Genomic DNA, 43,561 nt, shown 5'->3' on the forward strand with positions numbered 1-43,561 from the left:
ACGGAGAAGTCTCTACTCGACCTACTCACTACTCACTACTCACTACTCACTACTCACTACTCACTACTCACTACTCACTACTCACTACTCACTACTCACATTCTGTCATGCTGAGCCTGTCGAAGCACACATACTCCTAAAATCTCCATCAAATTAAGTACCTTTGCATCCACAAAAAATAATTTACAGAAAAGATCATGAACAAGACATTCGACGTACTTATAGAAATCCCCAAAGGCAGCCGTAACAAATATGAATACGACTTCAAACTAAAGAAAATCCGCTTTGATAGAATGCTTTTCAGCAGTATGATGTATCCCGCAGATTACGGTTTTATACCAGAAACCCTAGCATTGGACGGCGATCCATTAGACGTATTGGTTTTGGGAGGCGAACCTACTTTTCCCATGTGTGTAATGGAGGTAAAACCCATAGGCGTTTTCCATATGGCCGATGAAAAAGGTCCGGATGAAAAAGTAATCTGTGTGCCAATTTCAGACCCAATTTGGAGCAGCTTGAATGACCTTTCAGACATGAACCCACACTTGGTGCGTGAAATAGAACATTTCTTCCAAGTATATAAAGATCTTGAAAAGAAAAAAGTTGATGTTGAAGGTTGGGGTGATGCGAAGGAAGCTATCGAGATATACAACCAATGTGTTAAGCGCTACAAAGAAACACCTGATGTTCAGGGACATTTTAGTATTTAATAATAGACGTAAGACCAAAGGACGTAGGACATAGGGCTGATGCGGAACAAATTCTTTAGTCTTACGTCCTATGTCTTATCGTCCTAAGTCTTTTCCTCCTATGTCATTTTCCTGTTTCGTATCCCAAACCATTTCCCTATTTTTGCAATCGCAAATTTGAAAACCAACCTTAATCTAAAATTTATGGAATCAATGATGATTTACGCGCCAATTGTTATGGCGATAGTAGGCTTAATCTTTATGGCCGTTAAACGTTCTTGGGTATTGAAACAAAATCCAGGCGATGGTAAAATGAAAGAAATAAGCGACCACATTTATGAAGGTGCTTTGGCCTTTCTAAATGCTGAATACAGGTTACTTGCTGTTTTTGTTGTTATCGTTAGTATCGCATTGGCAGTAGTGTCTTTCGTTGTTCCAACAACACATATATTAATAGTAATTGCATTTATTTTCGGAGCGTTTTTCTCTGCTTTGGCAGGAAATATGGGGATGAAAATCGCTACAAAAACAAACGTTCGTACTACGCAAGCAGCTCGCACAAGCTTACCAGACGCTCTAAAAATATCTTTTGGTGGCGGTACTGTAATGGGCTTAGGTGTTGCAGGTCTTGCAGTTTTGGGTCTTACGTTGTTCTTTATCATCTTCTTCCACGTTTTTATGAACGGTGTTTGGGAGCCAACAACTATTGATGGTATTACCAGAACTCCACAGGAATTAATGACTATCGTGCTAGAAACATTGGCTGGATTTAGCTTAGGTGCAGAATCTATCGCACTTTTTGCACGTGTAGGTGGTGGTATTTACACAAAAGCAGCAGATGTTGGAGCAGATTTAGTAGGTAAAGTAGAGGCTGGTATTCCAGAAGATGATCCACGTAACCCAGCTACTATTGCTGATAACGTTGGTGATAATGTAGGTGATGTTGCTGGTATGGGTGCCGATTTATTTGGTAGTTATGTTGCAACAGTATTAGCAGCGATGGTTTTAGGTAACTATGTTATAAAAGATATGGGCGGCGCCATTACAGATGCTTTTGGCGGTATTGGTCCAATTTTATTGCCAATGGCAATTGCAGGTACAGGTATCATTATTTCCATTATTGGTACTATGCTAGTGAAGATAAAAAATAACGATGCGAAAGAATCGCAAGTTATGGGTGCTTTGAATATCGGTAACTGGGTATCAATAGTATTAGTAGCTATTTCCTGTTTTGTACTTGTAAAATGGATGCTTCCAGAAACAATGAATATGAGTTTCTTCGGCGAAGGGCTTCAAGAAATTTCTTCAATGAGAGTGTTTTATGCCACATTGGTTGGTTTAGTTGTTGGTGCTACAATTTCATCGGTAACTGAATACTACACTGGTTTGGGTAAAAAACCAATTTTAAAAATAGTACAACAATCATCAACGGGTGCTGGAACTAACATTATTGCAGGTTTGGCTACCGGGATGATTTCTACTTTCCCTTCAGTTTTACTTTTTGCAGGTGCTATTTGGGCATCTTATGCTTTTGCCGGCTTTTATGGTGTTGCCCTTGCAGCTTCTGCAATGATGGCTACAACAGCGATGCAACTTGCAATTGATGCTTTCGGACCTATTAGCGATAACGCGGGTGGGATTGCCGAAATGAGCGAGCAAGAACCTATCGTTCGTGAGCGTACCGATATTTTAGACTCTGTTGGGAATACAACTGCTGCTACTGGTAAAGGTTTTGCCATTGCTTCTGCTGCATTAACTTCATTAGCGCTTTTTGCTGCTTATGTAACTTTTACAGGGATTGATGGAATTAACATTTTTAAAGCTCCTGTTTTAGCAATGCTTTTTGTGGGTGGTATGATTCCAGTTGTATTTTCTGCCTTGGCGATGAATGCCGTGGGTAAAGCTGCAATGCAAATGGTAAACGAAGTGCGTAGACAGTTCCGTGAAATTCCTGGAATTATGGAAGGTACTGGCAAACCAGAATACGATAAATGTGTGGCTATTTCAACTAAAGCTTCTTTAAGAGAAATGTTATTGCCAGGAATTATGACTATTGGTTTTCCACTTGTTATTGCTTTCGTGCCAATGATTTTTGGAATGAATAATATGGCAATCGCCGAAATGCTTGGAGGTTATATGGCCGGAGTTACCGTAAGTGGTGTGCTTTGGGCTATTTTCCAAAACAACGCTGGTGGTGCTTGGGATAACGCTAAAAAATCTTTTGAAGCTGGTGTATTGATTAATGGTGAAATGACCTACAAAGGTTCTGATGCGCATAAAGCAGCCGTAACTGGCGATACTGTGGGTGATCCTTTCAAAGATACTTCAGGGCCATCTATGAACATTTTGATTAAACTTACTTGTTTGATCGGTCTTGTTATCGCCCCTATTCTTGGCGGTCACACAAGTGCTGTAACGGCTGCGGAAACTTCTTCGGAAGAAGTTTACTTTATTGATGCCAACGGAAATAAAACTATTTTGACTGAAAAGCAAGTTCAATATATTGAAACAGGAACCACCATTGAAGAAGGTGAAAATCTAAAGGACAAAACGGAAACAACTGTTGAAATGTTGAAAAATGACAACAACGATCAAGTAACTGCGAACGTAACTATTATAAAAACAGTTGATGGCGTTGAAACTACAGAGACCAAAACCTTCAAGGGCACAGAAGAAGAAGTTCGTGCACAATTGAAAGATGTTGAGGGTATGAAAATTAAAATAAAGGATAAAGAATAGTTTTTCTCTAAACCTATTAAATTAAAACCCTGCCTCTCGGTAGGGTTTTTTTATTTTGAAATTTCACTATCTTGGTTTGCTATGAAATTGTTTAAAAAAGACCCAATTCAAATTATCACTTTCCGAAGCTACGGAACGTCAACCCATCTGTATGTTAAAGGGCGCGCACTAGAAGACGAAAATATAGACCTTTCAAAAAAAGGATTTTTCAATCTGTTGTGGAATACATACAAACGTTTTGATACAGATTTAATAAAAAACTCGCCGCTAATTTTAACGCTTCCGGATGGTAGAAATATAAAAACCGAAACTGACGATCAAGGCTATTTTTTAATCGATGAGGCAATAGATAATATACTTCCACTAATTGATGAAAACGGATGGTTGAAATATGAAATTTCCTTTGCTGAAAAGTTTTCACAAAGAACAATCCAAGAAAATAATAAATTTAGTGGCGAAGTAATGATTACTTCCGAAACTGCAAAATTTGGAGTAATTAGCGATGTGGATGATACCATTATGCACACGGGACTAACTTCCCGTTTCAAGTGGCAAGTTCTAAAAAATACTGTTTTTAAACGTGCCGAAAAAAGAATTCCTTTGGAAGGTGCCGCAGCTTTTTATATGAAGCTGAAGAATGGAAAATCGGGCAACGATTGCAACCCCATTTTTTATGTGAGTCACGGCCCGTGGAATCTATATTTATATTTAGAATTTTTTCTTAGGAAGAACAATTTCCCGAAAGGCCCAATGCTATTGCGTGATTTTGTGAATCCATTCGCCAAAAAATACAAACCCGAAAAACCGCAAAAACAAAAGGAGATTATAAATATTTTGAAAACCTACCCTAAGCTGCCTTTTATTTTAATAGGCGACAGCGGCGAACACGATCCTGATATTTATATTGAAATTGCCGAAGCACATCCAGAAAGAATCCTTGCAATTTATATGCGGAGCGTAAATCACAAAATAAAAATGCTTCGTGTAAAAGGTCTCTTCAAAAATTATGAAACCGTCCCCGTGTTATTGGTAGAAGACAGCGAAGCTGCATTGGCGCACGCTCAAGAAATGGGTTTTATTTAATAGCGTTCTTAAAATATTCGTAAGTGGCAAGTTGCGACTGAACCTCTTTATTCGAATTTTTCACATATTCATTCTTCTGTTCTGAATCAATAATTCGGGCTTTTACGTTGTCTTCCAATTCTATGTTTACAATATCTCGAATGGTCTTTTTGTGGTCTTTATCTAAAATAGGTGCAACAACCTCTATTCGGTGTGTTAAATTGCGCGTCATCCAGTCGGCAGAGCCTATATAAATCTTTTCATCGCCATCGTTTCCAAATATATAAATCCGTCCGTGTTCAAGAAATCGATCCACAATACTGGTGATGTAAATATTTTCGCTCTGTCCTTCAATTCCAGGAATCAAGGAACACATTCCTCTAATTAGCAACCGAACTTTAACTCCGGCGTTACTGGCTTTATAAAGTTCCTTAATCATTTTTTCATCCTGCAGGCTGTTCATCTTTAAAATAATCAATCCCTTTTTACCTTCATTTGCAAGTTCTATTTCTTTTTCCACTAAAGCTGTAAACCGCTCACGGGTGGTAAATGGAGAAACTAAAAGTTCTTTAGCTTTTGGAACAATCATATCTCGCTCCAAGACCATAAATACTTTTTTGAGGTCTTTAGTAATTTTTTTATGGGCGGTCATCAACCCGAAATCTGTGTAAAGGGTAGCTGTATTTTCATTGAAGTTTCCCGTGGCAATGTAAGCGTATCGTTTTGGTTTGCCGTCAACTTCTCTTTCAATATAAAGTATTTTAGAGTGTACTTTAATATCCGGATAACTGTAAATAACTCGCGCCCCATTTTTTCTGAAAATTGCACCCCATTTTAAATTGTTGTGTTCATCAAAACGCGCTTTAACTTCAATAAAAACAGTAACTTCTTTTCCGTTTTTTGCAGCCAGTGCGATGGCATCGTTTAAATCAGATTCATCTGCAGCACGATAAATAGTAATCTTTATGGTTTTTACCTTTGGATCATTTGCCGCTTCCTGCATCAATTTAATAACAGGTTCAAAACTTTGATACGGGTAATGCAGTAGTTGATCTTTTTTGTTGACTACATCAAAAATTGAATCACAATTTGCCAAAACTGGATGGGGGAGTGGAGGTAGTTCTTTATTATCTAATTGCTTATCCGTAGGGTTCGGAAATCGCATAAAATCCTTAAAGTTGTGATACCGTCCGCCCAAAACCACATCGGTATGATTTACGTCTAACGCCTTCTTGAGGATTTCACGAAAATCTTGTGGCATGGCTGGGTCTATTAAAATACGTGTGGCCTGCCCCGTGTCGCGTTTAGGAAGTGCAGCTTTTATTTTTTCCATCAAATTACCAGAAAATTCGTCTTCAATATAAAGATCTGCATCACGGGAAATTTTAACGGAATGAAAGATGGTATTTCTGTTTTCTGAAAATTCCGTTTGCAGACCGAATTTCAGAATATCATCAATAAAAGTGACGTGAAAATTTTTTTCATCTTCTGAAGGGAATAAGAAAAATCGTGGTTCGGTATCGGGTATTTCCACCATGAAGAATTCATCTTCTCCCGTTTGCGCCGCCAAATAAAGTCTTTCGTTTTTAACAAAAACTGAATGGTCTTCTGTGCAAGGATTGCAGCTTATTTCAGTTATTTGTTTTAGGCTTTCTTTATAATACTTGGTCGCGATTTTCTTTTGTTCTTCCGAAAAATCCTCGTGGCGTATTAAGTGTATTCCTTCCAAAGCCAATTGTGGAATTATCTCTTTGTTGAAAATTCTCCCGAACTCGTTTTGCTGAATATCCACCTTTTCCTTAATCTCTTTTAAAACCTTGTTTGGCTTAGTGATTAGTTTTTTACGAAGTGGTTTTTCAATGTTTTTAATTTGCCGAATATCTGAAACGCGAACACGGAAGAACTCGTCAAGATTGGAGGAAAAAATTGCCAAAAACTTGATTCGCTCATAAAGAGGATTGCGTTCATCTGCCGCTTCCTGAAGCACACGATGGTTAAAACGTAGCCAGGAAAGATCGCGGTGATAAAATGTATTGTTATATAGTGATGCCATAGAGTTATGGCAAAATAATGGTTTTAAAAGAAAGAAACTGTAAGGGAAACGTTAAGGTTTGTGTGTAACTGAAGGGAGTTTGGATTAAAACAAGCCGTGCAGTTCAGCATCAATTTTATTGATTACCTGTCCCAAATGCTCGGGATCGTCCACAAAGTTAATATTATCCACGTCAAAAATTATTAGGTTGCCTTTATCATACCCGTGGATCCAAGCTTCATATCTTTCATTTAAACGACTTAGATATTCTATGCTGATGGAGTTTTCATAATCACGGCCGCGCTTGTGTATTTGGTTTACCAAATTCGGGATGCTGCTTCGTAAATAAATAAGCAAATCTGGTCCTTCGGTAACACTTTCCATCAAATCAAAAAGAGAGCGATAGTTTTCAAAATCGCGGTTGGTCATTAAACCCATGGCGTGGAGGTTTGGCGCAAAAATATAAGCGTCTTCGTAAATGGTTCTGTCTTGGATTACATTTTTCCCTTTTTCGCGAATTTCAAGAATTTGGCGGAAACGGCTGTTCAAAAAGTAGATTTGTAGGTTGAAGGACCATCGCTCCATCTGATTGTAAAAATCATCCAAATAAGGGTTATCTTCCACATCTTCATAATGGGCCTGCCATTTGTAATGTTTTGCTAATAAACGGGTAAGGGTGGTTTTTCCGGAACCTATGTTTCCTGCAATTGCAACGTGCATAGTTATTCTTTAGTTGGGATGGTTAGTTTAAATGTGTGCAAATTTTCGCCGTCATAAATATACAGGAAATCATTGGTAAGCTGCAAGTCTTTAATTGTTATTTCGGGCAATTGCAGCTTCACGGTTTCATGCGAAATGGCATCATTCCGCTTGGCGAAATCAGGAATATAATATAATGAATTTTCCTTTAAAGCGACTAAATTCTCATTCTGTTGAATTATTTTTTCATATCCTTCGGAAGGTGCTTCATTCAAAATACTTCCGTAAATATTAAAAGCACGAAGTTTCTTTTCGGTCAAAGTGAAACAATAATTAAAATTACTTGCTTGTGAAAGCAATTTCCCCGGAAATGGTTGCGATACCACGGTCTGTAGTTTAGATCCGTAATTATACATTTCCAGTTGCTGGGTATCAACATTAAAAAGCCACAAGCTGTTGCTTCCAGCGTTGGTGGCGGTGCTCACGTTTAAAAACTGTGGCAGATTATTGAAATTGAGTCTTTCAATTTCATTGAGCTTATTGTCGAGCATTACAACAGTATTCGTGTCCTGAAAAAAAGCAACCACTTTTAGTGGATTTATAATGTCTAAAGAAGTAATCCGCCCCAATTGCAGATCATTAAAAAGAAAATTACCGTCAGGCCCCTGTTTGTTAATTACCCTATCTTTTATAAAATAACTGTTTTTGTAATTGTCTATACCTATAAACCTATCTGCAATAAACGGAACCTCGCTCAAGGGAGCAAGACTTTGCGCAATGCCTGGTTGACACAGAAGCAGAAAAAGAAAGAAAAGCTGTTTCATCTTTATAAGATATTTGAGAAATAGGAAGATGGAATGCCCGAATATACATCCATCGTTTGGTATTTAAAATCTGTTAATGGCATTTCATAAAGGTGGCAAGTTACAAAATGAAGGTTTTAGTTGAACGAAAAATAATGTAACAGATTGTAAATTGGTTCGTCTTAGTGTTAACATTCAATTGTTTGTTCAAACAAATTAAACTATTTTTAAACGTTTTAGTCAAAGTATTTTAACTTTGATAATCATTATCAATAAAATTATATGAAAAGATATACTTTAATTTTTATCCTACTTTTTTCTTTAGGAATCAATGCCCAAAACATTAGTGGACAAGCCTTTTACGAATCCAAAACTACAGTAGATATGGATGCATTTGGAGGTGGAAACCGAGAAATGACCGAAGAGATGAAAAAGATGATTGCCGAGCGAATGAAAAGTATGCTCGAAAAAACATACATTCTCACCTTCAACAAAGATGAATCTATTTATAAAGAACAGGAAAAGCTGGATGCAGGTCCAATAAACCCCGGTTTTAAAATGATGATGAGCAGCTATACACCCGGAGCCCAATATAAAAATCTGAAAACAGGACAAATTGTTGAAGAGAATGAATTCTTCGGAAAACAATTTTTGGTGACAGATTCCATCCAAACCTTAGACTGGCAAACAACAAATGAATCTAAGCAAATTGGACAATACATCGCTTTTAAAGCCACTGCTATAAAAAAGGTAAATCCTAACGATTACAGTATGGCGCGCCCAAAACGTGATAGAAAAGGAAAAGATGAAAAAGAAAATGCAGCAGCTAAAAAAGATACAACCCAACCCCAAGACCCAATGGATATGATTGAAATTCCAAAGGAAATTGAGGTTACAGCGTGGTTTACACCACAAATTCCAGTCAATAATGGCCCCGGCGAATTTGCTGGTCTTCCGGGACTTATTTTGGAATTAAATTTTTACAGAACCACACTTTTGTGTTCCAAAATAGTAATGAACCCAAAGGAATCTGAAAAAATTGAACCTCCAAAAAAAGGAAAAGAAGTTACCCGAGCCGAATACGTAAAAATTGTAAAAGAAAAAACAGACGAGATTCGCGAGAATTTTAGAGGTGGTGGCAATGGTCGCCGTGGCGGTGGATTTTAATAAAGTATAGGTCTCGACTGCGCTCGACCAGACAAGTTATTATTACTTCGAGCACAGTCGAGAAGTTTTTTTTGCTTCAACTAAATATGAAAAAATTTCTAATTTTATTCCTTTTTTTTACTACAGTCTCCCTTTCCGCGCAAAGCATTAAGGTAAAAGGAACCATTAAAGACAGCATTGGCAACCTGCTGGAATTTGCTAATGTTATTGCCAGTATCAAAGCTACGGGTAAAACGGAATCTTACGGCATTACCAACTACCAAGGTCGCTATCAGCTTGATCTTCCCAAAGGAAATAATTACGTTTTAAGGGCAAGTTTTTTAGGGTATGAAACCAAAGAGCAAACGGTAAACGTTTCCACCGATGCCGAAAATATTGATTTGGATTTCATCCTCAAACCTCAGGAAAACCAGTTGGATGATGTGGAAATCGTTTACGAAATGCCCGTCACCGTAAAAGGCGATACAATTGTTTACAATGCAGATAGCTTTACAAATGGGGATGAACGCAAACTTGGCGACGTGATGAAAAAACTGCCAGGCGTTGAAGTAAATGAAGACGGCGAAATACAGGTTGAAGGAAAAACCGTTACCAAAGTAATGGTGGAAGGAAAAGATTTCTTTGATGGTGATAGCAAACTCGCCACCAAAAACATCCCTGCCGATGCTGTGGACAAAGTAGAAGTGTTGCGAAATTATAATGAAGTAGACCAAATGCGCGGCCTTGGAAACGACCGCGATAATGTGGCAATAAACATACGGCTAAAAGAAGGAAAGAAAAATTTCTGGTTTGGAGAAGTTACTGCCGGCGCGGGCTTAGCAGATGAATATGGTGGAGAAAATGGTCGTTATTTGGTACATCCTAAACTATTTTACTACAGTCCAAAATACAGCATCAACATAATAACAGATTTCAACAATATTGGGGAAGTTCCTTTTACGTTTCGGGATTACTTCAACTTTACGGGGGGATTTAAGAATTTCAACAAAGGTGGTGGAACTAATTTTAGAATTAGCGATAGCGACCTCGGCTTTGCTGTTTCGCAGAATGATCGCGCAAAAAGTATTGACGCAAAATTTATTGCAGGAAATTTTAGTTATGCCGTAAATGACAAGCTGGATGTTAGTGGCTTCGGAATATTGAGCGACAACAAAACAAACATTGTTAATAACAGTATTCGTCAATATATTTTGACTGGAATTACAGAAAATACAAATACAGAAAACGATCAGCGCAACCAATTGGCAATGTTGAAACTGAGCAGCACTTATAAGCCGAATGCAAACTTTCAGTTGGATTATGATGCGCTCATTAAAACTTCGAAGCAAACTGAGGATGATGCCACTATTTCGATAGTGGACGGCAACCAAAACAACATTTCTGAAGTAAAAGAGAACAAACCGTTCTCCATCAATCAAACTGCAAATGCGTATTACACGTTAAATGACAAGAATATTTTTGCCGCAGAAGTTCAGCATTTATATCAAAACGAAGATCCTTTTTATCAGGCTGTACAAGATTCTATTCCGTTCCGTGGCGTTTTTACGGTTATAGATCGGCAGCATCCTTTAAATAGCGATTTCGATACTTTTGATCCTTTGGTACAATCGGACCGTTACAATGTCAATCAAAATAAAACCGTAAAAAGTAATAAATTGGATGGAAAGGTTGATTATTACTATATTTTGAATAATGTTAGCAATCTTAATTTCACCGTTGGAACTACTTATAGCAATCAAAAATTTAACTCTAGTATTTTTCAGATTTTGGATAATGGCAACCAAAATAATTTCAACGAGGATGATTTCAACAACGATGTAAGCTATACCTTCACAGATGCCTTTTTCGGACTTCACTATAAATTGAAAACTGGAAAATTTATCTTCACTCCGGGTGTTACGCTTCATAATTACAGTTTGAAAAACGAACAGTTGGGAACAACTTCAACACAAAATGATTGGATGGTTCTGCCAGATATAAATGTGGTTTTAGAATTGAAGAAAAGTGAAAACCTGCGTTTCAACTACGCAATTACTTCAGAATATAGCGATGTGAATAATTATGCCCAAGCCTATGTTTTCAATAATTATAACCGACTTTTTCGAGGTAACCGGGAGTTGGAAAACTCGCTTTCGCACAGTTATAATTTAACGTATTTCAGTTTCAATCTTTTCAATTATACAAATATTGGCGGAAATTTGAGTTACACGCGAAGAATTGACGCTATCAAAACAAATACTGAATTGGTGGGCATAAACCAAGTGAGCAGCCCAATAAATTTTGATAGCAATTTTCCAGATGAAACTTTTTCGGCAGTGGGAAGATTCAGCAAAACCATAAAAAAAGTTCAGTTTAAGCTGGATGCGGCTGTGTTTTTGAGTAAAACAAACAATACTATAAATAATGAAATACAGGAAAGCCAAAGTCTTACACAAAACTACAATGCCAGTGTTTTGAGTAACTTTAAGGATTTCCCAAATTTTGAAGTGGGTTATCGTTTTATGAAGAACGATTATGACAACGGAGGTGCCACCCAGATATTTTTCACAAACCGTCCGTATGCAAATGTGAATATTCGGTTTTTAAAAGATTTCAATCTTTTTACAGAATGGGATTATTACAAATACACGAACGACGCAAAAACTATTGAAAACAGTTATTCTTTTTTCAACGCAAATTTATACTATAAACACGGAGAAAGTCCGTGGGAATTTTCGATACAAGCCACAAATATTCTCGATACCGAATCTATAAATAATGACAGTTTCAACGATCAATTTAATACAACTTCGCAGTATTTTGTACTGCCACGAATTGTGATGTTCGTTATAAAATATGATTTGTAGAAATTAAATTTCAGTTAAACTGAATATTGCAATTGCCAACTGCCGCCCAAATTTTATATCTTTCCCCTAAAACTTCCAGCTATGCGAAACATCTTCCTCGGAATTGTAATTTCTTTTGTCATCGTATTTGGTCTGCGTTATTGTGAAAATCGAAAAGATAATCGCGAACAGCTAGAAGCAAATACAGCGCTTATTCAAAAGGAATTAAAAAATGTTGGCAAACTGATTGTTACTGAAGGAAGCTATGCGCAGGTTTTAACCTATAAAAATAACAAGGAAGTATTTTTTGGCTTAGTTCCTTCCGAAAAGAAGGCTATAATTATTGTAAATGCAAAAGCAAATATTGCTTATGATTTAAGCAAAATAACTACAATTGTGGATGAAGCTACCAAAACAGTAACAATAACAAATATTCCGGAGCCGGAACTTTCCATCAATCCAAATATTGAATATTATAATATTCAACAACAAACTTTTAATCAATTTAACGCGGGAGATTACAATAAAATAAAAAAGGATGTTGAAAAATCGCTCCGCAAAAAAATTGAAGCTTCAGAATTACGAACCAATGCTGAAAACAGACTTATTTCTGAACTTCAGAAAATCTATATTTTGACCAATTCAATGGGCTGGACCTTGAAATACAATAACGAACCTGTTACAGAGGAAAAGGATCTTCAGAAACTGAAGTTATAGCATATATTCCTCAGCATGACCATTCTCTACGAGCCAAAGATTTAAGTCAATTCCGTCAATAATAATGTTGGCCAAATAACGCCCGTATTTTTCCTGTTTATCTTTATAGGAATTAATAGTCACTTCTTTGTCCAAAATCATAGCACGCACAATGTCGCGGACCACCAAACCTCGTTCTCTTTCCTCTCCGCGAAGCTCGGGTGTGTCAATTCCATAAAGTCGAAATTTCATTTGCTGAAAATGGTAAAACCCCAAATCAACCATTGCGGTAACAGTATCACCGTCGTAAACGTCAATAATTTTTGCTTTGTATTGATACATAATTTCAGTTTTTTGATTAGCACATGTAAAGCTACAAAAAACTGAAATTCAAGCAATTAAAAAAATAAAAATAGTTTTTACTTTCCTTAAAAAGAGGAAGCAAAATATGTTTTTTAAAGTTTCTGGCTTAAACTGAACCAACCTCCGCCGTTCATTGCTTCTATGCCGTTGCTTTTTAAAATCCCCGCGGCACTCGCACTTCGCATTCCGCTGGCGCAGCAAGTTATTACAGGTTTGTTCCATTTTTTTATTTCGTTCATTTTCGAAGAAATACTAGGCAACGGAATGTTTTTGGAACCCGGAATTGCTCCTCCGTCATATTCGCCTTTACTTCGCACATCAACGATAATAGCGCCTCGGCTTTTAAAATCTTCAATTTTCTTTGATTTGTTTCCGAATAAAAAATCTAATACTCCCATTTAATATGAATTTTTCCTCGCCTTGTCACACTGAGCTTGTCGAAGTGTTAATTAATAATTTTTTTGTTTTATTTTTAATAGTTCTAATCCACCATCAATTAAATGCGACACTTTTGGTTTTTGTTGCTTTAAATGTAAAAGATGTTTCAAGACTTTTTTCGAAAAATCTGAGTCTGTCTTAGAAGTCAATTCATGAATTTCTAACGGAAGCAGCCAATCTGTTGAATGATTTTCTTTTAAAGTTTCAAAAATTTCCTCAAGCTTTGTCGTATCTATTTCTTCAGAATTACGAATTTCCCGAACTTCTTTATAAAGTAGATTTAATTCTTTTTCATTTTGCGAAAGTTGTGGACGGATTGTTTCGCTTGAAGAAGTGTGCGTTACTAAATCAAATGAATTGTAATCTGCGGCACCTGCAAAAGCTGAAACAATTTCCTTGCCCACGGCCATATCAAAATCGCCCATTTCTGGGGAAAATAATACTTCATCTTTATATTTTACTGTACAATCTGTAAATTGAATTAGCATCAGTTCACCCCGAAGATTTCGTATACCAGTAACGTTCAAACCTTGCACAGTTATTCCGCTTTCAAACTCAAAAGCAATTTGTTTTCCATCATAAAAATTATACGCTTGCAAATCTCTCGGGCCCATATTTTCAATAGATAAATTTATGCCTTTCAATTTCCCCAAAGGCGAACGAAACCCTTTTTTATGCCTACTTATTCCGTGACCGATTACTTCTTTTTCCCGGTAAGAAAGTGCAGTTTCGCCTTCGGTTTCAAAATAAACCACTTCGTTATCGTCATTTTTGATCATTCGCGAAAAATGTCCGCTTATTTGAAGTCCGGTGCTAATTTCAATAGTGCCGAGCTGTTTTGATTTTATAAGTTTTTTCAGTCCGCGCCAACCGCCTTTCCGGACGGCCATGGTATTTGCAAATTCTTCCAAAACTTCTTGTAAATACGCAAAATCTGGCGTTACATAAAGTTGTGGTTGTGGTTTTGTAATATCGAAATCTTGATAAGCCGCTTCAATGGAATAAGGGATTTTCTTCACTTCATCCTTCATGCACCAAACACTTTCGCCAATGGAAGAAAGCAATCCTGCGCCATAAATCTTTGGGTTTTTAACCGTGCCAACCATTCCGTATTCCACCGTCCACCAATGTAAATTTCGAATCAAAGAAATCTCGGAAGGTTTCACTTTTTTGTTTTGAAGTTCTTCCACTCGTGCTTCAGCAGAATTTATTAATTCCTGTGAAATCCCTTCGGCTTCTTTCAAAATGGAAAGTTCGCGAACGGCTTCATACATATCAATATCGTGGGCGCTAGAAATTGCTTTTGCACCCACCTCGCCAAAACGGCGCAAATACTCTGCATAATCTGGACTTGCAATAATTGGAGCGTGGCCTGCACCTTCGTGAATAATATCGGGCGCTGGCGTGTACTCTATATTTTCAAGTTGGCGAATATCGCTGGCAATTACAAGCACTTTATAGGCCTGAAATTCCATAAACGCATTGGGCGGAATAAAGCCATCAACTGCAACCGCAGCCCAGCCAATTTCCTTTAAAATACGGTTCATCCCGTACATTGAAGGAATTTCATCAATGGAAATACCGGTTTTTTTAAGACCGCCCAAGTAACTTTCGTGTGCAACCTTTGCCAGATAATCCACATTTTTTCGCATCACATAGCGCCAAACCGCTTGATTTACGGGCGTATATTGCTCATAATTCTGTGGCTTGATGTACTGTTTTAAATGTGGTGGTAACCGGTCCAACAATTCGTTGGTTTCAATATTGCTTTCCATAATTCAAAAGTACTGAGTTTTGTTTTATTGAGGAATAGATGGAGAAATAGATATATAATTAATTTCAATTTAATTATATTTGTACTACAATAAAAAACCCACCTGCTCCTGCAGATGGGTCTAAATTAAATACTAACCGTTCAGTTCACGAAGGATTAGGTAAATTAGAAACAAAATTAAATACAACGTATCCATAGAGTCCAATTTTATGAAACGTTAATATTAGAACCGAGATAGTCGCATATCTCGGTTTCTTTTTTAATAACGGATAACTTCATTACCGTTGAAGACAAATTTACTGCTATATTGGTGATTGTTAAAACAAACTTGTCAACATGTAAATTTTTATCCATATCCTATGCTATTGTTGCGTTTTGGGATTAATTGTATAAAAAAACTAGTGAGATTAATGTTGATAATTATTAACTTACGGTAAATGAAAACAATTTCCAGAAAACAAGAAATAATCACGGTAGCTTCAAGTCTTTTTAATGAAAAGGGATACAAAGCTGTTTCTATGCGCGATATAGCAAAGGCAATAGATATAAAGGCTGCGAGTCTTTACAATCACATAAAAAGCAAGCAGGAAATACTTTCTGAAATCATTTTGAAAGTCGCTGAGGAATTTACAACTGGAATGGAAAATGTTGTTTCTGAAAACATTTCAGCTATAAAAAAAGTTGAAAAAGTTATCGAACTTCATATAGATATTACGGTAAATCATTCACAAGCACTTGCAGCCCTAAACAATGATTGGATGCATTTGGAGGAGAAAGATTTAATTGCTTTCGTAAAAATGCGGGAAGATTACGAAGAGAATTTTCGAAAAATTATAAAACAAGGAATGGATACAGGCGAAATAAAATCCTATCATCCCGAAGTGATACTGTTTTCAATACTTTCCACATTGCGAACTTTATATTTGTGGTATCAAAAACGCGGAAAAGTGGATGTAAATATTTTGAAAAAAGATATGGTTTCGGTATTGATAAAGGGTATTGTGTGAGGGGCAGTTTATCACAAAGTTAATAATTTGCAATTCTAACTAACAAGCGTTAGTTTTGTTAACCTAATTCGACAAAAGAGAAGTGGCAAAATTTCATAAAATAAAAGTAAAGGACGTTTACAAAGAAACTGACGACTGTTCAGTAATCACTTTTGACGTACCAGAAAATTTGGCCGAAGAATTCCATTTTCGCCAAGGACAGCATTTAACTCTAAAGGCTGATATTAATGATGAAGACACCCGCCGCTCCTACAGCTTATGTTCCAGTCCCGTTGACGGTGAATGGAAAGTTGCAGTTAAATTAATTCCAGGCGGTGCTTTTTCAACTTATGTGAATTCAGAATTAAAAACTGGAGATACGCTCGAAATTATGGAACCCAGTGGAATGTTTGGCGTTGAAGTTGAACCTGAAAAAGCAAAAAACTATCTTTTTTTTGCGGCCGGAAGCGGAATTACGCCCGTACTTTCTATGATTAAAACACATTTGGCGTTGGAGCCAAAAGCAACTTGCAAACTGTTTTATGCCAATAGAACGGCGAAATCCATTATCTTTAAAGAGGCTTTGGAACAGCTTCGTAACGAATACTTCGGTAGGCTGGAAATCTATTATTTTTTAACGAAAGAACGCCGCGATATCGAACTATTTAACGGTCGTTTTGATGATGAAAAGATGAAGGTGTTGACCAAAAACTTTATTGATATCCCAGATACAAATGAAGTTTTTCTGTGCGGTCCCGAGGAAATGATAAACTATGTTAGCAGTTATCTTATAGACGCTGGCTTGCCCAAAGAATTAATTCACTTTGAATTGTTCGTAACAGGTTTAACTGAAGAAGATAAGAAACGCGCAGAGCGTTTGGCGCAACAAAATGTAGAGGGTGTTGAAATAACGATTGTTGATGCAGGAAAGGAATTCCAGTTCACAATGACAAAAGATTTTGACAACATACTCGATGCTGCCTTAGCTGCGGGTGCAGATTTGCCGTTCGCTTGTAAAGGTGGCGTTTGCAGCACTTGCAAATGTGAAATTTTGGAAGGCAGTGTAGAGATGAAAATAAATTACGCATTAAGCGATAAAGAAGTTTCACAAAACTTGGTATTGAGTTGCCAAGCTGTGCCAACTTCTGATAAAGTAAAAGTAGATTTTGATGTATAACTAGTTTTGGGCATACCAACTAAAGCTTAAAGCATAAAATTATGAGCGAAAAAGAAGTAAAAAACCTAGAAGAAATTTTTGAAGCGAGAATAGCGCGCGACGAAAAAATAGAACCGAAAGATTGGATGCCGGAGAAATACCGTCAAACCCATATTCGGCAAATGAGTCAGCACGCCCATTCCGAAATTGTTGGGATGCTTCCCGAAGGAAATTGGATTACGCGCGCTCCTTCATTACGAAGAAAAGCTGCATTGCTTGCAAAAGTTCAAGATGAAGCCGGCCACGGTTTATATCTGTATTCTGCCTGTGAAACTTTAGGAATTTCAAGAGATGAACTTTACGAACAGCTACATAGCGGCAAGGCGAAATACTCTTCTATTTTCAATTATCCCACGGTAACTTGGGCCGATATGGGTGCAGTTGGCTGGTTAGTAGATGGCGCTGCGATTATAAATCAGGTGCCGCTTTGCAACACATCTTTCGGTCCATACGCTCGTGCAATGGTACGTGTTTGCAAGGAAGAAAGTTTTCACCAGAGACAAGGATTCGAAATTATGCTGACACTTTGCAGAGGTTCCGAAGAACAAAAAGCGATGGCGCAAGATGCGCTAAATCGCTGGTGGTGGCCAAGTTTGATGATGTTGGGACCAACCGATGCTGAGTCCATTCACACGGAGCAATCAATGAAATGGAAATTGAAACGAAAAAGTAATGACGAATTACGTCAGCAGTTTATAGATCAAACCGTGCCGCAAGCAGATTTGTTGGGGCTCACTATTCCAGATCCAGATTTGAAATTCAACAAAGAAACTGGTAGCTATGATTTCGGCGAAATTAATTGGGATGAATTCTGGCAAGTAGTAAAAGGCCACGGCCCGTGCAACAAAGAACGAATGAGTGCGAGAGTAAACGCTTGGAATAATGGTGAATGGGTTCGCGATGCTGCAATGGCGCACGCTGAAAAGAACGAAAAAAGAAAAGTAGCAAAAGCAAGTTAATTAAGTATTGAGTATTGAGAAATTAGTAATGAGAATCTTACCATTATGAATGTATTGAATGATTTAAAGGTTTGGAATAAAGCAATGGACATTGCAGTTGAAACTTATAAATTATCTTCAAAGTTCCCAAAAGAAGAAAAATACGGACTGACTAGCCAAATAAGAAGAAGTGCTGTTTCTGTTCCGTCAAATATTGCTGAAGGTGCAGGAAGAAATACAAAAGGTGAATTTAAAAATTTCATTAGCATTGCAAATGGTTCGGCATATGAGCTATTTACTCAATTAATACTTTCACACAAGCTAAATTTAGTCTCAGAAAATTTGGTTGAACCTATTCTTAAAGAAGTAATAGAAGTACAAAAAATGAATTACGCATTAATTAAATCTTTAGAGAAATAATGAATAACTCAATACAAAATACTAACTACTCAAGACTTTATTTATGAAAAAAAACTGGCCACTTTGGGAAATATTCGTCCGCAGTAAAAATGGATTGGAACACCGTCATTTTGGAAGTCTTCACGCTGCCGATGCTGAAATGGCAATGGAAAATGCTCGCGATGTTTACACGCGTAGAAATGAAGGTGTTAGCATTTGGGTTGTAGAAAGCAAAAATATTACTGCTTCAAATCCAGCAGATAATGGTGAAATGTTTGAGCCCGCACAGGACAAAGTATATCGTCATCCTACCTTTTATGATTTACCGGATGAGGTGAAACATATGTAACAAATTCCTGCGAAGGCAGGAATCTCGTGATTTGAAGACCGAATTGAGTCATAACAGAATATGAAAAAATGGAATCGTGAATGGAAAATAAAATTAATTGAAGAAATGAATCCTGGTTGGTCTGATTTAAACTTAAATTGGAATAATGAGAATTTGATTTATAGAACAAAAAGGTTTCCAACAACAAATTAAAATATGAACAAAGAACTAACAGATTCCCGCCTTCTCGGGAATTTATATAACTACATCCTCACCATCGCCGACAACTCCCTAATTCTCGCCCAACGTCTGGGTGAACTCTGCGGTCACGGCCCAAGCTTGGAAACCGATATTGCACTGACAAATATTTCATTGGATTTACTCGGCCAAACCCGAAGTTATTATCAATATGCCGCAAAAATTTCCGGAGAAAGTAAAACGGAAGACGATATCGCTTTTTTAAGGATTGAAAGAGAATATAAAAATTGTCTGCTTGTTGAACAGCCCAATACACATTTCGGTTACGTTATTGGCCGTCAGTTTTTGTTTGATGTCTATCATTTGATGTTGATGGAAAAATTGCAGAACAGTCCCGATGAAAATTTAGCTGCAATTGCCAAGAAAGGAATTAAGGAAGTGAGTTATCATAAACGTTTTTCAAGTGATTGGGTGAAACGTTTGGGTGATGGAACTGAAGAAAGCAACACTAAAATGCAGGAAGCAATCGATGATCTTTGGCGATACACCGATGAACTTTTCTTGATGACTGAGGCTGAAAATGCTATGGTAAAAGAAAGCATCGGAATTGATGTTTCATCTTTTAAAGTGAAATATTACAAAGAGGTTTCCGAAGTTTTAAAAGAAGCCACCCTTATAATCCCCGAAAACAAATATTTCGCCAAAGGTGGAAAAGAAGGAGTTCACACTGAACATATGGGCTATATTTTGGCTGATTTGCAATATATGCAACGCACTTACCCCAATATGAGTTGGTAATGAATTCCCGCGAAGGCGGGAATCTCTTAAAGTGAAAGAAAAATTATGTTAACCGAAGCGGCACATATCGAAAAGCATTTAATTCCAGTTCTGAAAACCGTTTCAGATCCTGAGATTCCTGTGCTTTCTGTTTTGGATCTGGGAGTAATTCGCGAAGCAATTGAAGAAAATGGAATTGTTCACATAAAACTCACTCCAACCTATTCCGGTTGTCCAGCAATGGATGTAATTGGTGATGATCTAAAAAAAGCCTTTTCAGAAATTGGAAAGAAAGCAGAAGTTGAATTGATTCTTTCACCCGCCTGGTCTACCGATTGGATTTCAGAGGAAGGTTTAAAAAAAATGGAGGAATACGGAATTGCCCGTCCGCTTTCAGAAACAGCCGACAAAGATGTTTTGCTCGGCGAAAAAAAACTGGTAAAATGTCCGCAATGCGGAAGCACAAATACCCATCTAGTTAGTCAATTTGGTTCCACGGCTTGCAAAGCACTTTTTAAATGCGACGATTGCCAAGAACCGTTTGATTATTTTAAATGTTTGAAATAGCGAAAATAAAAAACCGAAAAATGTAAAATTTCAAAGTCAAAAGTAAATTCTTTATTATTGAGACTTTTGCGGTTTTACATTTTAAATTTATATAAATGAAAAGCATACTAACCCATATAGATAACAAAATAGCAACCTTAACACTAAACCGTCCAGAGGTTTTCAATAGTTTCAACCGCGAAATGGCATTGTTGCTTCAAAACGAATTGGATGCCTGCGAAAAAAACCCCGACGTCCGTGCAATTGTAATCACTGGAAGCGGAAAGGCTTTTTGTGCCGGACAAGATTTAAAGGAAGTTACTTCGCCTGAATTGAATCCAGGTTTCAAAAAAATTCTGGAAGAACATTATAACCCAATAATTTCCCGAATTCGAAATATTGAAAAACCTGTAATTGGAGCCATTAATGGTGTTGCTGCTGGAGCAGGTGCAAATATTGCATTGGCTTGTGATGTGGTTATTGCTTCAGAAAACGCTAGTTTTATTCAAGCTTTTAGCAAAATAGGATTAGTTCCAGATAGTGCTGGAACCTTCTTTTTACCGCGATTGATTGGTTTCCAAAAAGCTTCTGCTTTAATGATGCTGGGCGATAAAGTTTCCGCAGAAGAAGCTGAAAAACTTGGAATGGTTTATAAAGTGGTTTCTTCAGAAAATTTTATTGAAGAAGTAAACGCTATTGCAAATACAATGGCAAATATGCCAACAAAAGCATTGGGATTAACGAAGCGTTTGTTAAACAATTCAATGCAAAACTCTTTGGAAGAACAATTAAATTTAGAAAGCAAACTTCAAATAGAATCTGCACAAAGTGAAGATTATGCGGAAGGTGTTGATGCTTTTGTAAATAAAAGAAAACCTGAATTTAAAGGAAGGTAAAAAAATTGAAAAATGTAAAACCGAAAAATGTAAAATTTAAAAGTGTTTTTTAAAAATGACTTTTAACTTTTACATTTATCATTTAAAATTTATGATTAAAAACGTTGGAATTATAGGAAGCGGAACAATGGGAGCGGGCATTGCACAAGTAGCTGCCACAGCCGGTTGCTCGGTAAAATTATACGATACAAAAACGGAAGCCTTGGATAAAGCCAAAGCCGATTTGGAAAAAATAATGGATCGTTTGGTGGAAAAAGGAAAAATAGATTCTACCGAAAAAGAACGTATTCAAAACAATATAAAATATGTCAGTTCACTTAAAGAATTGAAAAATTCGGATTTGACAATTGAAGCAATAGTTGAAAATTTAGATATAAAGAAAAATGTGTTTTCAACACTCGAAAAGTTTGTGAGTGAAGACTGTATAATCGCGTCAAACACATCTTCTCTTTCTATTGCTTCTATAGCTTCTTCATTGCAAAAACCGAAACGCTGCGTTGGGATTCACTTTTTCAATCCAGCGCCATTGATGAAATTGGTTGAGGTGATTCCTGCAATTCAAACTTCCGAAGAAACGTTGAATATTTCAGTAAAAACAATTAAAGATTGGGGAAAAACGGTTGCGGTTGCAAAGGATACTCCCGGATTTATAGTGAACCGTGTTGCGCGTCCTTTTTACGGCGAAGCGCTCCGGATTTATGAAGAAGGAATTGCTTCTTTCTCCGAAATAGATTCCGCGATGAAAGAAATTGGCGGTTTCAGAATGGGACCATTTGAACTGATGGATTTTATTGGTAACGATGTGAATTACACCGTAACCGAAACTGTTTTTGAAGCATTTTACTTCGATCCGCGTTACAAACCTTCATTTACCCAAAAGCGTTTTTCGGAAGCAGGCTATTTGGGTAGAAAAAGTGGAAAGGGATATTATGATTATTCAAGCGAAATGAATGTCTCCTCGAGCGCAGTCGAGAGGTCAATTGATAAAGAAAAATCTGAATCAATATTTAACCGTATTCTCGTAATGCTAATCAACGAAGCTGCAGATGCACTTTTTTGGAACATCGCTTCCGCAGAAGATATTGACAATGCAATGACCAAAGGCGTAAATTACCCCAAAGGATTATTGGCGTGGGCAGATGAAAAAGGAATTGATTGGTGCGTTGATAAAATGGACGAACTTTATGATGAATATCACGAAGACCGTTATCGTTGTTCGCCAATTTTAAGAAGAATGAAAAAAGAAAAAAGAACATTTTATTAATGTAAAATGTAAAACCGAAAAACTAAAAATGTAAAAGTGATTGTCCGACTTTCGTCTTTTAAATTTTACATTTATTATTTTAAATTAAATGGAAGGAAACAAAATTCCACATAAAATGTTATCACTTGATGCATTCAGCCAATGGTTAGGTATCGAGGTAATTAGTTGTCAACTGGGAAAGTGCAAAGTTGCAATGACGGTTCGCAAAGAGATGTTGAACAGTATGAACAAAGCCCACGGCGGTATTAGTTATAGTCTTGCCGACACGGCTTTCGGCTTTGCGGCAAACACCCATGGAAAGTATGCAGTTTCCATAGAGACCTCCATAAATCATATTGAAGCCTTGAATGAAGGAGATTATTTAACTGCAGAATCTGTAATAGAAAAAGTAGGGAATAAACTCGGTTTCAATATCGTTGAAGTAAAGCGCGGGGATGAACTAGTTGCGCTTTTTAAAGGCGTAGTTTATAGAACCAGTAAGGATTGGGAATAGTAAAATTGAATATTGCTGATTTTTGAAGTGATAATATTCAAATTGAAAGCTTAATTTTAAGTCAATAATATTAAATGATCCATCAACAAATATAAATGTTTAAATTATGAAATGGCAAGGTAGAAGACAAAGCGGTAACTTAGACGATCGTCGCGGTATGAGCAAAGGCAAAATGGCCGCAGGTGGCGGAATAGTTGTAACACTAATTGTACTTGCTCTAAATTTTTTCGGAGGAGAAACCGGGCAGCAACTGGCTCCAATCGTGGAGCAATTAGGCAATAGCCAAGGTAACCAACAAACCGAGCAAAGGGAACTTACCGCCCAAGAGAAGGAGATGGGAAATTTTATGGCGACTGTTTTAGCCGATACGGAAGATGTTTGGGGAAAAGTTTTCAGTGATAATAATCTTGGACAATATCAAGATCCCACAATGGTTCTTTTTACTGATGCAGTAAGCACTGGCTGTGGAAATGCAAGTTCAGCTTCAGGGCCATTTTATTGTCCAGCGGATCAAAAATTATATATGGATTTGGCATTTTTCGATGAATTGAAAACTCGTTTTGGGGCGCAGGGTGGCGATTTTGCCATTGCTTATGTAACAGCTCACGAAATAGGTCACCACGTGCAAACATTGCTCGGAACTTCACAAAAAGTAACCAAATTACAACAGCAAAACAGAAGTGAAGCCAACAGATTTTCCGTAGCATTAGAACTTCAAGCAGATTTTTACGCAGGCGTTTGGGCGCATTATAATCAAGAATATCTCGAGGAAGGCGATATTGATGAAGCACTGAGTGCGGCCAATGCAGTGGGCGATGACGCTATTCAAAAAAGAACGCAGGGAAATGTTGTCCCCGATAGTTTTACACACGGAAGCTCAGAACAACGCAAAAGATGGTTTATGAAAGGCTATAAAACTGGCGATATAAAACAGGGTGATACCTTTTCAGAAATATTAAATTAACGATTGTAGATTAACGATTGTTGATTGGAGAACTAAAAAGCTAAAACTCATTAATTAAAATCAGCAATCAAAAATCGTCAATCAAAAATCAAAAATCATCAATCAAAAATCAAAAATCATAATGGAAGCATACATAATTGACGGAATACGAACCCCAATAGGAAGTTATCAAGGAACGCTAAGCGCTATCCGTACGGACGATTTGGCGGCATTGGTGATTGCTGAAATAGTAAAAAGAAATCCAAATATACCTAAAGAAGCATATGACGATGTTATTCTAGGTTGTGCCAATCAAGCGGGTGAAGACAATAGAAATGTGGCGCGAATGGCTGCACTTTTAGCAGGATTGCCTGTAACTGTTCCCGGCGAAACTGTAAATAGACTATGTAGCAGCGGACTTTCAGCAATCATTCAAGCCAATAGAGCAATAAAAGCTGGCGACGGCGATTTGTTTATTTCGGGTGGCGTTGAAAATATGACGCGCGGGCCGTACGTGGTTGCAAAGCCTTCTTCGGCTTTCGGAACCGATGCAAAAATGTACGACTCCAGTTTCGGGTGGCGTTTTGTAAATCCAAAAATGGCCGAAATGTACGGTACCGATGGAATGGGAAACACCGCAGAAAATTTAGTTGAAAAACATAACATTTCTCGTGAAGATCAAGATGCATTTGCATATCATTCGCAAATGAAAGCTGCAAAAGCACAAGAAAATGGACGTTTGGCAAAAGAGATTGTTCCCGTAGAAATTCCACAGCGGAAAAAAGATCCGATTATTTTTAAAGATGACGAATTTATTCGCCCCTCAACCACTAAAGAGGTTTTGGCGAAATTGCGTCCAGCTTTCAAAAAAGATGGAAGTGTAACCGCAGGAAATTCTTCAGGTTTAAATGATGGTGCCGCGGCAACAATAATTGCTTCGGAAGATGCTGTTAAAAAATACGATTTAAAACCTATCGCGCGAATTGTAAGTTCCGCAGTAGTTGGAGTTGAACCGCGAATTATGGGCATCGGTCCTGTAGAAGCTTCAAATAAGGCTTTGAAAAAAGCAGGTTTGAAAATGGAAGATATGGATATAATTGAGTTGAATGAAGCCTTTGCATCACAAGCTTTGGCTTGTATCCGCGAATGGGGATTAAAAGATGATGATCCTCGAATAAATCCTAACGGCGGTTCAATCGCTATCGGTCACCCGCTTGGAGTAACTGGTGCTAGGCTTGCTTATTCTGCCGCCTTGGAATTACAGGAACAAAACAAACGATACGCTTTGATTACAATGTGTGTGGGCGTGGGACAAGGATATGCGGCGATTATTGAAAATGTGAATTTATAATTATGCAAAAAACACAACATTATATATTAGGAAATTGGACGGATGGAAAAGGAGAGGGAAGCCCAATTCTCGATTCTATAACCGGAGAACAGTTTACAAGCGTAACTACGGAAGGACTTGATATTCCTTCAATCTTACAATACGGAAGGGAAAAAGGAAATGTACTTCGCAAAATGACTTTTCAGGAACGTGGACTATTGCTGAAAAAATTGGCAATGTACCTTACTAAAAAAAAGGAACAGTTTTATGAAATAAGTTATAGAACCGGAGCTACAAAAATTGATAGTTGGATTGATATTGAAGGTGGTTTCGGTAATCTGTTTGCCAATGCATCCCTTCGGAAATTATTTCCAAACCAACCTTTTGACGTAGAAGGCGACCCGATTGATCTTTCCCGAGGCGGACGTTTTATGGCGCACCACATTATGGTGCCTCGCGAGGGTGTTGCGGTACATATAAATGCTTTCAACTTTCCTGTTTGGGGAATGTTGGAGAAATGTGCCGTAAACTGGATGGCTGGAATGCCAGCCGTAGTTTTGCCAGCTCCGCAAACTGCTTATTTAACTGAAGCAGTTGTTCGAGAAATAATCGCTTCAAAAATTCTTCCCGAAGGTTCACTTCAACTTATTTCAGGAACTGCAAAAAACATTCTAGACACTGTAGAATCACAAGATGTGGTTACGTTTACTGGTTCTGCAAGCACGGGAAAAATACTAAAACAACATCCGCGATTGATTGAGGAATCGGTTCCTTTCACGATGGAAGCCGATAGTTTGAATGCCGCTATTTTAGGCGAGGATGCCGTTCCGGGAACTCCCGAATTCGATCTTTTTATTAAGGAAGTCCGAAATGAAATGACCGTAAAATGTGGTCAAAAATGTACCGCAATCCGACGAATAATTGTTCCCGAAAAATTGATGGAAGATGTTCAAATCGCTCTCGGGAAGCAGCTCGATAAAGTAACCATTGGTGATCCGCGTTTGAAAGAGGTTCGAATGGGGTCGTTGGTAAACGACGCACAACGAAATTCAGTAAAAGAGCAGATTTCAAAAATTACAAGTACAGCAAAAATTGTTTACGGCGATTTTGATGATTTTAAAGTCACTGGCGCCGATTCAAAAAAGGGATCTTTTATGAAACCTATTTTGCTTCGCGAAGACAATCCGTTGCAAAACGAAGCAGCGCACATAACCGAAGCTTTCGGCCCTGTGAGTACATTAATGCCTTATAAAAATTTGGAAGAAGCCATTAAGCTTTCCAAAATGGGAAAAGGTTCGTTGGTAAGTTCCATTATAACCAACGATAATAGAATTGCAAAAGAATACACTGTTTCCGCAGCAACGCATCACGGAAGGATTTTAATTTTGAATAGGGAAAGCGCCAAAGAAAGTACAGGTCACGGTTCGCCGTTACCAAACCTTATTCACGGTGGACCTGGACGTGCGGGTGGAGGAGAAGAAATGGGCGGTATTCGTGGTATAAAACATTATTTACAGCGTTGTGCTATTCAAGGTTCGCCAACAACTTTAACAGAAGTGACAGGTATTTATCAGCCTAATTCAGAATATAAAGAAGCCGAACAACATCCTTTCAAATACCATTGGGAAGATATCGAGCCGGGAATGTCGCTTAAAACACATAAGCGTACATTTACGGATACAGATATTATAAATTTCGCCAATCTTACGTGGGATCATTTTTATGCCCATACTGATATAACTTCACTTGACGGAAGTATTTTTGAAAAGCGGACTGCCCACGGTTATTTCATTATTTCCGCTGCTGCAGGGTTGTTTGTCTATCCAAACAAAGGTCCTGTTGCTGCAAACTACGGTTTGGAAGACTGCCGTTTCCTGCGTCCGTTGTATCATAATGATACCGTTTATGTTCGGTTGACTTGCAAACAAAAAGTTGATAGAGACGTCGCTTCCGCAGAGCATCCTAGTGGAATCGTAAAATGGTTTGTTGAGGTTTTTGATGCCGAAGATGAATTAGTTGCTTTGGCTACAATTCTCACGATGGTTCAGAAAAAGCAAGAGACTTTTGTTGAAATGACTGATAAAAAAATTCAGGAATTATTGAACAAATTGACCGAAGATACAAAACCAAAATGGGGTATTATGACGCCACAACATATGTTGGAACATTTGGAATACACCTATAAAATTGCTTCGGGAAAGATTCAGGATTTTGAAGTGGCTACTCCCGAAAAAATTTTGGAAAAAGTTCACGCGAGTCTTTATAATTATAAAAAATTTCCAATGAACTCACAATTTCCATTGTTGGAAAAAGATATATTGGATACTTTAAGGCATCCTGATTTAGCAATGGCGAAAGAGAAATTTCTTGAAGAAAGGGAAGCCTATAAAACCTATTTCAAAGAAAACCCAGACGCTAAATTGAACAATTTAGTTTTTGGCGAATTAAACCGTTACGAATGGTATTTGATGGAGCGGAAGCATTTGAATCATCATTTTGAGCAATTCGGATTACTATAATTTAAAACCGAAAAATGTAAAATTAAAAATGTAAAAGTTGGTTTGAATGATACTTTTACATTTTGCATTTAAAATTTATTATTTAAGAATGGATAAACCGTACGTAAACATAAAAACCGAAAACGCAATCGCAACCATTGAATTCTTCCATCCGGCTCATAATAGCCTTCCGGGAGATTTGTTGGCAAAACTTGCAAATACAATCACCGAAGCTGGAAATAATGACGATGTAAAAGTTATTATTCTGAAAAGTGGTGGCAACAGAACTTTCTGTGCTGGTGCTAGTTTCACCGAACTCATAAACATTAACGATGCCGAAACTGGAAAAGTCTTTTTCAGCGGTTTCGCAAACGTCATCAATGCAATGCGCAAATGCCCAAAATTTATCATTGGAAGAATTCAGGGAAAAACCGTTGGTGGCGCCGTAGGACTTGCTTCTGCAACCGATTACTGTATGGCGACAAAATTTGCTGCGATTAAATTAAGTGAACTAAATATTGGAATTGGACCTTTTGTAGTTGGCCCAGCCGTTGAACGTAAACTTGGATTGAGCGGAATGAGTCAAATTGCCATTGACGCTAATTCTTTTTATGAAGCCGAATGGGCGCGACAAAAAGGTTTGTACAATCAAGTGTTTGATTCTTTGGAAGAGTTAGATGAAGCCGTTCAGAAATGTGCAGAAAATCTGTGCACTTACAATCCAGAGGCAATGAAAGAAATGAAAAAAGTTTTCTGGCGCGGAACAGATGATTGGGATGAATTATTGGCTGAAAGAGCAGTGATTTCAGGAAGATTGGTGCTTTCGGCATTTACGAAGGAAACATTGAAAAAGTTTGGCGAAGGTTAATTGTAGACACGAACGGATCAAATAGTAAAAAGACCAAAGGATAAAAAGACGAAAAGGACGAAAAAGATGAAAAAATAATGTAGTTTAAATTGGCATTAAAGCATAATTTTAGAAAATTGGCAATTTGGCAGGAAGCAAGAAAGCTTGTGAGGGAAACCTATACTATTACTTGCAAATTCCCTAAATCTGAAATTTATGGTCTTTCAAATCAGTTGCAGCGTTGTTCTATTTCTATTGCATCAAATATTGCAGAGGGTTCGGCCCGAAATTCCGATAAGCATTTCATTCAGTATTTAGAAACTGCTTTGGGTTCTTCATTTGAATGGGAGACACAATTGATTTGTGCGTTTGATTTGCAATATATAGACCATATTACATTTGAAAAGAATTTACAAACTATACAAAAATTACAGGCAATGATATCAAATTTTAAAAATACATTAAACTAAAAACTGTCTCTTAATCCTTTTGTCCATTTATCTTTTTATCAAATAATTTAAAACAATGATTTACAGTTTCAAAGGCCATATTCCAGTAGTTCACGAAAGCAGTTTCGTCCACCCATTGGCGGCAGTTACTGGAAATGTTATCATTGGAAAAAACTGCTATATCGGCCCAGGCGCTGCTATTCGTGGCGATTGGGGCGAAATTATTTTGGAAGATGGCGTCAACGTTCAGGAAAATTGTACGGTACATATGTTTCCAGGGAAAAGTATTGTGCTAAAAGAAAGTGCTCATGTGGGCCACGGCGCAATAATTCACGGCGCTAATTTGGGTCGTAATTGTTTGATTGGCATGAACAGTGTTATAATGGACGATGCCGAGATTGGTGATGAATGCATCGTTGGCGCAATGAGTTTTGTAAAAGCTGAAGAGAAATTTCCAAAGCGGAAATTAATTTTAGGGAATCCTGCAAAGGCAATTAAAGACATTTCAGATGAAATGATTGCTTGGAAAACTGCGGGAACAAGATTATACCAACAATTGCCCAAAGACTGTCACGAAAGTTTAAAAGAGGTGGAGCCGCTTCGGGAAATTCCCAAGAATAGGCCAAAACAGGAGGATTTTTTTAAAACTTTGAACCAATTTCTGCGAAGGCAGGAATCTTAAACCAAGTATACGTGAACCTTTGGTATGTTTATATTATGGCAAACAAGGCTAACGGCATTTTGTATGTAGGCTGTACCAATAATATTGAAGAAAGAGTAAAAGAACATAAGTTAAAAATTTATCCAAACAGTTTCACGGCAAAATACAATTGCGATAAATTAATATATTTTGAAGAATATAATGAAGGCGTTATAGCTTCCAAAAGAGAATTGCAAATGAAGAAATGGAAACGTGATTGGAAGATTAAATTAATTGAAGAAATGAATCCGAGTTGGTCTGATTTGAGTACGAATTGGAACTTAAATTTTAATAAACTTAGAAATGAGTGACGAAAAGAGATTCCTGCCTGCGCAGGAATTCAAAATGCCCAAAATGGGCGAAAGTATTACAGAAGGAACGATCATCAATTGGATGATAAACGAAGGTGATTCTTTTGAAGAAGGCGATATTCTGCTGGAAGTTGCCACTGATAAAGTGGACAATGAAGTTCCTGCGCCTGCTTCCGGAAAAATGCTTGAACATAAATTTAAAGCAAAGGATATTGTTCCCGTTGGGGAAGTGATAGCGATTTTAGAGCTTTCCGATGAAAAGGGAGTTTCAACATCATCAAAAAAAACTACTGAAAAAAATATAGTTAAAGATTCTTCCGAAAAAACAAAAGGACAAAAACAAGTCTCAAAACCAGCTTCATTTAAAGTAAACGAAAACGTTTTCATTTCACCTTTGGTTGATGCCGTTGCCCGTAAAAATCATATAAGTTATGAGGAGCTCGCTCGAATTTCCGGAACAGGAAAAGACGGCCGTCTGCGAAAAAGTGATGTTTCAAATTATTTGGAAAACGGTCGTCCGTTTCAGTTTGTACAAAATTCCCGCGAAGACGGGAATCCCACATTTCAAATCCCCGATTTAAAATTCGATAAAGGAAAAGGCAAAATCGTAGAAATGGACCGTATGCGCCAAATGATTGCGGATCATATGGTTTTTAGTGCTAGCACTGCGCCGCACGTTACCGCATACGTAGAAGCAGATTTGACCGAAATGGTTAATTGGCGAAACAAAAACAAAGTTGCTTTTCAGAAAAAACACAACGAAAAACTTACGTTTACTCCGCTATTTATAGAATGTGTTGCAAAAGCAATCACAGATTTTCCAATGATAAATTCCACGCTTGATGGAACAAATATTATTGTAAAAGAGGAAATAAATATTGGGATGGCTACGGCACTTCCTTCTGGAAATTTAATTGTTCCTGTCGTGAAAAATGCGGATAAGAAAGATTTAAAGGAACTGGCAAAAACCACAAACGAATTGGTTGGAAAATCCCGTGATAACAAATTGAAAGGGGATGATACCAAAGGAAGCACTTTTACAATTAGTAACGTTGGAACTTTCGGAAGCTTAATGGGAACACCTATCATCAACCAACCCGAAGCCGCGATTCTCGCAACGGGAATCATAAAAAAACGCGCTGAGGTTATGGAGCGGGAAGAGGGCGATACTATCGAAATTAGACAGATGATGTACCTCTCGCTTTCCTTCGACCATAGAATTGTGGATGGTTATTTGGCAGGTTCTTTTTTACGAAGAATTGCGAATTATATGGAAAAGTTTGATGTAGAAAGGACGTTTTGATCCAAGGCGAATTATTAGTCTTGATCCCAATCGTCGTGTTTCATCACTCCAAAAAATAAACAATGAATAAAGATATATTAAAAAAAGCCTTTAAAAATCTCGTCACTGCAAAAGCGATGACAGAAATTTATGAAGAAAATTTCAAGGTTGTTTCAAAATATGTGCACGCCACTTCGCGCGGTCACGAAGTGATTCAGACTGCCTTGGGAATGCAGCTTTTGCCGCAGGATTATGTATTTCCATATTATCGCGATGATTCTATTTTATTGGCTATAGGAATGAAACCCTACGAGCTGATGCTTCAAGTTTTAGCAAAAAAAGACGATCCATTTTCTGGTGGAAGAACATACTATTCGCATCCCAGTTTAAAAGATGATGACAAACCAAAAATTCCGCATCAAAGTTCAGCCACGGGAATGCAGGCAATTCCTGCAACTGGTGTTGCGATGGGGTTTTGGTATAAAGAGTCTTTTAAGTCAGAATTCAAAAATGAAACGTCAGAACTTCCTATTGTTGTTTGCAGTTTAGGTGACGCATCTGTTACCGAAGGTGAGATTGCCGAAGCTTTTCAAATGGCCGCTTTAAAACAGTTGCCAATTCTTTATTTGGTGCAGGACAACGGTTGGGATATTTCAGCGAATGCAGCCGAAACTCGTGCCCAAGATGCGTTTGAATATGCCAAGGGGTTTCACGGTTTGGAAGCTATTTCAATTGATGGGACTGATTTTGAAGAGAGTTATAATACTATTCAAGATGTAATTTCAAAAATCAGAAAAGAAAGAAGACCGTTTTTGGTACACGCTAAAGTTCCATTGTTAAATCATCACACTTCCGGAGTTCGGATGGAGTTTTATCGTGATGATTTGGAGGAAGCAAGAAGTCGCGATCCGTATCCGAAGTTGAAAAAGTTGTTGTTGGAAAATGGTTTCAAAGATGAGGAGTTAGATGAGGTTGAGACTTCCGCCTTCGCGGAAGTGACAAAAGCGCTGGAAAAAGCGATGAAAGCCGAGGATCCAAAACCAGAAGATTTATTCACACACGATTTCGCGCCAACTGAAATTACTGAAGAAGTAGGGGAGCGTTCCCCAAAAGGTGGTGAAAAAGTGGTCATGGTAGATTGTGCCCTTTTTGCTATTGAAGAATTAATGGCGAAACACCCCGAATGTCTATTATACGGACAGGATGTTGGTGGCCGTTTGGGCGGCGTTTTCCGCGAAGCGGCGACTTTGGCTCAGAAATTTGGAGACAATCGCGTTTTTAATACGCCTATTCAAGAAGCATTTATTGTTGGAAGTACAGTCGGAATGAGCGCTGTTGGACTAAAACCAATCGTTGAGGTTCAGTTTGCCGATTATATTTGGCCTGGATTAAATCAACTTTTTACTGAGGTTTCCCGGAGCTGTTATCTATCAAACGGAAAATGGCCTGTTTCTATGGTTTTACGTGTGCCTATTGGTGCTTACGGAAGCGGTGGGCCATATCATTCTTCTTCCGTGGAAAGCATTATTACAAATATACGCGGGTTAAAAATTGCGTATCCAAGTAATGGCGCCGATTTAAAAGGTTTGCTGAAAGCTGCATATTACGATCCAAATCCTGTTGTCATTTTTGAACATAAAGGTCTATATTGGAGCAAAGTGAAAGGCACAAAAGGTGCAACCTCATTGATGCCTTCTGAAGATTATATTTTACCTTTCGGAAAAGCTTGGGTTTTACAGGAAATCTGGAAACAGGAAGAAACTGAAACACTTTCAATAATTACTTATGGAATGGGGGTGCACTGGGCGATGAATGCTTCCGAAGAACTTGGAATGCAGGATAAAATTGAAGTGGTAGATTTACGAACGCTTCATCCTTTGGATTATGAGACGGTTTTCAAAAGCGTGAGGAAATGTGGAAAATGTCTTGTAGTTACCGAGGAACCTTCCGAAAATGGTTTCAGTAGAGGTTTGCAGGGCAGAATTCAAGAAGAATGTTTTCAGCAATTGGATGCGCCGGTGATGTTGATTGGCTCTGAAAATATGCCCGCAATCCCGCTTAATTCTGTTTTGGAAGAAACGATGATTCCTTCAACTGAAAAAGTGAAGAATAAAATACTTGAAATACTAAACTATTGAATAGCTAAGCTACTTTGAAAAAAGTGTTTATTTAATTAAAAAACTTGTTATTCTTTTAGGTTTGTTAATAGCAATAAAATTAATTTAAAACACATTTTCATGAAACCAATAATTACTCTTTTCGCACTATTTAGTGTAGCCTTACTACACGCACAATGGACCACAAATACTGATTTGAATACGCTAGTAGCAGAATCGGGAGAGCTTGATATGCAGGCTAAAGGAACTAGCGATGGTCAAACCTATGTTGTTTTTTGGAAAAACGTGGGAGCGCCGACTAATATTGAATTGCGTATGCAGGTTATGGATGCTGATGGCAATCAAAAATTGGGGAGTGACGGAATGCTTGTAAGCGACCAAATCCCAATGAGTACTTCTACCGTAATTATGACTACAGTGGTTGATGCAGATAACAATCTTTATATAGGAGCAACGGGAACTGGTGGTGGAGACCCCGCCTATGTTTTTAAAATGGACACTAACGGAAGCCATTTATGGGGTGCAAATGGGGTAAACGTTGGCAGCGGAAATGTAGTTACCGTGTTGCCTCTATCTGCAGGTGGGGCGATCGTTAGTTGGTTGTCTAATTCAGGAGCAGTTATGCAAAAATACGATTCAACTGGTGCCGCAGTATGGCCAACTACCAAACCGCTTACAACAGGCGCAGGTAATTCTGCTCCCGGCAATTTCTTTGAGGTTTCTGGCGGAGAGTATATTGCAGTTTTTCATAAGCTTCTCACGGGTATTAGCTCATTTTTATATGCTCAACGGTATGATGTAAATGGGAACCCTGTATGGGCCAATGCAGTTCAAATTGCAGACAGAGCTACGGCTTTTATCAACTCATATCAAGGTGTACAGGAAGGTGATGTAGTTTATATGGGCTATTTTGCTTCGGCGGGAAATCGTTTTGATTCATATTTGCAAAGAATAAATCCTGATGGAACATTGCCATGGGGCATAAATGGTTCAGATTTCGATACCAATGAAACTGATTATGAAATGGAAACTGAAATTGCATTCCAGTCTGGATCCCAATATATATGGTCAGTTTCAACATATAGAAATGCTAGCCAGAGTGCGCGTGGCGAATATGTTCAAAAATTTGATAAAATTTCAGGAGCACGTGAATTGACGAATAATGCTAAAGTTGTATTTCCCATTGGTGATGATAAATCACATGCTGGCTCACTTCAATTAAGAAATGACAGTCCTCTATTTCTTATGGAAGAAGGGGTAGACAACGGAGTTTCACCAACTACTTTGAATGTAGTTTACCTTGATGAGACAGGTGATTTTGCTTGGCCAGAAGAAACACGTCCTGTTGCTACTTTTGCAGCAAACAAAAGTAGAGTGAAGTTTACGAAACCAACAAATCTGCAAAATGTTGCAGTCTTTATTGAAGACAAAGGAACCGGCATGAAGATATATGCGCAAAATGTTGTTGATGAAACTGCAGGAGTAGAAGAATTTTCTAATGCAACGGTGTTTTTTGCAAATCCTGTAGATGATGAAATGATTGTAAACAGTAATTCACCAATTGAAGCAATTTCAATATTTAATGCATTGGGCCAACAATTGTTTAGTGCTGAATACAAGGGAGAAACTGAAATAAACCTTAATACGCAGAGCTGGAATTCTGGAATTTACTTTATGAATATTTCCACAAAGGAAGGAATGAAAAAAGGAATAAAATTGGTTAAGCAGTAAATATATACTTATTCTCAATTATTTTTAAAGCCTTCTCATTTTTTTGGAAGGCTCTTTTATTCATCTTCTTTATCACCATCATGAAAAACAAGTGGATGGTCTTTTTCACCCAAGCCTACAATTTTTATCATATTGATTACTGTGTTATAAAGCATTAATATTACCGACACAATCCCTCCGCTTAAAAGGGAGGAAAGAAAAAGGGTTGCCCAATAAATGCTCGAATACCAAGTTGTTGGCAATTCATCAGATTCGGTAATGGGAATATTGAAAACTTGAAAGAGAATAATGGAAACCACAAAAAGGATTGTATCCAATTTAGCAATAGTCATTACTTGAAGGTAATGCTCTTTTTTTAGCTTAGAAGATGAGCCAGAACTTAAACCCAATAGTGTCAGCAAAAGAGCCAAGATTGTTGCTGAAGCAAGGGCAATGGTGTTACATAACATATTTATGCCTGGCAGAGAAGAGGTTATTAAATTTTTTGCTTCGTAGCCTGAAACATTGCCTAAAAGGAAAACGCCAGTTCCAGTAATAATTGCTGCAATCAGTCCTCCATAAAGGGAGCGCTGATTATATTTTGAAAGTTTTGCCATCAATATTTTTAAATCGAATTTATGTAAAACATAAAATTAATTAAAATATGGATATAATCCCGCATTGAAATAATGAGTATCAAAAATCAACGGTATTTAGTCATTTGAAATATTATTCTAAAACTAAATTTTCTTTTTGTAAATCTTTTTTAAATTGGATTGGTCCGAATAATTTTTAAAATCGTTATTCCAGAAAAGGTAGCATTTATCCCGAAAGTAATATTTGTAATGTACCCAGATTACCTTTTCTTATGCTTTTCGAATTACATCAATACTCTCATTCGACTAAGAATTATTTTCTGACTACGAAAAGTTTTTCAGAATAAGATTTTGTTAGTAGTGAGGTTTGAGCTTAATTCTTCATAGCTCCGGGTGGATATTCCGCTAAAATTTTTGCTACTATTTCACGAATGCGTTCTTCCTTTTTGTCTATATCATATGTTACCAAATCTGCACTTCCCATACCTTGCCATACAAGATTGTTGGTTTTTGCATCAATCAAATCTATATATAATGTGCCTTCAGTTGAACGGGAAACATTGCTTCCTCCATAATAACTGCCGTAATACCAAGGATTCCAACCCCAGCCGTAACCAAAATTATTATTGTAGACATCAACGCGCTCGCGCTCTTTGGTAAAAATGCTAACTAACAAATCTGGATTTTCTGATTTGGACATTCCTTTCATTGTAAGATTTGATTCAATTGCGCGAAGAATGCGTTTCTTGTCTAAATCGCTGATTTCGGCTTTGTCTATCCCAGGCTTAAAAAAGGCGAAGGAGTTGTACTCATTAAAATTTGCTTCTTTGTCGAAATCCGTCGCCACGCGAACAGTGGAGCAGGAGGTTAAAATAAAAAGAAACAACAGCGGTAAAAATTTAAGTGCTTTCATAGGAGTTATCTTTATTTGAATAAATTATCATCAACAAAATTTGGAAGCGTAACTTTTAAATGCGGATTGTTCTCCATCGCACGTTTTATTGCGAAAACAGCTTCTTCATTCCGTGCCCAACTGCGTCGTGCTATTCCGTTATTTACATCCCAGAATAGCATATTTTCCAAACGTCGTTGCGCATCCTCACTACCATCAAGAACCATTCCGAAACCGCCGTTTATTACTTCGCCCCAGCCTACGCCACCTCCATTGTGAATACTGACCCACGTAGCGCCGCGAAAGCTATCGCCAATCACGTTTTGGATTGCCATATCAGCCGTAAACCTACTTCCATCATAAATATTTGAAGTTTCCCGATAAGGCGAATCGGTTCCCGAAACATCGTGATGGTCGCGCCCTAAAATAACCGGACCAATTTTTCCTTCCGAAATCGCTTTGTTGAAAGCGGAAGCAATCTGCAAACGCCCATCAGAATCTGCATAAAGAATGCGGGCTTGCGAACCCACCACCAGTTTATTTTCCTGCGCACCTTTTATCCAAGTAATGTTGTCCTGCATCTGCTGTTGGATTTCTTCTGGTGAATTCTTCATTAAATCTTCCAAAACTTTACAGGCTATCTCATCCGTTTTTTGAAGATCTTCTGGCTTGCCAGAAGCACAAACCCATCGAAAAGGCCCGAAGCCATAATCAAAACACATCGGTCCCATTATGTCTTGAACATAGGAAGGATATCTAAATTCTTTGCTTTTATCTTCGGAAAGAATAGCTGCTCCCGCACGGGAAGCTTCCAAAAGAAAAGCGTTTCCATAATCGAAAAAGTATGTGCCTTTTGCAGTGTGTTTATTAATAGCTTCCACTTGGCGGCGCAAGCTTTTCTGTACATCTTTTTTGAATTGTTCAGGATTGTTGGCCATCATTTCATTGGCTTCCTCATACGTCAACCCAACAGGATAATAACCGCCCGCCCACGGATTGTGCAGTGAGGTTTGGTCGCTTCCCAAATCAATATGAATATTATCTTCGGCGAATTTTTCCCAGACATCAACAATATTTCCGTCATAAGCTATAGAAACGGTTTCTTTATTCTCTATTGCTTCTTTAACCCGTTTTGAAAGCGCATCTAAATCTGAAATTACTTCATCAACCCAACCTTGGCTGTGTCTGGTTTCAGTAGCTTTTTTGTTTACTTCGGCGCAGACCGTTACGCAACCTGCAATATTTCCAGCTTTTGGTTGTGCGCCACTCATTCCGCCAAGACCTGAGGTTAGGAATAAACCACCATTTGTTTCTTTTTTAATTTTCCGGAAGCCGTTCAAAACTGTAATTGTAGTTCCGTGAACAATGCCCTGCGGGCCAATGTACATATAACTTCCCGCTGTCATTTGCCCGTATTGCGTTACGCCAAGCGCATTGAATTTTTCCCAATCATCAGGTTTTGAATAGTTCGGGATCATCATTCCGTTAGTTACAACCACCCTAGGTGCATCTTTATGTGAAGGAAATAAACCCATTGGATGCCCAGAATACACTGCCAAAGTCTGCGCGTCAGTCATCTCAGAAAGATATTTCATGACTAAAAGATACTGCGCCCAATTTTGAAAGACTGCGCCATTTCCACCATAAGTAATAAGTTCATGTGGGTGCTGTGCCACTGCATAATCCAAGTTGTTTTGGATCATCAACATTATAGCTTTTGCTTGTTCACATTCTCCGGGATATTCTTCGATGGGTCGTGCATAGATCTTATAATCTGGACGAAAACGGTACATATAAATTCGACCGTATTTTTCAAGTTCATCACGAAACTCGGGTAAGAGCGTGGCGTGGTGTTTTGGCTCAAAATAACGAAGTGCATTGCGCAAAGCCAGTTCTTTTTCTTCTTTTGAAAGAATGTCTTTCCGTTTTGGTGCGTGATTTATAGATGGGTCATAAGGTTTCGTTTCTGGCAAAATTGAAGGAATACCTTGTTGTATTTGTTCTTTAAAAGTCATTTTCTGAATATATTTTTTATTGATGCTTTCCAGTTTTTTTGTCAAATCCATACGGACAATGACGGCAACCACTTTCACAGCAATAGCCCCGCTTTAAGTGATATTGCTCCGTGAAGCATTTGTAGCCTTCGGGTGTAAGGTAATAATCGCCCTCTTCGAGCTCTATTTTTTTCTTTGGAAAAAGCATAATACAAAAGTACGGATTTCAATGCTGAAAGTTTTAAAATAGAACCAAATCCAATGTTTCGGGATTTAAGCTTTAAATTTGCAAAATCAATACTACAGAAATGACAAAACACAAAGCTGGATTTGTAAACATTATAGGAAACCCAAACGTAGGCAAAAGCACCCTGATGAATGCTTTTGTAGGCGAACGACTTTCCATTATCACTTCTAAAGCACAAACTACACGCCACCGTATTTTGGGAATTGTGAATGGCGATGATTTTCAAGTGCTTTTGAGCGATACTCCAGGAATTATAAAACCTGCATATCAGCTTCAGGAAAGTATGATGGATTTTGTTAAATCTGCTTTTGAAGATGCAGATATTCTGTTGTATCTGGTTGAATTGGGCGAGAAGGAATTGAAGGATGAAGCGTTTTTCAATAAAATAACAAATTCTAAAATTCCAGTTTTACTTCTTATAAATAAAATAGACATCGGTAATGAGGAATTGCTAGCCGAAGCGCTTAAACTTTGGCAGGAAAAAGTTCCGAATGCTGAAATTTTCGCAATTTCTGCGCTTCAAAATTTTGGGGTTACCCAAGTTTTCAATCGAATTATAGAATTACTTCCAGAATCTCCAGCATTTTATCCCAAAGACCAATTGACCGACAAGCCCGAAAGGTTTTTCGTAAATGAAGCCATTCGCGAAAAAATATTGATTCACTATAAAAAAGAGATTCCCTATTCCGTTGAAATTGATACAGAGGAGTTTTTTGAAGACGAAACCATCATCCGCATTCGCAGTGTAATTATGGTGGAGCGTGAAACCCAAAAAGGAATTATTATCGGCCACAAAGGCTCAGCATTAAAACGCGTGGGAATTGAGGCCAGAAAGGATTTGGAAAAGTTCTTCGGGAAACAAATCCATCTTGAGCTTTACGTAAAAGTGAACAAAAACTGGCGTAGTGACGAACGGCAGTTGCGCAGATTTGGGTACAACAATAAAAAATGATTTATTTTATTCTCTTTATTGGCCTAGTGGTCTTTACTGTATATGCTTTCAATAGAAATAAGAAACGCCCCGTAAAAAATTTCCCAGAAAATTGGAAAGCACTTTTAAATGAACACGTTCATTTTTACAGGGAGCTTTCCTTTCCTGAAAAAGAAAAGTTTCGCCAGCGAATGATGCTTTTTTTAAGTGAAGTATATATTGAAGCCGTTGAAACCGAAATCGAAGATTTAGATAAAGTGCTGATTGCCGCCAGTGCAGTCATTCCAGTTTTCGGATTTAAGGAATGGCATTATAATAATCTTAGTGGCATCATAATTTATCCCAACAATTTCAACGGTGACCTAGAGTTTGAAAATGAAGGTGAAAAGCGAATTATTGCTGGTCTTGTAGGTTCGGGTAGATTTGAAAAACAAATGATACTTTCCAGAAAAGCACTTCATTTAGGGTTTCAAAATGATACGGATAAAGGAAATACTTCCATTCACGAATTTGTTCATCTTATTGATAAAATGGATGGTGTGGCCGATGGAATTCCTGAACGCCTTTTACAAAGGCAATATATTACTCCGTGGCTAAAATTGATGCATGAGGAAATGGAAGCCATCAATGAAAATAAATCTGATATCCGAAAATACGGTGGTACTAGTGAAGTTGAATTCTTAGCCGTAGCTTCAGAATATTTTTTTGAGCGTCCAAATCTTTTCAGAAAAAAACATCCTGAAATTTATGAAATGCTTGAAAAGTGTTTTCAACAAAACCCTGCGGATAGAAAAAGAAAAGGTAAAAACTAAGTGTAAGAATTGGGATTTTCAACCTAGAGTTTGAATCATAAAATTATAAAGCTCCCGCATACCCGGCTTACCCTTTTTCTTTCCCATTGCGCCAGCAAAATAGAGCAGAATCCAAACCAATATTAAAACAATAGCAATTCCAATTTGAAGAGTTATGGGGTTTCCCAAATTGTAATTAGAATAAAGCCAAGTTAAATCTACCATAAAAAGTATTCCAACAGCCACATGCAAAAACATAAACATAGTCCAAACGGTCGGATTAGGTCCAAAAAAACCATGTAGTGAGCAGGAGTTTTTTTCTTTTTCAGCTATTTCCAAATGCAACTGTGGCGACCAAAAATGCTGTTCTTTATTAGGAAGTTTTATAAAAATATGGTCATCTACACAAGAAACCACAAACTTGTTTTGAGACTTTTTTACTTCTGCAAATTTCTCAAGCAATTGTGAACAAGGCTGTTCAAACTCCATTTGGAAACGTGGGCGCAATACTATTTCATTTGAAAGCATTCTTTACCTTTTATTTTTAAAGCAGTTAAAATAGTATTTTTTCTCCCAACTAAAAGCTATTTTTGCACCCTAAAATTAAGATTATGAGCATTGTTGCCGTCGTAGGAAGACCGAATGTAGGTAAATCCACTTTTTTCAATAGATTGATTCAGCGCAGGGAAGCCATTGTTGACGCGGTGAGCGGCGTTACGCGCGACCGTCACTACGGTAAAAGTGATTGGAACGGAAAGGAGTTTTCGTTGATTGATACAGGCGGTTATGTAAAAGGAAGCGATGATATTTTTGAAACTGAAATAGACAAACAAGTAGAGCTTGCAATTGACGAAGCAGACGCTATAATCTTTATGGTAGATGTGGAAAGTGGCGTTACCGGAATGGATCAAGAGGTTGCAAAACTACTTCGCCGTTCAAAAAAGCCCATATTTTTGGCCATCAATAAAGTTGATGCAGCCTCTCGAGTAAATGCCGCTATGGAATTTTATTCATTGGGCTTTGAGCAACAATACAATCTTTCGAGCATCAACGGTAGCGGTACAGGTGAATTGCTTGACGATTTGGTAAAAGCATTGCCAGATAGGGAAGAACCAGATGATAGTGAGTTACCCAGATTTGCAGTTGTAGGCCGTCCAAATGCTGGAAAATCTTCTTTCATTAACGCATTGATTGGGAAAGATAGATATATTGTTACGGACATTGCAGGAACAACCCGCGATAGTATTGATACCAAATACGACCGTTTCGGTTTTGAATTTAATTTGGTTGATACGGCCGGAATTCGTAAAAAAAGCAAAGTAAAGGAAGATCTGGAATTTTATTCCGTAATGCGAAGTGTTCGCGCCATAGAGCATTGTGATGTAATCATCCTTGTTTTTGATGCCACCCGTGGTTTTGACGGACAGGTTGAAAATATTTTCTGGCTGGCACAGCGCAATAATAAAGGGATTGTTATTCTAGCTAATAAATGGGATTTGGTTGAAGACAAAGACACCAGCAGCGTGAAGGATTATGAAAAATACATACGCCAGCAATGCGAACCTTTTGTTGATGTGCCTATTGTTTTTGTTTCTGTATTAACTAAACAACGTATTTATAAGGCTATTGAAACTGCTGTAGAAGTTTACCAAAATCGAAGCAAAAAAGTAAAAACAAGCGAACTAAATGAAGTTATGCTTCCTATAATTCAAAATTATCCTCCTCCGGCTTACAAAGCGAAATACGTAAAAATAAAATTTTGTACACAGCTGCCAACGCCGTACCCGAGTTTTGCGTTTTTCTGCAACTTACCGCAGTATGTGAAAGATCCGTACAAACGATTTATTGAAAATAAACTTCGTGAAAACTTTGATTTTAGCGGTGTGCCGATTACGGTTTATTTTAGGAAGAAGTAGGGTTGGGTTATATTTTTTTTCTTAAATACATTGTAGGTATTATGATTTATGGGATATTGCTATTATCCCATATTTTTATTAGTGCGTCAACGCCCAAATCGATTCCTTCGTAATATTTATCTTCTTTAAATTTTGGAATCATAACACTATCAATTATTTGCTTGCAGATAGAATCAGTTAAAACTTTTTCTGTTCCATAACCCGTGCTTATTGCAACTTTTCGGAGTGGCTTCGAAAAAACAATTATAAGTCCATTATCAATATCTTTTTGCCCAACGCCCCAATAATTTCCTAAATCACTACCATATTTTTGAATGTCATCGTAGGGAGAAATTGAATCTACTGTTACGACTGCTATTTGTCTAGTTGTCTTCTCTCCATATTTAACCAGTTTGTTGGCAAGTTCATAATTTTCTGAAATTGAAAATATTTGTGAAGAATCAATTACTGCTAAAGAAGGGGTGTTTACTTGAAAAACTGTTGAATAATCTCTGTCGTTAACTTTACAGGAAAGAACGCAAGTAAGAAGTAAAATTGATGACAATAGAAACTTAAAGTTCATAATTTTCTCGCTTAAATTCTACCAGCCGCCACTAGCGCCACCGCCCCCGAAACCTCCGCCGCCTCCAAAACCACCGCCTAAGCCACCTAAGCCGAATAAAGCGCCAAGAATAATTAT

The 43,561-nt window shown here is 37.7% G+C and carries 41 protein-coding genes; 29 read left to right on the forward strand and 12 right to left on the reverse strand.

Going from position 1 to position 43,561, the window contains the following annotated elements; genetic code table 11:
- The first annotated feature begins 197 nt into the window (after positions 1 to 197).
- The 3 genes from AEQU1_RS07675 to AEQU1_RS07685 all read left to right on the forward strand — a co-directional run bounded on the left by AEQU1_RS07675 (position 198) and on the right by AEQU1_RS07685 (position 4,511).
- Positions 198 to 710, forward strand: coding sequence for an inorganic diphosphatase (locus AEQU1_RS07675; RefSeq protein WP_111880136.1), 513 nt, complete (start codon positions 198 to 200; stop codon positions 708 to 710).
- A gap of 183 nt (positions 711 to 893) precedes the next feature.
- Entirely contained in the window at positions 894 to 3,428 is a 2,535-nt protein-coding gene (locus tag AEQU1_RS07680) for a sodium-translocating pyrophosphatase (RefSeq protein WP_111880138.1), read from the forward strand.
- Positions 3,429 to 3,509: 81 nt separating this feature from the next.
- A complete protein-coding gene (locus AEQU1_RS07685) occupies positions 3,510 to 4,511 on the forward strand; it encodes an App1 family protein (RefSeq protein ID WP_111880140.1) in 1,002 nt (333 codons plus the stop codon).
- On the opposite strand, the gene ppk1 is transcribed toward AEQU1_RS07685, so the two are convergent.
- From ppk1 to AEQU1_RS07700, 3 genes are all read right to left on the reverse strand, one after another.
- Positions 4,504 to 6,543 (reverse strand): polyphosphate kinase 1, encoded by a 2,040-nt coding sequence (gene ppk1, locus AEQU1_RS07690; RefSeq protein ID WP_111880141.1) that lies wholly within the window; start codon positions 6,541 to 6,543, stop codon positions 4,504 to 4,506. The genes AEQU1_RS07685 and ppk1 overlap by 8 nt on opposite strands.
- Before the next feature lie 84 nt (positions 6,544 to 6,627).
- Complete coding sequence (locus AEQU1_RS07695; protein ID WP_111880143.1) at positions 6,628 to 7,242, reverse strand: deoxynucleoside kinase; 615 nt, start codon at positions 7,240 to 7,242, stop codon at positions 6,628 to 6,630.
- 2 nt (positions 7,243 to 7,244) lie between these two features.
- Positions 7,245 to 8,045, reverse strand: coding sequence for a hypothetical protein (locus tag AEQU1_RS07700; protein WP_111880144.1), 801 nt, complete (start codon positions 8,043 to 8,045; stop codon positions 7,245 to 7,247).
- Between the two features lie 261 nt (positions 8,046 to 8,306).
- On the opposite strand from AEQU1_RS07700, the gene AEQU1_RS07705 reads away from it, so the two are divergent.
- The 3 genes from AEQU1_RS07705 (at position 8,307) to AEQU1_RS07715 (ending at position 12,733) form a co-directional block, all read left to right on the forward strand.
- The gene (locus AEQU1_RS07705) at positions 8,307 to 9,191 is read left to right on the forward strand and encodes a GLPGLI family protein (protein WP_111880146.1); all 885 of its coding nucleotides are present in this window, start codon (positions 8,307 to 8,309) and stop codon (positions 9,189 to 9,191) included.
- Between the two features lie 86 nt (positions 9,192 to 9,277).
- Positions 9,278 to 12,037 (forward strand): TonB-dependent receptor, encoded by a 2,760-nt coding sequence (locus AEQU1_RS07710; RefSeq protein ID WP_111880147.1) that lies wholly within the window; start codon positions 9,278 to 9,280, stop codon positions 12,035 to 12,037.
- A gap of 81 nt (positions 12,038 to 12,118) precedes the next feature.
- Complete coding sequence (locus AEQU1_RS07715; protein WP_111880149.1) at positions 12,119 to 12,733, forward strand: DUF4230 domain-containing protein; 615 nt, start codon at positions 12,119 to 12,121, stop codon at positions 12,731 to 12,733.
- Here the strand turns inward: AEQU1_RS07715 and AEQU1_RS07720 are convergent.
- The 3 genes from AEQU1_RS07720 to AEQU1_RS07730 all read right to left on the reverse strand — a co-directional run bounded on the left by AEQU1_RS07720 (position 12,728) and on the right by AEQU1_RS07730 (position 15,288).
- On the reverse strand, positions 12,728 to 13,054 hold the full coding sequence (locus AEQU1_RS07720) for a thermonuclease family protein (RefSeq protein WP_111880150.1): 327 nt from the start codon (positions 13,052 to 13,054) through the stop codon (positions 12,728 to 12,730). The two genes, AEQU1_RS07715 and AEQU1_RS07720, sit on opposite strands and share 6 nt — an antisense overlap.
- A 113-nt stretch (positions 13,055 to 13,167) precedes the next feature.
- Entirely contained in the window at positions 13,168 to 13,473 is a 306-nt protein-coding gene (locus AEQU1_RS07725; protein WP_111880152.1) for a rhodanese-like domain-containing protein, read from the reverse strand.
- Between the two features lie 51 nt (positions 13,474 to 13,524).
- Entirely contained in the window at positions 13,525 to 15,288 is a 1,764-nt protein-coding gene (locus tag AEQU1_RS07730; protein WP_111880153.1) for an aromatic amino acid hydroxylase, read from the reverse strand.
- Positions 15,289 to 15,724: 436 nt separating this feature from the next.
- Here AEQU1_RS07730 and AEQU1_RS07735 point away from each other — a divergent pair, with 436 nt between their 5' ends.
- From AEQU1_RS07735 to AEQU1_RS07830, 20 genes are all read left to right on the forward strand, one after another.
- Complete coding sequence (locus AEQU1_RS07735) at positions 15,725 to 16,294, forward strand: TetR/AcrR family transcriptional regulator (RefSeq protein ID WP_181566737.1); 570 nt, start codon at positions 15,725 to 15,727, stop codon at positions 16,292 to 16,294.
- Positions 16,295 to 16,376: 82 nt separating this feature from the next.
- Positions 16,377 to 17,450 carry a 2Fe-2S iron-sulfur cluster-binding protein gene (locus tag AEQU1_RS07740; RefSeq protein WP_111880155.1) on the forward strand — a complete coding sequence of 358 codons (1,074 nt, stop codon included), beginning with the start codon at positions 16,377 to 16,379 and terminating at the stop codon, positions 17,448 to 17,450.
- Positions 17,451 to 17,491: 41 nt separating this feature from the next.
- Positions 17,492 to 18,448: a 1,2-phenylacetyl-CoA epoxidase subunit PaaA gene (gene paaA / locus AEQU1_RS07745; RefSeq protein ID WP_111880156.1), complete on the forward strand. Its 957-nt coding sequence runs from the start codon at positions 17,492 to 17,494 to the stop codon at positions 18,446 to 18,448.
- 45 nt (positions 18,449 to 18,493) lie between these two features.
- Entirely contained in the window at positions 18,494 to 18,847 is a 354-nt protein-coding gene (locus AEQU1_RS07750; RefSeq protein WP_111880158.1) for a four helix bundle protein, read from the forward strand.
- A gap of 43 nt (positions 18,848 to 18,890) precedes the next feature.
- Complete coding sequence (gene paaB, locus AEQU1_RS07755) at positions 18,891 to 19,175, forward strand: 1,2-phenylacetyl-CoA epoxidase subunit PaaB (protein ID WP_111813744.1); 285 nt, start codon at positions 18,891 to 18,893, stop codon at positions 19,173 to 19,175.
- 195 nt (positions 19,176 to 19,370) lie between these two features.
- Positions 19,371 to 20,150, forward strand: a complete 780-nt coding sequence (gene paaC, locus AEQU1_RS07760; RefSeq protein ID WP_111880160.1) for a 1,2-phenylacetyl-CoA epoxidase subunit PaaC — start codon at positions 19,371 to 19,373, stop codon at positions 20,148 to 20,150.
- A 45-nt stretch (positions 20,151 to 20,195) separates the two neighbouring features.
- The gene (paaD, locus tag AEQU1_RS07765) at positions 20,196 to 20,696 is read left to right on the forward strand and encodes a 1,2-phenylacetyl-CoA epoxidase subunit PaaD (RefSeq protein ID WP_111880163.1); all 501 of its coding nucleotides are present in this window, start codon (positions 20,196 to 20,198) and stop codon (positions 20,694 to 20,696) included.
- 95 nt (positions 20,697 to 20,791) lie between these two features.
- On the forward strand, positions 20,792 to 21,571 hold the full coding sequence (locus AEQU1_RS07770) for an enoyl-CoA hydratase-related protein (RefSeq protein ID WP_111880165.1): 780 nt from the start codon (positions 20,792 to 20,794) through the stop codon (positions 21,569 to 21,571).
- Positions 21,572 to 21,662: 91 nt separating this feature from the next.
- The gene (locus tag AEQU1_RS07775; RefSeq protein WP_111880167.1) at positions 21,663 to 22,835 is read left to right on the forward strand and encodes a 3-hydroxyacyl-CoA dehydrogenase NAD-binding domain-containing protein; all 1,173 of its coding nucleotides are present in this window, start codon (positions 21,663 to 21,665) and stop codon (positions 22,833 to 22,835) included.
- Between the two features lie 88 nt (positions 22,836 to 22,923).
- Positions 22,924 to 23,328 carry a PaaI family thioesterase gene (locus tag AEQU1_RS07780; RefSeq protein WP_111880169.1) on the forward strand — a complete coding sequence of 135 codons (405 nt, stop codon included), beginning with the start codon at positions 22,924 to 22,926 and terminating at the stop codon, positions 23,326 to 23,328.
- Positions 23,329 to 23,434: 106 nt separating this feature from the next.
- Positions 23,435 to 24,292 (forward strand): neutral zinc metallopeptidase, encoded by an 858-nt coding sequence (locus AEQU1_RS07785; RefSeq protein WP_111880170.1) that lies wholly within the window; start codon positions 23,435 to 23,437, stop codon positions 24,290 to 24,292.
- Positions 24,293 to 24,413: 121 nt separating this feature from the next.
- Entirely contained in the window at positions 24,414 to 25,622 is a 1,209-nt protein-coding gene (gene pcaF, locus AEQU1_RS07790) for a 3-oxoadipyl-CoA thiolase (RefSeq protein WP_111880172.1), read from the forward strand.
- A 2-nt stretch (positions 25,623 to 25,624) separates the two neighbouring features.
- Positions 25,625 to 28,120, forward strand: coding sequence for a phenylacetic acid degradation bifunctional protein PaaZ (gene paaZ, locus AEQU1_RS07795; RefSeq protein WP_111880174.1), 2,496 nt, complete (start codon positions 25,625 to 25,627; stop codon positions 28,118 to 28,120).
- An 88-nt stretch (positions 28,121 to 28,208) separates the two neighbouring features.
- A complete protein-coding gene (locus AEQU1_RS07800; RefSeq protein WP_111880176.1) occupies positions 28,209 to 28,967 on the forward strand; it encodes an enoyl-CoA hydratase/isomerase family protein in 759 nt (252 codons plus the stop codon).
- Positions 28,968 to 29,056: 89 nt separating this feature from the next.
- Positions 29,057 to 29,416 carry a four helix bundle protein gene (locus tag AEQU1_RS07805; RefSeq protein ID WP_111880177.1) on the forward strand — a complete coding sequence of 120 codons (360 nt, stop codon included), beginning with the start codon at positions 29,057 to 29,059 and terminating at the stop codon, positions 29,414 to 29,416.
- Positions 29,417 to 29,471: 55 nt separating this feature from the next.
- Complete coding sequence (locus AEQU1_RS07810) at positions 29,472 to 30,077, forward strand: transferase hexapeptide repeat family protein (RefSeq protein WP_111880179.1); 606 nt, start codon at positions 29,472 to 29,474, stop codon at positions 30,075 to 30,077.
- Between the two features lie 11 nt (positions 30,078 to 30,088).
- Complete coding sequence (locus tag AEQU1_RS07815; protein WP_258455225.1) at positions 30,089 to 30,406, forward strand: GIY-YIG nuclease family protein; 318 nt, start codon at positions 30,089 to 30,091, stop codon at positions 30,404 to 30,406.
- Complete coding sequence (locus AEQU1_RS07820) at positions 30,399 to 31,709, forward strand: dihydrolipoamide acetyltransferase family protein (RefSeq protein ID WP_258455226.1); 1,311 nt, start codon at positions 30,399 to 30,401, stop codon at positions 31,707 to 31,709. The genes AEQU1_RS07815 and AEQU1_RS07820 overlap by 8 nt, the downstream gene beginning before the upstream one ends.
- 62 nt (positions 31,710 to 31,771) lie before the next feature.
- A complete protein-coding gene (locus tag AEQU1_RS07825; protein ID WP_111880183.1) occupies positions 31,772 to 33,826 on the forward strand; it encodes a thiamine pyrophosphate-dependent enzyme in 2,055 nt (684 codons plus the stop codon).
- 99 nt (positions 33,827 to 33,925) lie between these two features.
- Positions 33,926 to 35,536 carry a T9SS type A sorting domain-containing protein gene (locus AEQU1_RS07830; RefSeq protein WP_111880184.1) on the forward strand — a complete coding sequence of 537 codons (1,611 nt, stop codon included), beginning with the start codon at positions 33,926 to 33,928 and terminating at the stop codon, positions 35,534 to 35,536.
- A 56-nt stretch (positions 35,537 to 35,592) separates the two neighbouring features.
- Here AEQU1_RS07830 and AEQU1_RS07835 read toward each other — a convergent pair whose 3' ends face one another.
- The 4 genes from AEQU1_RS07835 to AEQU1_RS07850 form a co-directional block, all read right to left on the reverse strand.
- On the reverse strand, positions 35,593 to 36,132 hold the full coding sequence (locus AEQU1_RS07835; RefSeq protein ID WP_111880186.1) for a hypothetical protein: 540 nt from the start codon (positions 36,130 to 36,132) through the stop codon (positions 35,593 to 35,595).
- Positions 36,133 to 36,484: 352 nt separating this feature from the next.
- Positions 36,485 to 37,024: a DUF4136 domain-containing protein gene (locus tag AEQU1_RS07840; RefSeq protein WP_111880188.1), complete on the reverse strand. Its 540-nt coding sequence runs from the start codon at positions 37,022 to 37,024 to the stop codon at positions 36,485 to 36,487.
- 11 nt (positions 37,025 to 37,035) lie between these two features.
- Complete coding sequence (locus AEQU1_RS07845) at positions 37,036 to 39,018, reverse strand: urocanate hydratase (protein WP_111880200.1); 1,983 nt, start codon at positions 39,016 to 39,018, stop codon at positions 37,036 to 37,038.
- A 16-nt stretch (positions 39,019 to 39,034) separates the two neighbouring features.
- The gene (locus AEQU1_RS07850) at positions 39,035 to 39,205 is read right to left on the reverse strand and encodes a DUF5522 domain-containing protein (RefSeq protein ID WP_157881732.1); all 171 of its coding nucleotides are present in this window, start codon (positions 39,203 to 39,205) and stop codon (positions 39,035 to 39,037) included.
- A gap of 100 nt (positions 39,206 to 39,305) precedes the next feature.
- Here AEQU1_RS07850 and era point away from each other — a divergent pair, with 100 nt between their 5' ends.
- Together era and AEQU1_RS07860 are read left to right on the forward strand one after the other, a co-directional pair.
- Positions 39,306 to 40,196, forward strand: a complete 891-nt coding sequence (era, locus tag AEQU1_RS07855; protein WP_111880191.1) for a GTPase Era — start codon at positions 39,306 to 39,308, stop codon at positions 40,194 to 40,196.
- Positions 40,193 to 40,987, forward strand: a complete 795-nt coding sequence (locus AEQU1_RS07860) for a zinc-dependent peptidase (RefSeq protein WP_111880192.1) — start codon at positions 40,193 to 40,195, stop codon at positions 40,985 to 40,987. Before era ends, AEQU1_RS07860 begins: the two co-directional genes overlap by 4 nt.
- 18 nt (positions 40,988 to 41,005) lie before the next feature.
- Here the strand turns inward: AEQU1_RS07860 and AEQU1_RS07865 are convergent, their stop codons facing one another.
- Positions 41,006 to 41,494 carry a GTP-binding protein gene (locus AEQU1_RS07865; protein WP_111880194.1) on the reverse strand — a complete coding sequence of 163 codons (489 nt, stop codon included), beginning with the start codon at positions 41,492 to 41,494 and terminating at the stop codon, positions 41,006 to 41,008.
- An 80-nt stretch (positions 41,495 to 41,574) separates the two neighbouring features.
- On the opposite strand from AEQU1_RS07865, the gene der reads away from it, so the two are divergent.
- On the forward strand, positions 41,575 to 42,882 hold the full coding sequence (der, locus tag AEQU1_RS07870) for a ribosome biogenesis GTPase Der (RefSeq protein ID WP_111880201.1): 1,308 nt from the start codon (positions 41,575 to 41,577) through the stop codon (positions 42,880 to 42,882).
- Between the two features lie 46 nt (positions 42,883 to 42,928).
- On the opposite strand, the gene AEQU1_RS07875 is transcribed toward der, so the two are convergent.
- Complete coding sequence (locus AEQU1_RS07875) at positions 42,929 to 43,444, reverse strand: YgcG family protein (protein ID WP_111880195.1); 516 nt, start codon at positions 43,442 to 43,444, stop codon at positions 42,929 to 42,931.
- Positions 43,445 to 43,561: the final 117 nt, after the last annotated feature.

Source organism: Aequorivita sp. CIP111184 (assembly GCF_900489465.1).
Lineage (GTDB): Bacteria > Bacteroidota > Bacteroidia > Flavobacteriales > Flavobacteriaceae > Aequorivita.

What these genes read in the sequence shown, in the direction of transcription:
- AEQU1_RS07675 (WP_111880136.1), top strand. Translation starts at nt 198, where the DNA reads ATGAACAAGACATTCGACGTACTTATAGAAATCCCCAAAGGCAGCCGT.
- AEQU1_RS07680 (WP_111880138.1), top strand. Translation starts at nt 894, where the DNA reads ATGGAATCAATGATGATTTACGCGCCAATTGTTATGGCGATAGTAGGC.
- AEQU1_RS07685 (WP_111880140.1), top strand. Translation starts at nt 3,510, where the DNA reads ATGAAATTGTTTAAAAAAGACCCAATTCAAATTATCACTTTCCGAAGC.
- ppk1 (WP_111880141.1), bottom strand. Translation starts at nt 6,543, where the DNA reads ATGGCATCACTATATAACAATACATTTTATCACCGCGATCTTTCCTGG.
- AEQU1_RS07695 (WP_111880143.1), bottom strand. Translation starts at nt 7,242, where the DNA reads ATGCACGTTGCAATTGCAGGAAACATAGGTTCCGGAAAAACCACCCTT.
- AEQU1_RS07700 (WP_111880144.1), bottom strand. Translation starts at nt 8,045, where the DNA reads ATGAAACAGCTTTTCTTTCTTTTTCTGCTTCTGTGTCAACCAGGCATT.
- AEQU1_RS07705 (WP_111880146.1), top strand. Translation starts at nt 8,307, where the DNA reads ATGAAAAGATATACTTTAATTTTTATCCTACTTTTTTCTTTAGGAATC.
- AEQU1_RS07710 (WP_111880147.1), top strand. Translation starts at nt 9,278, where the DNA reads ATGAAAAAATTTCTAATTTTATTCCTTTTTTTTACTACAGTCTCCCTT.
- AEQU1_RS07715 (WP_111880149.1), top strand. Translation starts at nt 12,119, where the DNA reads ATGCGAAACATCTTCCTCGGAATTGTAATTTCTTTTGTCATCGTATTT.
- AEQU1_RS07720 (WP_111880150.1), bottom strand. Translation starts at nt 13,054, where the DNA reads ATGTATCAATACAAAGCAAAAATTATTGACGTTTACGACGGTGATACT.
- AEQU1_RS07725 (WP_111880152.1), bottom strand. Translation starts at nt 13,473, where the DNA reads ATGGGAGTATTAGATTTTTTATTCGGAAACAAATCAAAGAAAATTGAA.
- AEQU1_RS07730 (WP_111880153.1), bottom strand. Translation starts at nt 15,288, where the DNA reads ATGGAAAGCAATATTGAAACCAACGAATTGTTGGACCGGTTACCACCA.
- AEQU1_RS07735 (WP_181566737.1), top strand. Translation starts at nt 15,725, where the DNA reads ATGAAAACAATTTCCAGAAAACAAGAAATAATCACGGTAGCTTCAAGT.
- paaA (WP_111880156.1), top strand. Translation starts at nt 17,492, where the DNA reads ATGAGCGAAAAAGAAGTAAAAAACCTAGAAGAAATTTTTGAAGCGAGA.
- AEQU1_RS07750 (WP_111880158.1), top strand. Translation starts at nt 18,494, where the DNA reads ATGAATGTATTGAATGATTTAAAGGTTTGGAATAAAGCAATGGACATT.
- paaB (WP_111813744.1), top strand. Translation starts at nt 18,891, where the DNA reads ATGAAAAAAAACTGGCCACTTTGGGAAATATTCGTCCGCAGTAAAAAT.
- paaC (WP_111880160.1), top strand. Translation starts at nt 19,371, where the DNA reads ATGAACAAAGAACTAACAGATTCCCGCCTTCTCGGGAATTTATATAAC.
- paaD (WP_111880163.1), top strand. Translation starts at nt 20,196, where the DNA reads ATGTTAACCGAAGCGGCACATATCGAAAAGCATTTAATTCCAGTTCTG.
- AEQU1_RS07770 (WP_111880165.1), top strand. Translation starts at nt 20,792, where the DNA reads ATGAAAAGCATACTAACCCATATAGATAACAAAATAGCAACCTTAACA.
- AEQU1_RS07775 (WP_111880167.1), top strand. Translation starts at nt 21,663, where the DNA reads ATGATTAAAAACGTTGGAATTATAGGAAGCGGAACAATGGGAGCGGGC.
- AEQU1_RS07780 (WP_111880169.1), top strand. Translation starts at nt 22,924, where the DNA reads ATGGAAGGAAACAAAATTCCACATAAAATGTTATCACTTGATGCATTC.
- AEQU1_RS07785 (WP_111880170.1), top strand. Translation starts at nt 23,435, where the DNA reads ATGAAATGGCAAGGTAGAAGACAAAGCGGTAACTTAGACGATCGTCGC.
- pcaF (WP_111880172.1), top strand. Translation starts at nt 24,414, where the DNA reads ATGGAAGCATACATAATTGACGGAATACGAACCCCAATAGGAAGTTAT.
- paaZ (WP_111880174.1), top strand. Translation starts at nt 25,625, where the DNA reads ATGCAAAAAACACAACATTATATATTAGGAAATTGGACGGATGGAAAA.
- AEQU1_RS07800 (WP_111880176.1), top strand. Translation starts at nt 28,209, where the DNA reads ATGGATAAACCGTACGTAAACATAAAAACCGAAAACGCAATCGCAACC.
- AEQU1_RS07810 (WP_111880179.1), top strand. Translation starts at nt 29,472, where the DNA reads ATGATTTACAGTTTCAAAGGCCATATTCCAGTAGTTCACGAAAGCAGT.
- AEQU1_RS07820 (WP_258455226.1), top strand. Translation starts at nt 30,399, where the DNA reads ATGAGTGACGAAAAGAGATTCCTGCCTGCGCAGGAATTCAAAATGCCC.
- AEQU1_RS07825 (WP_111880183.1), top strand. Translation starts at nt 31,772, where the DNA reads ATGAATAAAGATATATTAAAAAAAGCCTTTAAAAATCTCGTCACTGCA.
- AEQU1_RS07830 (WP_111880184.1), top strand. Translation starts at nt 33,926, where the DNA reads ATGAAACCAATAATTACTCTTTTCGCACTATTTAGTGTAGCCTTACTA.
- AEQU1_RS07835 (WP_111880186.1), bottom strand. Translation starts at nt 36,132, where the DNA reads ATGGCAAAACTTTCAAAATATAATCAGCGCTCCCTTTATGGAGGACTG.
- AEQU1_RS07840 (WP_111880188.1), bottom strand. Translation starts at nt 37,024, where the DNA reads ATGAAAGCACTTAAATTTTTACCGCTGTTGTTTCTTTTTATTTTAACC.
- AEQU1_RS07845 (WP_111880200.1), bottom strand. Translation starts at nt 39,018, where the DNA reads ATGACTTTTAAAGAACAAATACAACAAGGTATTCCTTCAATTTTGCCA.
- AEQU1_RS07850 (WP_157881732.1), bottom strand. Translation starts at nt 39,205, where the DNA reads ATGCTTTTTCCAAAGAAAAAAATAGAGCTCGAAGAGGGCGATTATTAC.
- era (WP_111880191.1), top strand. Translation starts at nt 39,306, where the DNA reads ATGACAAAACACAAAGCTGGATTTGTAAACATTATAGGAAACCCAAAC.
- AEQU1_RS07860 (WP_111880192.1), top strand. Translation starts at nt 40,193, where the DNA reads ATGATTTATTTTATTCTCTTTATTGGCCTAGTGGTCTTTACTGTATAT.
- AEQU1_RS07865 (WP_111880194.1), bottom strand. Translation starts at nt 41,494, where the DNA reads ATGCTTTCAAATGAAATAGTATTGCGCCCACGTTTCCAAATGGAGTTT.
- AEQU1_RS07875 (WP_111880195.1), bottom strand. Translation starts at nt 43,444, where the DNA reads ATGAACTTTAAGTTTCTATTGTCATCAATTTTACTTCTTACTTGCGTT.